Raw genomic sequence first — 57,671 nt, forward strand, 5'->3', positions numbered from 1 at the left:
TATCATTCTTTTTCAGTTTTATAAGTTCTTTAATATCGAAAATATTATCACTAACTGATGTTTGTCCGTAACATTCTCTTTGAATTTGACCTATAAAAATAAATATTATGGTTATTGTTCTAATCATTATGATTTACACTCTAATACATTGGTGCTTCATCAAAAGTATATAAAATGTTTTATGGGTATTACACTGTTTTCAGTGAAAGTATGAAGTATACCTGTTTTCAAACTTTAATGACATATTAAAGTTTTTGGTAAAAAGAAGATGTTTTAGATTAAAACACACCTAGATTTATGAGTTATCACCTAGCTTATCCATATTTCTTTACCAGAAATGTATGTAGTTTAAAAGCCCCTACTCCTAATAAAATACTTATTGCCATACCAGTAACTATATCTCCTGGGTAGTGTACTCCCAAATAGATTCTACTATAACTTACAATAATTGACCATACTACCATAAATGGGAAGATATATTTTAGATGTTTTCGTAGAGTCAATCCTGTAAAAAAGGCTAATGCCATGGAGCTAGCTGCATGACCCGAAAAATACCCATGTCTCCCACAGCGTTCTGCAATAAAACGTGTAAACTCTGCCACTCCATCTGCCCTACATGGTCGTGGTCTCATAAAAAGTACGTTTTTGAATAGATTTGATAGTTGGTCGGTAGCAGTAATTAGTAATGCAACAACTATCAAGGTGATGACAGTACCTCTAATTCCAAAATATTTATAGAAAAAAACCAGTAATACCATATAGAGAGGAATTTGGTATAATTTCTCTGTCATGAATAACCAAAATCCATCCCATGCAGGTGAGCCCAGATTATTGAGATATAAAAAAAGATCTTTATCTAATTGTATAAGTTCTTCCATTCTTAAGATTTACTATTTTATTGGTCGTAACGTTCTATCTCACGATCATAAAAGTCATTAGCTGCTTGAAAAAGATTTTCTGCTTCTTCAAGTAATTCTTTTTCTTCACTTTTATCAAATTCTTCAAGCCATTCTACTTCATCATTTTCGAGATTGATAATAAACCTCGGAAACTCGGTATGAATTACAAAAATGGCATCTGGATAATCAGTATTATCACCTAATAAGAATTTTGGAAAGTCCATAATGAATACTTAAAATTACAAAGCTTCAAAGGTACTATCTTTTTTAGGGAAATCAGAAAATTATTATGCAACTACTATTCAATCTTAATTTCTACTCTGTTGTTTGATTCTGGATCCAAATTAGAATCTGCGGTAACAACAGGCATAGTATCTCCAGCCGCTATTATTTCGATTAAGGATTCGTCTATACCTTTTTCTACAAAATACTTTTTCACATTACTTGCCCTCATTGCAGACATGATTTCGTTTTCAAAAGATGAACCGGCATCATCTGCATGACCAATAATTTTAACGGTGCTTACTTTAAAAATAGTTACATATTGGATATAAGAATCTAATGCTTTTTTAATTTCTTTATATGCTTCACTTTCACCTACCAAAAATTCTACTGGCGAAAAATCAAGAGCCATATCACACACCTGATTAGATGTTAGATTTTTGGTATTCCTCATTTCCATTAATAAAACATCATCTACAAAATAGTAAGCTGTATCAAATCCTCCTCCTTTCACAGATTTTCCTTTTGGACTATCTGAGAAATACCCTAAAGAAATATATTTTTCTGTCCCTTTTGCTCTATATACTCCACAAACTTTAGTCCATCCTTTGGTATTACATACCAATTTTGAAGATTCTATATTTAGAGGAAATCTAGAGGTGGTGGTTATTTTTGGTCTTCTGGCTGTAAAATATGATCCAATGGATGAAGTACAGGAATTTGAGATTCCTTCTCCTAAAGAAACATACATATGAAAATAGTAATATTTACCTTTGGATAAGGGCTTTTTTAATTTGGCTGTTACTCCTTCTTTATAAGGTCCTCCAGCAATATACATTCCTACTTTACCCTCTCCTGTCCTAGGCTCTTGTGCCCCAAATTGCTTTAAGAAATTAGGTGCTTTATGAATAAATCTAATATCATCTAACCTTGGGTGGTAAGCATCTGGAGAGTTAATTGCAGGTTTCCAATCTTTAATAATTCCAAAATTTTGCATCTCCATATCTAATCGTGCAATGGCAGCATTTGTAGCTTCAAAACTAGGATTAGGAATAAGGTTTTGATTTTTACTATGAACAAAGTTTTGACTTATACTACTCTGGGTAACCAATATGGTAAGAACTACGAGCAGTAGACAAAATCTAGAATTTGGGACTCTCATATTTTGTATTCTGTTTTTTTGGAAAGATAGTTAATTATTCGTTAATACCAAATAAACGTAATAAGTATAAAAATGGTATTTGGTATTTGTTTTTATTTAAAAACTCACTTATAAACACCTGATTTTCAACACAAAAAAGAGGATGAAATTTTAGTTTTTTTGAATTAAATCTTTGGTCAAAGCATTAAATCTAAGATATAGTAGTAATGCAGAAACAGAAAGACCTACCAGCAATCCTATCCAAATCCCTGAGCTTTTATATTCGGTATATAATCCCAAATAATAACTAATAGGAAACCCTACTACCCAGTATGCGAAAAATGTAATTAAAGTAGGAATTTTAACGTCCTGTAGACCTCTCAAAGCTCCTAGTACGGTAACTTGTATCCCATCAGAAATCTGAAATAATGCAGCGATAATCAATAGTTTTGCTGCAATAGTAATCACCTCTGTATTATCTGCAAGGTTTTCAATATCTTTTACATCCAGATATATTCGAGGAAGTAAATCACTAAACAGAATAAAAAGTAAAGCAAACACAACTGCTAATAAAAAGGTTAGCAAAAATATTGAAATCGCTATTCTTCTTAGATCCTTAAAATGCTGAAGTCCTTTTTGATTACCCACTCGCACCATAGCAGCCACACTTAATCCCATAGCTACCATAAAAGTCATAGAAGATAAGTTTAATGCAATTTGATTAGCTGCCTGTGGGTTTTTTCCTAAAATACCTGATAACCATATCGCTGCGGTAAAAATAGCTACTTCAAAAAACATTTGTAATGCAGAAGGAAACCCTAGTGCTATTATTTTATTTATCATCTTGCTTTCTAAAGTAAAAAATTTGATACGGGTAACATAAGGTTTAGATTTTTCTTTATTCTTAAGAAAAATCCATAAAAAGAAAACCATCACAAACCTTGAGGCTAATGTCCCTACAGCTGCCCCAACTATTCCCATTTGCGGAAAGCCAAATTTCCCAAAAATCAATACGTAATTCAGAGCTACATTGACTAGGTTTGCCACCAACGTAGCATACATAGGATATTTGGTCATAGACAGCCCATCAGAGAATTGTTTTAATGCTTGAAAACTTACTAATGGAATTAAAGAAAAAGCAACCAGATCCAGATATGGTATTGCAAGTTCTACCACTTCGGGAGGTTGTTTCATTAAATACATTAGTGGTTTTGCTACCAATATCATTAAAAACAGAACTATTCCTAATGTAGTACATAAAAACAATCCATGCTTAAATGCTGATTTACCAGTCACAAAGTTATTTTCTCCATCTGCTTCTGCTACCAATGGTGTAATTGCAGTAGAAAATCCTATCCCTAAGGACATAGCTATAAACATAAAGCTATTTCCTAGAGATACTGCTGCTAATTCTGCTGTACCCAACTGCCCCACCATGATATTATCGACCAATCCTACAAAGGTATGTCCCAGCATACCAAGCATTACTGGTGTGGCCAGCTTTAGATTATATCGAAATTCTTTGGTGTATTGTTGTAGCATTTTACAATTTTGAAGACGCAAAGGTATTAGAAACTAAATGACTCTTATCGTATATTTAACGTTATTTAATTTTTTCTAAACGAGAAGTATGTAGAAAATTATAAGAAATCAAATAAAGAAATGACATTACGTAATCTTTCTATTATTATATACCCTTCAATACTAACATTCTCACTATTGTTTCAGCTATTCGCTTGCGATATGTTTTAGGTAAATATTTATTTTACTCTAAAAAGAGAATCTCTTAATCATCAATATTTTAATTAATTAACGATAATTCATTATCATTTGGGATATTATACTCATCGCAAGAGACCCTTTTACTTGCATATGATTCTGGTGTAATTTCTATCCAATAATCATCACCAAAAAAGTTAAAGAAATAACGATTATCGATATACACTTCAAACACTTCTACTACTTTATAATCCCTATCATTTTCAATTTGAGAATTAGTAGTGTCTCTATCCTGAATTGAAACATATTTTTCTTTAAGATAATGAAGATAAATCGAGTCTTTGCAAAAAAGAATATGCTTTGGTTCTCCGCTTCCTCCTTTCCAATTTACATCCCCTCTATCTATAGTAAATTCATACTCATAATGATGAGTTGTCCCATAGTTATGTTTTGATAAAATCCCTACATGATTAGTGGTTTTATTCATTTTTTGAACCACCAGATGTTTCTCATTACCTAATAAAATATTAGTATTATCAATATTTGTTTCAGTTTTTGAAGTACAATTACTGAATATACCTACAATTAACGTAAAACATAATGCTTTATATATTAAATTTCTCATTCTATTATTTCTCACCTTTATGACAGTGATGTAAAAACATTTATATACGTCACTTAAGCATTTCTTTTTTGGTATTTTTTCTATCTTGTTTATTAATATCTTGAAACCGATATTAATAAATACCATTAGGAAGCCATATTCATCTATACGATCAAGTAATCTTTAAAACTTCTATAAAAACCTATTTCATTCCATACTTATCAAAAAGATATATCAAACTGGTCATTGTAGCAGCACCTAGTTCGAGTTCTCGTTTATTAACGGCATCAAAAGTATCATTTTTAGCATGGTGATAATCAAAGTAACGTTGTGAATCTGGTCGTAATCCAGCAAGTACGATTCCTTCTTTTTTAAGTGGGCCTATATCCGCACCACTTCCACCTTGAGTGAAAGAATGTATCAGATAGGGCTCAAAAAGAGGTTTCCAACTTAGCACTTGAGCAAAATTAGCATCGTCACAATCAAACGAAAAACCTCTGGGAGTAAACCCTCCTGAGTCGCTTTCCAGAGCGAAAACATGATTTTCTCCTTTATTTTTGGCTACTTTTGCATATTTTTTACCTCCACGTAGTCCATTCTCTTCATTCATAAACATTACCACGCGAATGGATCGTTTTGGTTTGTATCCAATTTCTTTAAATAATCGAAGTACCTCCATAGATTGTACTATTCCTGCTCCATCATCATGAGAACCATCTCCCAAATCCCAAGAATCTAAATGCCCACCAACTACCATATATTCTTTAGGAAATTCACTTCCTGTAATTTCACCAATCACATTGTATGATTGTACATCTTTCCAGGTACGGCAGTTCATATTAATATGAAATTTAATTTTAGGATTTAATGTTAACATAGAGCTTAACAAATCTGCTCCATTGGTACTTATTGCAGCAGCAGGGATTTTATCATTATCTTCAAGTTTGCCATAGCTCATTGCTCCAGTATGTGGGAAATCATCTAGCCTAAGATTCATAGAGCGTACAATTACTCCTACAGCACCAAACTTAGCTGCTTCTGCCGCTCCAGAATATCGCTGATCTACACACCCTCCATATGCCCTAAATGTTTCAATAAGATCTGCTTGCATGGGCCTGTTAAAAAATACTATTTTCCCTTCAATCTTAGCTGTCCCTAATTTTTTGAGTTCTTCTAATCCTTTAACTTCGATAATAGGGGCTTTAATCCCCCCTATTGGCGTCGGCACAGAACCTCCTAATGCACAAATTGGTACATTAGTCGTTACGCCTGGTTCTGTTTCGATATAGGCAAATTCTGTTACCCCACGAGTCCATTTGGGTACCATTACAGGTTGTAACCATACTTTATCCAAACCTAGCTTTTTTAATTCTTTTTCTCCCCATTCTACAGCTAGTTGTGCATTTACAGATCCCGAAAGTCTTCCTCCGATCTGATTGGAAAGATAATCCAGCCATGCATAACTTTTACCATTAAGTAGTGAGGTGTCGTATATTTTTTTTAATGTAGCGGCATCTTCTTTTGCTTCATTTTGTGCAAAACCATTAAATGATAAAATTGCAAAAATGACAGGGATTATAATTCTTACCATAGTATTTTTAAACTTTTTTATTCGTTCTCTAATTCTTGTTTATATAGATCCAGGTTAGCTTTTGTCTTATTATCTAATTCTGGCTCTTGTATATCTTCATATTCTTTTAGCGTAGTATACAAAGTTTTTGCTACAATATATCTTGCTACGGGTTTATTATCTGCAGGAATCACATACCAAGGAGCATGTGGTAAAGAAGTTTTATTTATAGCATCCTGATAACAATCTTGATATTGATCCCAAAGTTTGCGTTCTTTTAGATCTCCAGCAGAAAACTTCCAATTCTTTTCTTTCTTCTCTAGCCTGCGAAGCAATCTATTCTTTTGCTCTTCTTTTGATAAATGTAAATAGAATTTATAAATCAAAGTGCCATTTTCTGCAATGTGTTTTTCAAAATTTCGAATTTGTTCAAAACGTTTATCCCAGAATGTATCATTAATATCTTCAACTGTATTGATATGAGGAATATTTTCTCCCATTATATATTCTGGATGCACTCGTGTTACCAAAACATTTTCATAATGTGTTCTATTGAAGACTCCAAACTTTCCTCGTTGTGGCAGAGCAATATAATGTCTCCATAAATAATCATGACCTAATTCTAATGCTGTGGGTACTTTAAAACTATGAACGATAATGCCGCGAGTATTAAAATCTTTAAATACTTCTCTTATCAAACTATCTTTACCCGCAGTATCCATACCTTGAAGACAAACTAGCACAGCATATTTGCCATGTGCGTATAAGGTATCCTGAAGTTTTCCTAATTTCTCTCGTGTTTCTTCGAGTGCTGCCTCGATTTTTTTTTCGCTTTCATCAAGATCAAAAGTGGTTGGGATTTTGGATAATTCTATGGCATTAGACACCATAAAATCTTCGTGATGTATCTTCTTCATACTATGATTTGTGTTATCACCCGAAAGATACTAAAGTTTTGGGTTTGTAGGAAGATAGTTTACTATTCCCTTCTTTTTGCTTTATTTTTTAACAATTTATATGGGGTAGGTAATCCGAAAAGGTAAGAAAATCTATCTAGCATAGAAATCGTAGCTAAAACCTATCATAAAAGTATCATATCTTCGTCCTAAGCTCTTAATATTAAGCTCTGCAAAAATGTGAACAGGTATAGAAATCTGATGTAAAGCTCTTATTTTAATTTGTGCTCCGTGATTAAAACTTCCTGTTCTAAATCCCAAGAAAGCATCATCTTCAATTGCTTCAAATTCATCCGAATCATTACCTAAATATCCTATACCTGCAGTTATAGTAGTAGGATACCAATTAAATAGAATTAAATTTACTCCAATCGCCAGTTCATTATATCCTTCATACTCCTCATCAGCACCTATAGCAAATGAACGATTATATTCGCCTATAAAAGTAGTGTAGCAATTAAAAGCATATTCTATCCTGGCTCCTAATGCTAATTCATTTTCAAGTCCAAAGTTTTTTGCAGCGGCAAATCCATAATTAGTTGCTCCCGGATCATATTGAGCAAAAGACACATAAGGTATACACGACAATAAAATCAAAAATAAAGCTTTTCTCATTATTTAGAACATATACTAGAATTGGTCGTAATATAAGACGTATTAATTACAATAATTCTTCGAATAAAAAACACAATCAACACTATCTATAAATAAGATCAAATACTTATGATTATTTAGCTGCGAAAAGTTTTACATCTTCTTCGCTTACTTCATTACCTCCAAGAATAATCAGACGCTCAACCACATTGCGTAGCTCTCTGATATTACCTGTCCAATCATATTGCTGTAATTGCTTTATAGCTTTAGCTGAAAATGTTTTAACTGGTGATCCTTGTTCTTTTGATATTTTTTTGGCAAAATATCCTATCAATAAAGGAATATCCTCTCTTCTATCATTTAACGCAGGTACTTTTACCAAAATCACTGCCAATCTATGATACAGATCTTCTCTAAATCTATTTTCTGATATTTCTTTCTTCAAATCTTTGTTAGTTGCAGCAACTACACGTACATCTACTTTGATATCCTTATCACTACCTACTCTTTGTATTTTATTTTCTTGTAATGCTCTAAGCACTTTTGCTTGTGCAGAAAGGCTCATATCTCCAATTTCGTCAAGAAATATGGTTCCTCCATTAGCTGCTTCAAACTTACCTGCTCGGTCTTTATTAGCTGATGTAAATGCTCCTTTTACATGCCCAAAAAGTTCACTTTCTATCAATTCTCCAGGTATTGCCGCACAATTCACTTCTATCATTGGTCCTTTTGAGCGCTCACTTTTTTGGTGAATCCAGTGGGCTACTAGCTCTTTACCCGTACCATTGGAACCTGTAATTAAAACTCTTGCATCTGTCGCAGCAACTTTTTCGATTATGTTTTTGATATCAGAAATAGCTTTTGATTCTCCTATCATCTCATAATTTTTGGAGACTTTTTTCTTAAGCATCTTATTCTCTACGACCAATTCCTTGCGATCTAAGGCGTTACGTACTGTATTAAGTAAACGGTTAAGATCTGGCGGTTTAGAAATATAGTCAAAAGCACCTAACCTCATTGTATTTACAGCGGTATCGAGATCTCCATGGCCAGAAATCATGACAATAGGAATCTCGGGTTTTATCTTTTTTATAGCCTCTAGCACTTCTACTCCATCCATTTTTGGCATTTTGATATCGCAGAGTACAAGATCATAATCATCTGTTTTAATTTTTTCTATTCCAGAAAGGCCATCTTCGGCTTCAAAGACTTCATATTTATCATTCTCTTCAGATAGAATTTTCACTAGGACTCTACGGATTGCTGCTTCGTCTTCGATTACTAATATTTTTGCCATTATATTTTAAATTTTATTCCACTACGAAAGTAGAGTGTATTTTTATCATTGATTATTAATACATTTTCTTGATCACGATCTCGTAAACGAATTTCGTTACTTAATGTATACCCTGCATAGGTGTAGAACAATAAATGTTCCGTAAAATAATATTCGTATCCCAATGCGCTCATAACAGTTAACATCGAGACATTTTCTATTATTTTTGTGTTTCCATTCTCATTTACAAATGCTCTGTTATTTTGCAAATTACCATAAAAACGATCTAATCCAACAAAAGCCTGGAGCCTACTTTTTTCATTAAAAAAATATTTAAGATTTGTTTTAGGAGTCCCAATAGCATAGGACCAACTTTGGTGAAATCTTTTAAAATAATTAATGATAGGAAGCGGAAGATTAAGACTTGCTGGATTAGTATACTGCACTCCTACAACCAAACGAGCTGTTTTTGGTTTTTGTATATTTTTATATGTCTTTACAAAATACACAGATCCTCTGTATCTAAAATCACCTCTTTCTATTCCTGATCCTTCAAAATTAGATGAAATCCCAACTCCGAATTTAGTACCAAATCGCCAATCATTTTTCATCTTAAATGTATACCCCAATTCTATCGCAGCAGTATGAAAACCATTTAAATCTTCTTGACCATCAAATCCCAACTCATCATCTATCTGTAAATTATTAAATCTATATTGTGCACCAATTACCAGATAGGTTCCTTTATCATCCATCTTAATAGGATAATTAGCAGAAATTCTAAAACGACTATAGGTATTATCACTATCAGCTTGGGGGACATATGTATATTCGATTCTTGCTAAATCAGTACTCTGACAACGTACGCCATTAAAGCTGTATAATAGTATGCATATAAAAATCAGGTGCTTCTTTCTCATTTTTGAGGCGTATGTTGTACTTTTCTATCTATTCTACTTCATTCTTTTATAATGGTAACTTCGCGTTGTGGGAAAGGAATATTAACCTTATGCTCTCTAAACAAACGATCGATTTCAAATCGTATTTCACTTTGCGGTATTACTGCTTGAAAACTATCATTGATACTAAATATTAATTTGAAATTTAATGAACTATCTGCAAAATCTGTAAAAAGAACTAATGGAGCTGGTTCTTTTAAAACATAGGTATTAGATAGTGCCGCTTTGGTTAGCAATTCTTTAACCAACTCTGTGTCACTACCATAAGCGACGCCAACTGCTACAGACTCTCTTGTAACTTTTCCATTTTGAGTCCAATTATATAGTATCGATGTTAAATATTTATGATTAGGAATAATTAATACCTTATTATCTATGGTTACAGCTCTGGTAGTCCTTAATTTAATTTCTTCTACTCGTCCTACTTTATCATCTAACTCTATAATATCACCAACATGTACTGTTTGATCAATAAAAATAAAAATGCCTGATAAGATATCTTGTATAAAAGTTTGTAACGCTAGTCCTACACCAACTAATAATGCAGCAGAAGCGGCAAATATTGCTGTGATATTAAAACCGATACTATCTAATGTAAAGAAAATGACTATGAGGTAAACAAAATATTTTGAAAATGAGAATACTGATTCAAATTTTTGCCTGTCTCCTTTATTTAATTTTCTGGTAACAATTCTTTTAAAAAACCTAAGAAAAGCAAAAGTAATAACAAGAATAAGAAGTACAAAAAGTAACAATCCGACGGTTAATTTAATCTGATGTTCTTCTCCAAAAGAAAAAATTTCATAATTAAAAAAATCTTGCAGGGTATCCCAAATATTTTTAGAAATAACTTCTTTTACTTGCTCTGCAATTTCTTCCTGCATCATAATACTAATATTTCATCCATTTAAATAACTCTTTATAACTTGGTTTTTTACCATACATGAGTATTCCTACCCTATATATTTTTCCTGCCAGCCATGTGATAAAGATAATACTTCCTACCAATAGAAGCATCGAAATCAATACTTCCCACCAGGGCACTCCAAAAGGTATACGCATTAGCATAACTATAGGAGAAGTTAAAGGAATCATAGAAAACACTGTAGATACTGTACCATGAGGATTCTCTATTACCGAAAAGAATCCTACATAAATTCCAAGCATTAATGGTAAAATAATAGGTAACATGAATTGTTGCGAATCGGTTTCGCTATCAACTGCAGCCCCTATAGCTGCATAGATTGAGCTATATAAGAAGTATCCTCCTATGAAATAAATGAAAAAAGATACTACCAGGGTTCCCAACGGTAGCTTTATAATATCCTGAAGTATTAGCTGTATTTCTTGTTGACCATCTTCTTGTAAGATCAATGACTGATCTATACCTGCCGGTTGAGGGTCTATACCAAAAACTGATGTTGCCACAGTAAGCAATACCGATCCTAAAATTACCCAGATAAGAAACTGAAGAATCCCAGCAAAAGAAGTTCCCAAGATTTTACCCATCATAAGTTGTAATGGTTTTACAGAAGAAATAATAATCTCTATAATTCGATTAGATTTTTCTTCTATCACAGATCTCATCACCATATTACCATAAATGATAATAAACATCATTAAAAAATACCCTGCTACACCACCAAAAATCATTTTGATATAACTAGACATCTTTGATGTTTTCTCTCCAGAAAAGTTTTCTATAAGAATATTTACTTTGGCTTTAGAATTCTCTATAACATCCAGATCCAACCCTTTTTCTTTAAAATTTTGGTTCGTTAATTTACTAGCTATAATCCCTTCAATTTTATTAATTATTGAAATACTAGGTGCTTCATCTGCGTAAAATTGTATCGATTTGGCGAGTTCATTATTGTTACTTTTCTTTGGCACATATAATAACCCATCGAGTTTTTTGATGACCACAGAGTCTTTTGCATCGTTTAAGGTTAGATGACTATAATCTATATAATCAATATCACTAGAATCTTTAAAATCTGTACTAAATGAACCAGTTTCATCATAGAATGCTACTTTTCGAATCTCATCATTGTTTAAAGTAGCTAACCAGGCAATTAAAGAAATCATACCCACCATGATCAAAGGACTTAAAAAGGTCATCACTACAAAGGTTCTATTACGAACACGGGCGATAAATTCTCTTTTGATAATTAATTTCAGGTTACTCATTCTCTGTGATGGTTTTAATAAATATCTCGTTAACTCCAGGGATAACCTCATTAAATCTCATTACTTGACCTTTATCTGATAAGTACTGCAATAACTCATTTGAAGATGTAGCACTATCTATAGTTATTTTCATTTTCAACTGATCATCAATGGTTTTAAAATCTGCAGGGCTAACATCAAACTTACTTTGCAATGTGGCATACAAATCTGTATCATTTTCAGTTAAAAGACCGACTTCAAAAGTATTAGATTTATAGGCCCTTTTTATATCTGTCACTTTGCCTTCTAATATTTTTTTAGACTTATTAATTAGCGCGATATGATCACATAATTCTTCTACACTTTCCATACGGTGTGTAGAAAATATAACAGTTGCTCCTTCATCCCGTAATTGCAGAATTTCATCTTTAATAACAGTTGCATTTATAGGATCAAAACCACTAAAAGGTTCATCAAAAATAAGTAGTTTGGGTTTATGAAGTACGGTTACAATAAACTGTACTTTTTGCGCCATCCCTTTAGAAAGCTCTTGTATTTTTTTGTTCCACCAATGTGAGATGTCAAACTTATCAAACCAATATTTTAATCGCTCTTTAGCTTCTGTTTTACTAAGTCCCTTAAGTTGTGCCAGATACAATGCTTGTTCGCCTACTTTCATAGATTTATACAACCCTCTTTCTTCTGGTAAATAACCAATATCTCTAATATGTTGTGGTTTTAGCAGTTCATTATCCAGATACACACTTCCTTTATCAGGTAATGTAATTTGATTAATGATTCTAATTAGTGTGGTTTTACCAGCTCCGTTAGGGCCAAGTAATCCAAATATACTTCCTTTAGGTACCTGAATTGACACATCTTGCAATGCAGTAAAATTTCCAAATTGTTTTGTGGCTTGTTGTACCTCTAAAAGATTAGCCATAGATAGTAAAATATAATTGTAGTTTAATATGAAACCCGAATGATACGAAAACTTAAAAACTTATGCTAATTATGTTAATGATTAATGAGATAAAATGGTTTCTATTCTTTTAAACCAGATTATGTATTAGGATCAAATCATAAAACAAAACCCACCCTAAATACAAGTATTAAGGATGGGAAAAAAATTGCTATGAAAAAGAAAAATTATCACTAAATGCGCTAGTGATGTCTCAAATATACGAATTTTTCTTAATCAAACGTTAATAGAATTATAATGATTCGATCTACTTCGAATCATCAAATTTAACTATGTAAACATATCTTTTACTTTCTCGAAAAATGATTTATCACCACTATCAGGGCTAGGTTTAAAGTGATCATCTTTAGCCATTTTTTCAAAAAATTCTCGTTGTTCTTTGTTCAAGGCTTTTGGTGTCCATACATTAACATGTACTAAAAGATCTCCTTTCCCGTAGCCATTAAGACTCGGAATTCCTTTTCCTCTTAGCCTCAAAATCTTACCACTTTGCACTCCATCTTCTATCTTAATTCGCACTTTACCAGATACAGTATCAATTTCTCTGGATGCTCCTAAAACAGCCTCAGAAAAACTAATATATAAATCATAGTGCAAATTATTGCCTTCTCTCTGCAATTCAGAATGTTCTTGCTCTTCTATGGCAACCAAAAGATCTCCTGCAATCCCATTACCGGGGGCTTCATTACCCTTTCCTGTAACTTTGAGTTGCATCCCATCTTCTACTCCTGCAGGTATTTTTATGCTAACTGTTTCTTCAATAGCTTTTAAACCCTGAGCATCTGCATCAGCAGGTTTGTGATCTATTATTTGACCAGCTCCTCCACATGCAGGGCAAGGAGAAGACGTTTGCATTCTTCCTAATATAGTATTAGTAACCCTTGTTACTTGTCCAGCTCCATTACAGGTGCTACATGTTTTATAGGTGGTACCTGGTGCTTGTATTTTTCGCTTTACCTTAATCTTCTTTTCTACTCCGTTTGCTATCTCTTCTAATGTAAGTCTAACACGAATACGAAGATTACTTCCTTTGGCTCTGCGTTGTCTTCCGCCTCCGCCGCCAAAGCCGCCGAAACCTCCAAAACCGCCACCAAAAATATCACCAAACTGACTGAATATGTCGTCCATATTCATTCCGCCACCGCCACCAAAGCCGCCACCTTCAAAAGCTTGATGTCCATATTGATCATAACGTGCCTTTTTATCAGGATCACTTAAAATCTCATATGCTTCAGCTGCTTTCTTAAATTTTTCTTCGGCAGTTTTATCTCCGGGGTTTTTATCGGGGTGATATTCTATAGCTTTCTTACGGTACGCTTTTTTTATATCGGCTCCTGTAGCATTTTTACTAATGCCTAATATGTCATAAAAATCTTCCTTCATAATTTCTTATTGACCAGTCACAACTTTTGGAAAACGAATCACTTTATCTCCCAATTTATATCCTTTTTCTATTACGTCTACAATCTTTCCTTTTAGATCATCACTTGGAGCAGGTATTTGGGTAATTGCCTCATGATCATCAGCATTAAAAACATCTCCTGCAGACACTTCTACTTCAGATAAACCTTTACTTTTCAAAGTTTCTTTCAACTTGTTATGAATCAATTCTACTCCTTCAACAAGTGCTGTATCTTCAACTTTTTCAATTTCTTTTAATGCGCGATCAAAATCATCCAACACTGGCAACATAGACTGTATAACATCCTGACTTGCCGTCTTAAACAATTCTAAACGTTCCTTAGACGTTCTTTTTTTATAATTTTCAAACTCTGCAAAGAGCCTCAAAAATTTGTCCTTTTCTTTTCCAAGTTCTTCTTTAAGTAGCTCTTCTGCATCTGCTACTTCTTCTATCTCTGTTTCTTCAACAGGAGTATCAAGTACTTCTTCTACTTGATCTTTTACATCTTCAGTGTTTTTATTTTTCTTACTCATGTAATTCGTACCTTTTATACGTTTTCTTTTTGAATTAGCAAAAGTACTGCCATTTTTGAATTAATGTCATAATGTCACAGGAATTTTTTAGTATATATTTAAGAGTATTCTCTCTATAAAAAAATAATTTTGAAATTACTTTTAATTAAAAACTAATACTTATGAAGATCAAACTTATTGGCACACTAGCTATTACTGTGCTTTTAATAGCCACTTATTCCTGCAAAGGAGAAAAACAAAATGAAACTGAAGCAAGTTCTGCAGAAGAAGTAAAAGAAGCTCCCACAGAGGCTATTAAGTACAATGTTGATGTAGCATCAAGTTCAATACATTGGACCGGATCAAAACCAACAGGAAAACATTCTGGAACATTAAGTCTAGCGAATGGTACTTTTGAGGCTAAAGAAGGAAAAGTAATGAGTGGTTCTTTTGTTATTGATATGACTTCTATAAATGTTACTGATCTTGAAGGAGATGAAAAAACCGAATTAGAAGGACATCTCAAAGGTGAAACAGAAGAAACAGAAGACCACTTTTTTAATATTGCCAAATTCCCAAAGGCAGCTTTCGAAATTACCGGAATTAGCGAAAAAGAAGGAAAAACTTATATTGAAGGTAACCTAACTCTAAAAGATATCAAGAAAAACATTTCGTTTCCTGCCACAACCTCTGTTGAAGGTAATATAATGACATTAGATACTGAGGTTTTTACTATTAACCGTACCGACTGGAGTGTAAACTATGCTTCTAAATCAGTTTTTGGAGATCTTGGAGATAGATTTATTAATGATGATATTGAAATTAAGATCAACATTAAAGCAAACAAGTCTTAGAATAGCTTTTTATCTTTTGAAATAATTATAAACCGGTACTCATTAGAGTATCGGTTTTTTTATATGGGTTCTTCATCAATAAGTACATCTACTGCCGAAGCTATATTATCAAAATCAAAATTAAATCCTGTAGTAGAAATTCTATTACTACAAACACGCTGACTAGAAAACAGAAGGCTATGCATTTCTCCTAGAAATAACTTCATAGTTAGCCTTGGCACATTTGGTAAAATTATTTTTTTATTTAATTTCTCTGCTATTGTATTCATTAGCTTCTTGTTAGAAACAGGATTAGGTGCAACGGCATTAAAGACTCCTGTTAATTCTTCTTCTACTACAAACATAAAAATACGAGCAAGATCTTTAACATGAATCCAGCTTTGCCATTGTTTTCCGTTTCCAAAAAAAGCTCCCATTCCAAACCGAATAGGTTTTACCATTTTAGGAAAAGCTCCCCCTTTCTCAGACAAAACCAATCCAATACGAAGTAAACTGACCTCGATATCTAAGGTTTTGAACTGTAAAACTGCATTCTCCCATTGGGTAACTACTTCTCCTAAAAAACCAGTATCACGCTCAGGAGCATCTTCCATATAATAATTCTGAAAAGAATCAGGATATATACCTATAGCACTTGCAGAAACTATATGACGAACCGAATGTTTGATATTTTTTAATGACTCTAAAATGAGGGAAGCTGTATGTGTTCTACTCTCCAATATTTCTTTTTTATAGGAAGATGTCCATCGTTTTGCAACAGTAGCACCAACAAGATTAATAATTACTTCGACCTCATTAAAGCAATCGGTATCAATTTCGCCCTTTTTTGGATCCCAAAAGTAACCTGTATAGTTCACCCTAGAACTAAGTTTATCTTTACTAGTAGTGAGGTAATTTACTTCGATCTCAGATTGATGGCACAGATTAACTATTTCCTGACCTACCAAACCTGTTGCACCAGTAATTAAAACTTTCACATGTTTAAATTTTAGTGATTATTGGATAATTAATTTACTGCAAAATACTACCGCATTATAATAAAACCTATCTCTTTATTATAGCTTTAACATACGTTTAATATTCTTCTAACTTCCTAACAAATAGTATATTTATGATTCTACTTTTGTGGCTCTAAGCATTTCTCGTTTTCCTGGTGGGCCAGGAAGTCTTTCTACCACAAACCCTACCTCTTGCATTGCACGTCTTACACTCCCTTTGGCCGAATAAGTAACTAAAACTCCTCTGGATCGAAGTGCTTCATACATCTTTCTAAAAATTTTTACTGTCCAAAGTTCTGGCTGTACTCTTGCTCCAAAAGCATCAAAATAGATTAAATCAAAACTGTTTTCATCTTGTATATCGGTAAAAAACTGCTTACGCTTAATGAGTTCAAAACCCGAAGTGATATCTACTGGCAATTCCCATAAAGATTGGTGCATTCTATCAAAAACCTCTTGCTTTTCTTTTACAGCAAGTACCTCGGGGTAATTCATTAGTTTGACCTCGTGTAAAGCTACAGGGTATGCTTCTACTCCAACATAATGAATTGGTAGATTGATTTTTTCGGCTTCAAGAAATGTTACAAAAGCATTTAAACCAGTCCCAAAGCCTATCTCCATAATATCCAACGCATCAAGTTTATTTTTGCTTAGAATATAATCAAATCCACTTTTAATAAATACATGTTTTGCCTCATTGATTGCGCCATGTTTAGAATGGTAATGTTCATTCAATTCTGGCAAGTGAATGGTTTTTGAACCATCTGCAGTGGTAATAATTTTACGTTCTATTTCTTCTTGCATTATTCTTTTATCAAAACACCTTCTGCTACAAAAGAATACGTTGTCTTAGGAGTTGTAATACTAGCAATCTCTTCTTCAGTTTTTCCTGCATCACTGGCAAAATGACGTTGTTCGTCTACAGACATCTCACTTACAAATGCTTTACCCTGAACAATGATAGTATCATTTTCTATATCCTTTGGCACAAAAAAACCATAATCTTTAAACTTCACCATAGTTTCTTTATCTCCTTCCAAAGCAACTTTCATCCAACAACCTTTAGCCTTACAAACAGCATTTACCGTACTCGAAAAAGCAACTACTACGGTATCTCCTTCTTTTAAATTTTCATATTTTTCTGCTATTGCATCTCTATTATAAATATGATCCGAAGATACTTCATCACCAAAACTTTTATAATTTTCACTTGAAATATCTTTAACAGAAAAATAGTTTTCCGTTTTAGTTGATGAATTACAACCTATCAGTACTAACAATCCTACAAAAAACAGTGCATTTTTTTTCATAATCCTTTATTATCTATATGTTTTGCAAAATTAAACATTTTTAAAATTCTTATTTTACAAGAAAAGGGTATTTTTGTAGTGAATTAAAAGAATGTTAGTATTCCTTTGGTTTTAAGACAAAGAATATGACAACAGGCTTTAGAAAAGCCTACTGCTATCATTAATTCTTAAAAGATAAATCAAGTGAAACGAGCATTAAGAAATTTAGATATTCTTTTCTTCAAAACAACTATCTAAATCTCTTACTATAGTTTGTAGTGATCTTACTCACTATTACTCTTTTAATTAACATAATGTGAAATAATTAAAACGACTGAAACAAATGAAAAACACAATTTCTCAAGCCTTGAAAATTAGTGAAGCAAGTGAGTCTAAAATCGGACAAGTAGATTTTGAAAATCTTAATTTCGGGAAAATTTTTACAGATCATATGTTTGTCTGTGATTATAAAAATGGAGAATGGCAAACACCAGAAATTGTTCCTTACGGACCGCTCACCATGGAGCCTTCTGCTCGCGTTTTTCATTATGGTCAAGCAGTTTTTGAAGGAATGAAAGCGTATAAAGATGATAATGGAGATGTTTTTTTATTCAGACCCGATGAAAACTTTAAACGTATTAATATATCTGCTGAGCGTTTGGCTATCCCAGAATTTCCTGAAGATTACTTTTTTGACGGTTTAAACACCTTGTTAAAATTAGATAATGAATGGATCAAGCCTGGTTACGGAAACTCGTTATATATACGCCCTTTTGTTATCGCAACTCAAGCAAGTGTTTCTGCTTCTGAGGCAGATGAATATAAATTTATGATCATATGCTCGCCAGCACAATCGTATTATAGTGGAGATGTAAGTGTATTGGTTGCAGAGAAATTTAGCCGTTCTGCTAGCGGAGGTTTTGGATATGCAAAAGCTGCCGGAAATTATGCAGGGCAATTTTACCCAACAAAACTAGCACAAGAACAAGGATACCAACAAATAATCTGGACTGACTCTAATGCTCATGAATATATGGAGGAGGCAGGAACAATGAATGTATTCTTTAGAGTTAATGACACCTTACTTACAGCTCCTGTGAGTGATAGAATTCTTGATGGGATCACTCGTAAAAGTTTAATTACTATTGCCGAAAAAGAAGGTATTAAAGTAGATGTGAGACCTGTTAAGGTTAGCGAAATTGTAGAAGCCGCAAAAAATGGGAGTCTAAAAGAAGTTTTTGGTGCAGGAACTGCTGCAGTAGTAAGCCCAGTAAAAGCTTTTGGGTATAAAGGAGAGCATTATGAAATCGAAAAGCAAGAAAATTCTTATGCTTCTCATTTCAAAAAAGCACTTATGGATATTCAATACAACAAAGCTGAAGATACTTTTGGATGGAGATATAAAGTATAGTATGAAGGTCTGAGGTCTGAGGTCTGAGGTCTGAGGTCTGAAAATTATACTCATTATTCATAAAAACAAAACTCCCGAAAAATATTTTTCGGGAGTTTTGTTTTTATCGGTCTAAGATTTCCTGGATGTTTGGTTTAAAATAATTAGGTCCTTTGAGCACTTTACCATCTTCACGATAAATCGGTTGCCCATTCTCTCCCAGTTTACTCATATTACTACGCTGAATCTCGTTAAACACTTCTTCTATCTTATGCTGCATACCATGTTCAATGATGGTACCACACAAAATATATAGCATATCGCCCAAAGCATCAGCAACTTCTACCAAGTCATTATTTTGAGCAGCTTCCAAATATTCTTCATTTTCCTCTTTCATCAAGTTAAACCGAAGTGTATTTTTGGCTTCTCCCAGATCCGCAATAGGTTCGTTTTTAAATCCCAATTTAAATGAGGTATGAAATTCTTGTACCGCAGCAATTTTATCTTTCATCAGTATATTTTTATAGATTATCTTTGCCGTAAAAATAACAATTTATGTTTAGTCAGGGCCAGTTAATATTTGCAGGATTTTTTGTCGTAGCATTTATCATCTTAATGATCTTTAGCTATAGAAAAGATATCAAACTACATCGCAAATATTATAAGGGTAGTCTTTTTATTCTCATTGGTTTTATTATCTTTATTTTGTTGCTTTTTGCGTTAAAAACGTATTTACAACCCGAGTAAACCACATTCACCCCTAGAATTCAGTCAAAATAGTTGCATTTTGGTTACTACCGCATTGGCACGTAACCCACTTATCTTTTGGTTTTTTTAAACCATTAGGATAAAATACCTTGTAGTGGGTATGGATTAATGATCTCTTTTTTAAGAGTTTTGGAGTAACTAAATAATCTTTCAAAAATATAAATCATGGAAAATAAAAAAGTAAGCTATTTACCTGTAGAGTCTGAAAATACAGATTACCAAAACATTTATATGGACTTAAAAGAACAATGTGTAATAACAGCAAAGTTTGACTGGAAAAAGAAGGGCCATTTCAAAATCACACATGCTTTGATATACAAAAAAGAAAATAATTACCACCCACAGGCTATCGAAATAAAAGAAATATCCAACAAACATGAGACCGAATATCACACCAAAATCGTTTTTGACTTTAAAAATATACCTGCACCAACAAATCCCAATGGTTCTCTTAAAAACCCTAAAGAAAGTCGTTTTACAAAAAAGACAGGTGGAAGTTCTAAACTGGAACCCAAGCATGTAATTGATCTAGCAAGAAACCCTAAATATAAAATAGAAGAGAAAGCACTAAAAGAAATGGTGCAATTTAGACAAGAAGTTGCAATTGCAAAAGAAAATTCAAAAGTTAAACTAGCCTCTATTTTTAACGATCATATTTGTAGGCTTTATATTATATAAAATAAATGAGTAAAATCTTAATACTAATCTTATTCACATTTCTTTCTTTAGAAGACAGCTTTTCACAAAAAGATAATACTTTAAGAAAAGCTATCTTCCATTTGGACAATTATCAATTGAAAGAACTTGAAAATAGTATCAATGAAATTCAAAGCACCAAGATTAAATCTTTAATTAATTGGCAATTTTCCTTTTTAGAAAATGGAAATCCAAAAATTTTAGATTTGAAAACTTTAACAAACAAGATTCCTGAAATTGAAGTCTTACTAAATATTACAAAAGGAGATCAAGAATTTCTTAAAAGTCAAAATAATGATACCATTTCCTATAAATACTATTTAAATGCTCTAAATACTTCGCTAAAAAATAAAGATTCCTTATTAATCTGTTTTTCTACAAAGAAAATACTATGGTCTATTTACTATAATAGAAAAATACAAAACCTATATCCTAGATATCTAAAAATCTTAAATCAATACGCTTATAACAAAAATGAAAAAGCATTATTTCATTTTTTTAATATTACTGAGAAAACTGGTAGACTTAAAAAAGAGCATATTTTTGAATACAAAAACATACTCTCGATCGCTCAAAAAAGCAAAAATCCCTTTATAGAAGCCAAAATATATCAAATGATTGGTATTCAATACTCTTATTTTAAAGAAGAGAAAGATAGTGCCAAAATATACTACAAAAAGGCTTATGAGGTTATCAAAAAAAATCCCTATGCATATGCAAAAAACGAAACTTTTGGCATATATACTAATACAGGTATATTATATAATAGCAAAGGGAGGTCTAATATTGCTAATCAATATTTTCATCAAGCCTTAAAAGTACCTCTGACCGGAAAAAGTTTTTTAAAAAAAGCAAAACTATCATCTTTACTATCTGAAAATTATAGATTACTTAAAGAGTACGATAGTGCTTTTTTTTATAATCATTTGTCTAGGAAATATTATGATTCTTTAAAAGAGTATCAAAATGCAATAGCCTTAAACGATATAGAGATAAAGTATGAAACAGCAGAAAAAGAAAAAGAAATAGTTCAACTTTTAAATACTAATCTTAAAACCGAAGCCAGCCGAGTACAAAACAGAAACCTACTAATCGGCTCACTCTCTCTTATCTTAGTTGGCTCAATATTCGTATTCCTTATCTACAAAAACACCAAACGCAAACAACGTATCGCAGAGCAAGAGCGAGAAATACAGATTCAAAAAACAGAAAAACTACTTAAAGAGCAAGAGCTTACCGCTATCGATGCAATGATTTCTGGACAAGAAAAAGAACGGCAACGTCTCGCTAACGAACTGCATGATAATCTAGGAAGTACACTAGCTACGGTTAAACTTCATTTTCAGCATTTACAACGTAATAAGGACAATCCAAAAGTTGAACAAGTAGAAGAATTATATACCAAAACGAATGCACTATTAGATGAAGCCTACCAAAAAGTACGTACTATCGCTCATGAAAAAAATAGTGGGGTTATGGCCAATCAAGGGTTGCTTCCTGCTATAAAAAACTTAGCTAAGCAAGTATCTAATGGAGATGGCTTGCATATCGAAGTACAAGATTATGGGCTAGAGGAGCGATTGGACAATGCTTTAGAAATATCAATCTTTAGGATGATACAGGAGCTAATCACCAATACTATTAAACATGCCGAAGCTTCAGAAACCCATATTTCTTTAACCAATCATGACTCTCTTTTAAATATCATCATAGAGGATAATGGTAAAGGTTTTGACGCCAAAATATTACCCAAAAAAGAGGGAATGGGATTAAGAAACATCGAAAAACGAGTAGAACATCTCGAAGGTACTTTCGAAATTGATTCTACTATAGGAATAGGAACTAACATCATTATAAATATACCCATATGATAACTATTGCCATTGCAGAAGACCACCAATCTCTTATCGATGGTGTAGAGCTTCTTCTTCGGTATGAAGAAGAAATTAGTATTGTTGGTATGGCTAATGATGGAGAAGAGCTACTCAGTATTGTGAGAAGAAAACAACCTAAAGTTGTACTCACCGATATCAGAATGCCTAAAATTGATGGTATCGCAGCTACCAAAATTATTAAAAAAGAATTTCCTCATACCAAGGTCATTGTCTTCTCTATGTTTGATCAAGAAGAAGCTGTTCGCCAAATGATTGAAGCAGGTGCATCCGGATATCTACTAAAAAACTCACCCCTGGAAGAAGTACTAACTGCCATACAACAAGTAGCAAAGGGAGAAACTTATTTTGATGCCGCTATTGACCCATCACTCTTTTCTAAAGATGCCAAACAACCATCTAAAAAACAGCTCTTATCAAAAAGTGAACGGGAAATCTTAAAACTTATCGGACAGGGAAAAACCTCATCAGAAATCGCCGCCATTCGTTTTAATTCGGTGTCTACCGTAGAAACCCATCGTAAAAATATCATACGCAAACTGGGCCTTCATGGCAAAGGAGAGTTATTGCGCTATGCTATTGAAAAAAAATATGATTTTTAGGTAACTCTCCTCTTCTTAAAAAGATAAATATACCCTGCTATGGGTATTTTTTTATGCTTGATTGAAAGGTAGTTTTGATGTGTATTAAACAACCATAATCATGAAAAAAACAACTCTACTCCTATTTTGTATTCTATCTGTAACTTCTACTACAATAGCACAAGATCAAGGTCAAAAAATACTCCTTACTGATCAAACGATTTCTAAAATCACTCACCAAGTTAGTGAAAATATAAAATCTGAACTCAAAAAAGAAAATGATCAAGATATTATAGGAAAGTATTATGAATTTACTGAAAAAATAAAAATATTTAAATTCGAAATAGAAATTGAATTGGATAAAAAGAAGCCCTTACTGATACAAGACATTGTGCAAGGCGAAAACTATATCTTCAATGACGAAGTACTTCTAATAAAGCCTGGATGGGTTTTTAATGTTATAAAAATCCAAGAAAACCTAATTATCATACAAATAGTAAATCAAAAAGACTATAAAGAAAATTTTTATGCAATTTCTAGAAATCAATTTTTAGGAAGTACTAAGATTTATGAAGGTGATAGACCGAAAAGAAGTTTTGTATCTAGTGCAATTACAATACCTATAAAAATAAGGTTTGGAGATCATAAAAACCTTGACGAGAAAACAAAATATTTTGATTTCGAAGGAAACATTAATGTAGGTGTTACAGCTGGTTTCAGAGATAGAATCAACAAAACCGGAAAGAACTACATCAGCTATTTAGGAGGTTTAAGTATAGCATCAACCAAAATAACTCCAGAAACAGCAGAGATAGATTCGGAAACCAATGCCAGTATCTTAACTCCTTTCCTTGGAATATTATATGAATATAATGATTTCCAAATTGGAGCATTTATTGGCTGGGATCATATCGGAGGAAAGCTAGGCAAATCATGGGTCTATCAGGGTAACGCCTGGATAGGGTTTGGCATCGGATACAATATATTTACATCAACAGACAGTAATGGGTCTTAATTTTAAGTTCTTCTAAAATCATCAGATAAAAAAGAGGATATTTGAAAATCAAATATCCTCTTCTATAATTATGAATAAAATTTTACTAATTCACCTCAGGTAAGAAGTTATAACTCTTACTATATTCTAACATCTGAGTAACAAAACCTTCTGGCTGAGTAACATTAATTTTGGTAATCTCACCATTTTCATCCATTTCTGGTACTAAAACAGGATTTACAAAACCACTATAAGGAGCAGAAGTAAATTGTTCATTACGCTTTAAAACCTCAGCATGAATCGCTTGATCCACTTTTACACCATATCCTTCTACTAAAGCTTCAGCTGCTTTATAGTCTCCTTCAGATTTGATACGTTGTGTCTCTTTTAGCAACTGTCCAAAAATATCATGTAGTTTTTTGTAATCATTAATATTATAATACGTTTTTCCTTCTCTGGTTACTTTTTCGATTACATTATCTTTCTTTCCTTGCTCAAAAGCCCATCCACTCACCCACTGGCGATTACGCATATGTGCTTCTTCTACATCATCACCAAGATTTAAGCGAATCAATTGTGTCATTAATCCATTTCTAATATATCCATCATAAGCAGCTTTACCAGTTTTTTCCCAATCTTCTACTAATCCTAGTTCTTGTAATTTTGGATCCATTAAATAGTATAGTCCTACTAAATCAGCGCGACCTTCTTCCATAGTAGAAGCATAGTTCTTTAATGTTTCTTTAGTTTCTCCTACTCCCGGATTTAATTGTCCAGATGCATGCCCTACTACTTCGTGTAATGCTGTATGCAACTTATCTGCTAATTGTCCGTATTTTTCTTCTAATTCAAATTCTTCATCATCATGTACAAATTCTTTTAAACGACCCGAACCACCAGCATTATTATAAGCACCTATGATATTCCCCAAGGACACAGACTTAGAACCTACAGCAGCTCTAATCCAATTTGCATTAGGAAGGTTTACACCAATTGGAGTACTAGGCGAAGCATCTCCTGCTTCTCCTGCAACTGCAACAACCTTGTATGAAACTCCTACTACATTCTTTTTCTTATGTTCTTCCATCAATGGAGAACTATCTTCAAACCACTGTGCGTTTTCAGATAAAACAGACATCTTTTTAGACATGTCAAAATCCTTAATCTGAATTATAGTTTCATAAGAACCTCTATATCCTAATGGATCGTTATATACTTCGATAAAACTATTAATATAATCGATATTACCTTCAGTAGCTGCAGTCCATGCCACATTATAATCATCCCAGGTTTGTAAACTTCCTGTTTTATAATATTCGATCAATAGTCCTAATGCATCTCCTTGTGCTTTATTTTCTGCTACATCTTTTGCTTTTTCTAACCACTTGATAATTTCATCGATTGCAGCTCCATATAATCCTCCTGATTTATATACTCGCTCCTTTAATTCTCCATTTTCTTTTACCAATTGAGAGTTTAAACCAAAGGACAAAGGCTTCTTTGTATTTGGAGATTTCATTTTACTATAAAATGATGTAACATCAGTGTTAGTAACTCCAGGACCATAAAAGTTAACCGCAGATAGTGCTACATTGTCAACTCCTTTTGCTTGATTTACTTTTTTAGCATCTTGATCATTAAAAATCACATTATATACTTCTTTAGACACTTCGGTACCTGTAGCGGCAAGAAGAGAGCTAAAATAATCTTGGTTAAACTCTGGTTTGATCTTATCATTGCTATAGTGATGATGAATCCCATTAGAGAACCAAACTCGTTTTAGATAAGTTTCAAAAGCTTTCCAGTTTGCGTCGTCTTTATTTCCTTCATAAGAAGTGTAAACTTTTTCTAATGCTTTTCGGATAGTAAGATTATGACGGTAATTTTGATCCCACATGATATCTCTTCCACTTAATCCTGCCTGTGTAAGATAAAATACTAATTTTTGTTCTTTCAAAGAAAGATTATCCCAACCTGGTATTTGATATCTTAAAATTTTAAGATCTGCAAATTGCTCTACAACATAATCAAACTTTTCCTCTGCTACCTCCTGTTTTTCTTCTTGTTGGTCAATCTGATCCTTAACACTTGGATCCTTTTTACATGCGATCATTAAACTGATGATCGCTATAAAAAATAAATATTTCACTATTCTCATTTGTTTTATTTTATTGTTTTGACAAATGTAACAAAATAAAAGGAGGTTAAAATTGTTTATATTAGCTGACCAAACAATCTAAACTAACTAACATGAAAATAGTGAAATATTTATTTTTTCTATTATTATTAGTAATAATTGGCGGAGCTGTTTATGTTGCTACCATAGACGGTGAGTTTCAAGTAGAAGAAAGTAGAGTAATAGATGCTCCCGATGAGTTATTATTTGCTACAATCAATGAGTATAAAACTTGGGATAAATGGGGCCCGTGGATGGATGAATCTGATGATCTTATCATGGAATACCCCGAAAAAACAAGTGGTGAAGGGGCTTCTTATAGCTGGAAAAGCGAAACACAAGGAGATGGTAAAATGGAAACCAAAAAAACCTCCCCATTTAGTAGTATAGATCAAAATATAACGTTTGTTACTCCTATGGGTGAAAGTAAAAGTGAGGTATACTGGAAATTTGAAAAAATAGAAAGTAAAAAAACCAAAGTAACTTGGAGTATGAAGGGAGAACAATCGTTTATGGAAAAAGCATACTGGGCTACTCAAGATAGTACAGTATCGCAAATGTTAAGACCTATGTATCAACGTGGACTTGAAAAAATCGATGCATTTGTAAATGAAAAGATGAAACAATATGCTGTTCATGTAGATGGTGTAACAGAACATGGAGGTGGATTTTATATGTATAATGCAACGGCTTCTTCAATAGCTGTAATTCCTGAAAAAATGGAACAAATGCTCCCTGCTGTGGCAATGTATATGAAACAAAACAATCTTCCACAAACAGGAATGCCGTTTACATTATATAATGAGTATAATGAAGAACAAGGAACTGCTATTTTCTCTACAGCAATACCAACGAGAGACAAAGTAGTTACACCCAAAGAAAGTGCTATTCTTTGTGATTTTTTACCACGTCAGAAAGTGGTTAAAACTACGCTTAAAGGGGATTATAAAAATCTAAAAGAAGCATGGGAAGCCGGTTACAAATATATTGCAGAGAATAACTTAGAGCCAAATACAGAATCCGCAGCTTTTGAAGTATATAGAGTAGAACCAACATTACAGCCTAATCCTGCAGAGTGGGTTACAGAAATTTATATTCCAATAAAATAATACCGCATAAGCTGTATTCTATCAAATGATAGGGTACAGCTTATTATAATTTATATGGAAATACAATAGATAAAATAGATGAAACAAATACTTTTGGTGTTTATTGGAGGTGGCACTGGCAGCATCGCACGTTATCTTATAAGTAAATACCTCAATAGCTCTTCTACGGGAATTCCATACGGTACCTTTACAGCTAATATTTTAGGTAGTCTCTTCATTGGGATTATTCTGGGACTAGCACTTAAAAACAATGTAATATCACAAAATACAGTTACCCTTTTGGCTACGGGTTTTTGTGGAGGATTTACTACTTTTTCTACATTTGCTTACGAAAATCATGTATTACTAAAATCTGGAGATTTCATTAACTTTATGATCTATGCAGTTGGGTCGTTTATAGTTGGAGTTCTTTTCATATTTTTAGGAATGTTTATTGTAAAATAATCCTATAAAAATTGTACCGGAAATTAATTCAAGTAAAGGCTTATGAAAAAAATTGAAGCAATTATACGCAAATCAAAATTCGAAGCTGTAAAAGAAGCTCTACATAAAATTGAAGTAAATTTCTTTACCTATTGGGATGTAACTGGTGTCGGTAATGAAAAGAAAGGTCATGTATATAGAGGAATCACTTATAAAACATCTGATATACCACGTAGATATATATCTATAGTGGTCTCTGATGAATTTGAAGAAAAAACAATTCGAACACTAATTGATTCTGCCAAAACCGGAGAAATTGGTGATGGAAAAATATTTGTATCAAATATCCAGGACACCTATAGAATCAGAACCGAAGAAAAAGGTAATCAGGCATTACGTTAAATTTCTACTGCACTAATCATTTTCAACACTCTCTATTTAGATAAACTCATATTGAGGATTTATCTAATCCTACTTTCTAATGTGTTTATTAAGGTCTTTTTAAATAAAATAAGTACTCTATCATAAGAAAAGCTCAAAAAGACGTTTCTAAATTCTTAAAAAATATCAAAATAAAAATTATACCCTAATTTTTTACAGGTACAAAGTTTAATATTTATAAAAATCAACACTCATACCCCTATTTTATATAGGTTAAAATTGTTTTTATATAGATTTACCATACCAATTAAAAACTAATTATAACGGTAATCAATGTTTATTATGAAGACAAAAACCACCACATTTTTTTTAAGAAAAGTAACTTTTTTTACTTTAATCTTTTTGAGTTTTAAAGCAATTTGTCAGGGAGAAATACCAAAACCTACGCTCGATAAATTATTATCTCAAATAAACTTATCAGGATCAATTGACGGATACTACAGGTACAATATTGTAGTTCCTAATGACAATTCGGTAGCTCCAAAAACATCTTTTGTAAACCAAAGTGGTTTTGCATTAGGTATGGCTAATGTAATTTTGGGGTATGAAGATGAAAAAGTTGGATTTGTAGCTGATCTTGTCTTTGGGTCCAGAGGCGAAGATGCTGTATTTAATTCTAATGACTCTGCTCAAATCATTAATCAACTATATCTCTATTGGAATGTAATCAAAAGTATTAAACTTACCTTTGGTAAGTTTAATACTTTTATTGGGTATGAAGTAATTTCACCAACAGGAAATTTCAATTATTCTACTTCGTATATGTTCTCATATGGCCCTTTCTCACACACTGGTTTAAAAGCGGATTTTGCAATAAGCGAAAAATGGTCTGCCATGCTTGCCGTAATGAACCCTAGTGATTATACAGATAGTAATCCGTTTGATACTTACATTGCTGGAGCACAGATAGGGTATGCCCTGGATAATGGTAGTGTTTTTCTTAACTTTAGATATGGTAATGAAGGAGAACCTGGAGAAGTAGATCCTACTTTTCAGGTGGATCTTACTACCGGATGGGATCTGACTCAAGATTTTTATTTTGGAGTAAATACAGCTTATGTATCTATAGAATCACAAAAAAACGGGGATACTTCTGGATTTTATGGAGTAGCATTATATCCTCAATACAAAACATCTCAAAAATTGACTATAGGAATAAGAGGAGAATATTTCTCGGTGTACAACAGTGGGTTAACAGATGTAATTGGGTTAGACGCACAAGGTGATGGAGATGCTATTGCCATCACTCTCACTGGAAATTACAATATTGGAAAGCTAACTCTTAAACCAGAATTAAGAATAGATACCACTTCTGAAGATTTCTTTATAGATAATGACAGAGAGCCAACAAAAAATCTTTCTTCTTTTGTCTTTGGAGCTATTTATAAATTCTAGCACATTTTTTCACAAAGTAAAAGCGTTCTGAACGATCAGAACGCTTTTTTATTCATTCTCTGTATATTTTTTATATTTCTTAACGCCTGCAGGAATTTTTACATCCAGATGATTTACTTCTGGAGGTATTGGACAAGAATATCGATCATTATAGGCACAATATGGGTTATAAGAAGTATTAAAATCAATAAAAATAAAATCTCCTTCTGGGATTTGGAGGTCTATAAAACGTCCGCCCGCATAACTCAATTCTCCATTAGTTAAATCTGTAAAAGGAAGAAATAAATAATCTTTAAATTCTGGTTGAGTTTTTAGCCCTTGATTTTGATATATCTGCAACACATATGACTTTTCCCAAAGTATAAAATGAGCCTCTCCATATTTAACATACAAAGGTTCTCTACCCGTTGTGGTTTTCATAACAAAAGGTGTCTCATATGGTGTTCGAATAAATTTTGCACGGATACAAAAAGAAGTATCTATTTCAAAAAAATCGATAGTTTTAAAGCGTTCTAAATCTTTTGGTGTTAAAGGTGAAGTTTCTTCAGAAGAGAAATCTTTATTCAGTTCTTCCTGAAAAGACAATATTTTTTTTATTGCCATAGAATCCTGAGCAATTATATTCCCAATAAAAAACACAAATAAAATTGATATCCTGAACACTTTTCCCTTTTTTTTTGCAAAAGTACAATTTACAATTAGTTAACTAATTAATTTAAAAAAAATTATGCTTAAATAATAGATAAAAAACTACTTTTATCTATTAATTGGATGTCTAATACAAATTACGAATACATTGTTAAAACTTTTACTTCATTATTTCAACTCCTTTTCTGGATTATCAAAAGAGGTGTGGTGGTTAGCTTTAATCACACTAATCAATAGAGCCGGGGCAATGGTAATCCCCTTTTTGTCTCTATACTTAACCGATGACCTGAATTTTTCGCTACAACAAGTAGGGTGGATTATGACCAGTTATGGATTAGGTTCTTTTTTAGGTGCTTGGTTAGGAGGTAAATTATGTGATCAAATTGGTTACTATAAAGTCATACTCATTTCTTTATTATTAACAGGAGTTTCATTTATAACTATTCAATATTTTACTAGTTTCTGGAGTATTTGTGTTGGTTTCTTTATTCTAATTGCAATTGCAGATATGGCAAGGCCCGCTTTTTTTGTAGCATTAAGTGCCTATAGTAAACCAGAGAATAAAACCAGATCATTAACTTTTATTCGACTTGCTATCAATCTAGGTTTCTCTGCCGGTCCTGCAATTGGTGGATTAATTATAGCATCTATAGGCTATTATGGTTTGTTTTGGGTAGACGGAATTACCTGCATTATAGCTGGGTTTGTTATGATACAGACGCTTCATCCCAAAAAAGCAAAAGTATTAGATAAGGAAGTTGTTGTCGACAATCCGGTAAGCGCACATAATGATGGTATTTATGTCTTGTTTCTAATTGCATTGGCTTTATTTGGTTTTATATTTGTTCAGTACTTTTCTACAATTCCATTGTATTATAAAGAAATACACCAATTATCAGAGCAGAAAATTGGGTTATTACTTGCTTTAAATGGTGCTTTGATATTTTTCTTTGAAATGCCATTGATAGCATATCTAGAAAAAACAAGGTTGTCTAAAATAGGGAATGTTATTGGAGGTTTTGTTCTAACAGGTATAAGTTTTCTACTGTTACTAGTTACACCTTGGGCAGGAGTTTTGGTTATCGGAATGATTATCGCAACACTTGGAGAAATGGTTGCATTTCCCTTTGGAAATGCTTTCGCCTTAGACAGAGCAAAAAAAGGAAGACAGGGAGCTTATATGGGATTATACAGCATGTCTTTTTCTCTTGCTCATATCTTTGGTCATAATTCTGGAATGCAATTCATAAATAATTTTGGGTATGAAAGTACCTGGATTTTCATGGCTATTATCGCTGCTTTAGGAACGTTTTTATTATATATCGTAAAACAAAAACTTAACCAGGAAAAAGTATCTGGTTAACTATCATTTATAAAACTCATAGCAATGAAAAATTTCTTTTTTGCCTTTTGTATTATATTAATTTATGGTTGTACGCAAGTACAACAAGAGAAGCAATCTAGTACTGTAGAAACAAAAATAGAAACGGTAGAAAAGAAAAAGAGCTTTCCCAAATTAGAGCCTAACCGATATAATGTTGCTTTTCTGATTATGGATGGAACTTATAATACTGAATTTACGGCACCTTTTGATATTTTTCAACATACTCAATATCGTAAGAACATAAAACAGATGAATGTTTTTACCGTTGCAAATACTGATCATCCTATAACAACATTTGAAGGTGTAAAAATTATCCCTGATTATAACTATGTGAAAGATTCTTTACCTCAAATAGATATTTTGGTGGTTCCTAGTGCTGAGCATCATTTAGATACGGATTTGGATGATAAAGTGATGATTGATTTTGTAAAGCAAGTTGATAAAACTGTATCATTTATGACCTCGCATTGTGATGGAGCATTTGTACTTGCCAAAGCCGGAGTTCTTGATAATGTAGTGTCTACTACTTTTCCTAGCGATATAGATCAAATGCGCAAAACATTTCCCAATCTGGATATTAGAAAAGAAGTACTATTTGTACATGACAAAAAATATATAACTTCTGCAGGAGGGGCTAAAAGTTTTGAAGCTGCATTATATTTATGTGAATACTTATATGGTGCAGAAATTGCAAGATCACTTGCAGGAGGATTAGTAATTGATTGGAATCTGGAAAATGTACCTCATCTTGTAATTAATAAATAAAAATAATAAAAGCGATCTTATTCAGATCGCTTTCAATATTTAGGGAAAATTACGTACTCTCTTTAGCTTCAAGATTCGGGGTCTTTAGACTAATGTCCTCACACTTAATTTATCCCTGATGTATTCCAAATTAATATTTTAAATCCATATCGTCATACAGTTTAAAATGTTAATTCTGGATGACACATCAAGTATTTTTTACTATTGTAAATATAATGTAAAAAAATCATATACACCAAAAAAATGACGACAAAAAACATATAAATTCGATGAAATACACAAAATTTTATGATTTCAATTTAATTTGAAAAGAAGTATTTAGAATTTCCGAGGTATTTTTTGACTAATTTATTATACTTTTTAGATATCCTCAAGGCTAATGTTCCTTCTATGGTATACAATGCATCCAGATCTTTATATCCATTTTTTAGTAGTTGTTCTAAATAAAATAAAGCGGTTTCATTATCCTGATCCCGGGCACTTAATGAAATCACATTTCGATAAGATTCAAAATCCTTCTCATCAACTATTGTACTCAATATATTAAGGAATAAATTTTCTTCCAGATTTTCTTCTTCTTTAGGAAGTTCACTTTTATAACTATCAACTAGATACTTTACATAGCCTTTCATTCTATATGCCATCTGGCGAGCATATTTTTCTTTTCCTGTAACCAAGGTGTCTAATTCAGACATTTGATATTTCCACCACCCCAGATTTTCGAATTCTGTTATCTCGACATCTTCGTCCATAGAAAACGAATATGTTTCTCTAAGAAAATTTTCCTTGTTCAGGTATTTTGTTTTTAATCGTTTCTGTTGTTTATACTCTTTAGTTTTTTTAATTTCTTTCTGTCTCTCTTTCAGATAATTAGTACTGAAGAAACTATCATATTTTAATCGTATACGTTTTATTTCATCAAACGCATTCAAGAATTTACCTTCATCCAGATAAGATGCTACTAGTTTCATTTCTTTCTGAAATAAATCACGAACCCAAATAGAATCTTTTAGCATTCTTCCTTTATTCATTGCCTGTAATGTAAAATCAGAAAGTGTTTTTTTAACATGTTCATTGAATAGTAATTCAGAATCTTTTTCATAAAAATGAACATCAGCAGAAACAGCTCTGTTTTTTAAATATTTTTTAGTGTAGATAAAATTTTGATACTTATAATTATTGACACTTACAATACCTCGATAAGTGAAGTCTTTTTTAACCCTTATTCTCGAATCATAGAAATAAGTATCTCCTATTGCAATTACTCCAAATATCTCATTAGAGTATAAAGCAGCTAATACACTTGCTAGTTTTGCATCTTCTTGTATTCCTGCAATGTAGATTCTTCCTTTTTGAATCGGAAAAAGAGAAAAAATATGATTCATAAAATCAGATGCATACTCTACCCTTTTTTGTGATTCCTGATCTTCTGGAAAATTACTAATGGCAACAATGTACCCTTGCTCTTCGGCTGCTTCCTTATATAGTTGTGTAGTTTTTCCTGTATTTCCTGAACTATCAAACCCCAAGAGTAAAGGCCAGCTTTTATCTAAATCAAAAGATTTAGGTAAATAGATACTAAAATGATGACCTGTAGAAGGAATAGTCAGAGAATCTATAACAATTCCTTTTTTAAGTGTTAGTGTATTTTGCCCATAACCTATAAGGCTTATGTAAAGTATAACAAAAAAGAGAGACTTTTTGAGGTACAATATTGACACAACGCAATGATTTTATAACTAAATAACACAAAAAAAAGATCACTTAATAGCTTTTAGCAGTATTTTAATATCTTTTTTATCTACATATTTTGCAATTTTCTTTCTCTTTAGTTTCTCCTATTAATTTTCCTTCATCATTAAGTTTATAATCACAACAATCCATATATCCTTTTATGATCATTTTTCGGGCACGTTGTATTTGTGATTTAATAGTAGGTAAAGGTATTCCTAATTGTTCTGCAATTTGTTTTTGCTTAAGGCCTTTTACATCAGAAAGGAGTAATGGGTTTCGATATTTTTCTGGCAATCTATTTATTAATTCTGGGAGGCAATCTTTTTCAGAATGATTAGCATCACGCTCTTCATACATTTGCTCACTTATAAAATCTGTAGTTTGTTTATTTTCTTTAAAATAATCATATACTATATTTCTTGCAATTGTAAATAACCAGGATTTAATTTTAGAATGATCTCTAAGTCTATTTTTGTTATTATGTACTTTTATAAAAGTCTCTTGTATCAAATCATCTACAATTTGATCATTTTTCACTTTACTTTTTATAAATAACCTAATGTCTTCATAATAGTTTTTCCAAAGATCCGAAGTTTCCATAAATCAAAACAGAAATATCCCTATTTCTACTAAAAGTAAAAACAGGGAAGTTATTGTTAACAGCTACATTCACATCCTATATAGGTACAATTAGAACATTGCCCTTCTGCACAACCTGAACATGTGCAGGTACATTCTTTATTTTTCATAACATTATGTTTTAATATGATTATATCTATAAGACTAAAACAAGTATAAAAAGATGCATAATTATTCTATAAATTTAATGAAATTTGGTTTAGTATAATAAAAAAACGTCTGAATGCATTCAGACGTTTTTTATCTTTCCCTTGTACTCTCTTTAGTTCCCCATACTAATGTCCTTACACAAGATAAAGATTGTTCTCTACATACATATAATCAAATCTCATGCCACAAATTAGACGCCTAATTCTCCAAATTCGGTATGCCCAGTAACTGGATTATTCTCTATAAGATTAGACAGTATAATATGTGTTTTGACTTCTCCATATGTAATAAGTCTATCTATAAATTCTTGTAAATGCATTTGATCCCTCAATACTACTTCCATAATTATATTTTCATTACCTGTAATTCGATAGCAATTCATAACTTCTTTAAATTCAGATACTTTTATCAAAAATGGTTTTAATCTTCCCATAAATGCTCGAAGTGTAATCATTGCTTTTAATTGATATCCTATTTTGGCATATGAGACATCTGCTATATACCCTTTTAAAACGCCATAATCCTCCATCTTCTTTATTCTTTCAGCAACTGCAGGAGAGCTTAAACCTACTTTTCTTCCTATTTCGGTATTAGATAATCTTGCATTTTGTTGCAAACATTTTAGAATGTCCCAGTTTATTGCATCTATTTTCATTGCAGTATTTTTCATTTTTTAGTGATTATGTAAAATTTGTAAAAGAATCATTTGCTATCCGTCTTTAAATTTTCGTAGTATATTATTACATATATCTACATCTTACAATTATTATTTCATTTTTAAGTAAAAAACAACAAAAGTCTTTAATTATTAACACAAAATAATCATTTAACTTTAAAAACTAAAGAAAAAATATTAGAAATAGCATTATTTTTGGTGTAACAAATTAATATGAGATCACAACCTCGAAATAAAAGATTATACAAGAAAGCTCTTGAAATATTTACGCTCTCGCGAAGTATTTCAAATTATCTTGTTCATGATTTAGCTCCATTGCAAAATAATGGAAGTGAGAGTCCTCATATTTATTTTACAGGTGACATTATAAGACAATCAGATGCATTGGCTCCCAAAATAATTAAAGCTGAAAATCAGACCTTTCAGGATGAGCGAATAAGGCATGCAACTTCTCTGATACATATTACCAATAGACTTTATAAAAACTGTGAGCGTCTTGAACAATCTGAAAGCAATGGAAAAGAATTCTTAATTCTATTGCGTAAAGAGCTAAGAAAATTTAAACACTTGCAACGCTCATGGATGATGAGTTTATAAGGTGTATTTTTTTTAAATTTTATACATTCTTCATTCCAATACTAATTATTTAACCCTTCCTTCCGGCAATACTCTTTTTATAGCGTTTTAATTCGTCTTTCACTTTAGAGCTTAACAAGAATAAACCGATCATATTTGGTACCATCATAGCAAAAATCATTGCGTCACTAAAATCTGTAACTGCATTTAGTGTAGCTGCAGCTCCTATTACCGTAAAACAGCAAAAAATAAACTTATACACGTATTCTGTGCGTTTGCTTCTTCCAAAAAGATAGCTCCATGCCTGGTATCCATAATATGACCATGAAATCATAGAAGAGAAAGCAAAGAGTAATACTGCAATCGTAAGAAGATACGGAAACCATGAAACACCACTTTCTAATGCAGAGGCCGTAAGGAGAACCCCTTGTTCAAAATCAATTTTGGCACTTGTATCTACCTGTCCGGTTATAATTAACACCAAAGCAGTCATCGTACACACAACTACGGTATCGATAAAAGGTTCGAGCAATGCCACTAGTCCTTCACTCGCTGGAAAACGTGTTTTTACAGCACTATGGGCTATTGAGGCACTACCAACTCCAGCTTCATTACTAAAAGCTCCTCGCCTAAACCCTTGAACTAACACTCCCACAAAACCTCCCATCACTCCTTCCGGATGAAAAGCACCTTCCCAAATCGCACTAAACGCTGCTGGAATAGCTGAACTATACAATACCAAAACAATCAAAACTGCTGCGATATAAATCAATACCATAAAGGGTACAATTTTATCAGTTACACTTGCTATTTTTTTGATTCCGCCAATGATAACAACACCTACCAATATCGCCATAATAACTCCAAATACCCAACCTTGTCCATGTAACATTGAGTTATTTGAAATTATCACATGATCAAACAATTTAAATGCTTGATTTACCTGAAACATATTACCACCGCCAAACGATCCACCTATACACATAATAGCAAAAAGAACAGATAGCACTTTACCTAATTTAGCGTAACCTTTTTCTCCTAACCCTTTGGTTAAATAATACATAGGGCCGCCATAAACTTTCCCTTCACTATCCACCTCCCGGTATTTTACTCCCAAAGTACATTCTACAAATTTTGAAGACATCCCCAACACTCCTATAATAATCATCCAAAGTGTTGCTCCGGCACCACCAATGGATAAGGCTATTGCTACACCAGCAATATTACCCAAACCTACAGTAGCCGAAACAGCTGTAGTTAATGCCTGAAAATGACTAACTTCTCCGTTTACATTATCATTAGTATTTTTTTCTTCTACTGAAGTACTTTCAGCAGATAACTTATTCGAATCTTCCTGATCAAAGTTTTCTACTCCATCATATTTTCCTCGAACTACTTGTATTGCCGTATAAAAACTTCTTACATTAATAAACTTAAAATACATAGTAAAATATCCAGCTCCTAATAACAATACCACAACCACCCAAGGGATCCCTACAGATTCTGTTATAGGGATTTCCGCTAGAATTGCATCTACAAACCAACTGGTAGCATCGCCAAAAACACGATTGATATTTTCATCTAAATTTTGTTCTGAAATAATATAAGGAAATAACATAGTGAAATTTTTAAAGCAAATTGCTCTAAAAACTGACACCACAAAAGGTTAAGTAGTATTCAAAATTTATAACCAGAATGGTTAAGTATACGGTTACGTATCATCTTTTAGTGAAGTATACTGAAGAAAACTATTAGCATTTGCAAAAGCAATCAACTGTTCTTTACCTCCGGCCCCGCTTATGTTAAGCATCTTTTTTATTTGATGAATATGGGTCTGAAACCCATCTGTACTAATGTGCATTTCCTGAGCAATTTCGGTATATGATTTATAACTCCCATAATACGCCAGATACCCTAAAACTTCTTTTTGTCTTTCTGAAAGTTCTATTTTTGAGGTTGCTTTTATCGTTTTTAGGTTATTTTTTAATGTCTTGATCGTATCTAAATGGCTTTCGTTTGCCAATACTAATTGCTCATTTTCCTTCTTAAGCTTAGCTTTTTGAATTTCCAGTTTTTGAGCCAGGCTTTGTTGTTGTTCTTTTTCTGAAAGAAATTTCCAGCTGTATAAAAGAATAGAAAACAAAAGAATAAAAAGAAATTTGAACGAAATAGCAGTAATACTACCTAATACTCCCCAAAATCGCTGATCAATAAATTGTAAAACTCTATCCTGCGGTATCATACGATGGGAAACAGCGATCACAATCAACACAAATAATGCAAACGTAGGCAAATACATAAACTTCATTTGCCTTCCTACAAAAGCTTTATTAAGCTCATATAGCAATGAAATAGCCACCAAAATAGAAATAGGAATATCAATCAACCAAATAAAATTATTACTAATCACGGGATTGCCATAGGAAGATGCAATAAAAACAAAAGTGATCATTCCTAAAACACCACAAAAGAGACCGATAAATTCGCGAACACTAAAACGTTGTACCAGTCGTACAACAATACCTGGTTTTTGAGGGTGTTCTATTGAAGGAAGGGATAATAAAATAAACAACGAATTTGCTAAAGAAACCAGTACTCCAAAATAAATCAGAATTTTATTGGTCGAAGACCATTGCAATCCTACAACCATAATCAAGTTAACTAGAGCTCCAAGACCCCAAACAAATATTGCCAGTCCAAACCACTTAATCCCATGAATAGCCTTTTTATCAGCTCCACGAAGTTTTTCTTTGCTAAAAATACGCTGAATCACTATTGCCGAAATAAGGCACACAATTGCAGTTACTGTATATTCTATGGTACTAAACACGAATTAGATTTTATACCAATTTCAAAGTTAAAATGGTAATACTCATGTCTAAAGATATTGAAATTTTGATCATTATTAATCTTTCTTAGATAAACCCTAAATAAATCTAGTCTTTAATTGAGCTAATTAAATGCTATAAAAAAGTAAACCTCACAGGCATGTACTGAACTTGTTTCAGTATCCCTGTGAGGCTTTATTAAAAGGATTCTATACTATGCTTACATATTTCGTCTATACTGCCCTCCTACTTCGAACAATGCTGATGTGATCTGACCTAAAGAACATTTTTTACACACATCCATTAAAGCTTCAAAAATATTCTGATTACTGATCGCTTTTTCTTGCAGCTCTTTTAGTAGTTCTGCTGTAGTATCAGCATTTCCTTTGTGCAATTCGTTTAGCATTCTGATCTGATATTCCTTTTCTTCTTCTGTTGCACGAATTACTTCTCCTGGTGTTACCGTTGGTGATCCTTTAGAGCTTAAAAATGTATTCACTCCGATAATCGGAAATTCTCCATTATGTTTCAACGTTTCATAATACAAACTTTCTTCTTGTATTTTACTACGTTGATACATGGTTTCCATAGCTCCTAGCACTCCACCTCGTTCTGTGATTCTGTCAAACTCTGCCAATACTGCATCTTCAACAAGATCTGTTAGTTCTTCTATAATAAAAGATCCCTGAATTGGGTTTTCATTTTTAGCCAGCCCTAATTCTTTATTAATGATCAATTGTATTGCCATTGCTCTACGCACAGATTCTTCTGTTGGCGTAGTAATCGCTTCATCATAAGCATTGGTATGCAATGAATTACAATTATCATAAATTGCATATAACGCTTGAAGTGTTGTACGAATATCATTAAAATCAATTTCCTGAGCATGTAATGATCTACCCGAAGTTTGGATATGATATTTCAACATCTGAGCTCTAGAATTTGCTCCGTATTTATTTTTTAAAGCTTTTGCCCATATTTTACGAGCTACACGGCCAATAACTGCATATTCTGGATCAATACCATTAGAGAAAAAGAAGGATAAGTTGGGGCCAAATTTATTAATATCCATTCCGCGGCTTAGGTAATATTCTACATACGTAAAACCATTTGCCAGTGTTAATGCTAACTGTGTGATTGGATTTGCTCCTGCTTCTGCAATATGATATCCAGAAATGGATACCGAATAGAAGTTACGCACTTGTTTCTCAATAAAATATTCTTGTACATCTCCCATCAAACGCAATGCGAATTCTGTAGAGAAAATACAGGTATTTTGTGCCTGATCTTCTTTAAGTATATCTGCTTGTACAGTACCACGAACAGTATTTAGGGTTGTTGTTTTAATTTCATTATACACATCTATAGGTAATACCTGATCTCCTGTAACACCAAGAAGCATTAGTCCTAACCCATCATTACCTTCAGGAAGTTCGCCTTGATATTCTGGACGTTCTACTCCTTTTTCGGCATATATTTTTTTGATTTTAGCTGTTACTTCAGCTTCAAGGTTATTTTCTTTAATATACTTCTCACAATTTTGATCGATTGCTGCATTCATAAAGAAACCCAGTAACATTGGCGCAGGACCATTAATGGTCATACTTACCGAAGTCATGGCGTGTGTTAGATCAAATCCAGAGTATAATTTCTTTGCATCATCAAGACAGCAAATAGATACTCCTGCATTACCTATTTTACCATAAATATCAGGTCTCTGATCGGGATCATTTCCATAAAGTGTTACCGAATCAAAGGCTGTAGAAAGTCGCTTAGCAGGCATTCCTAAACTCACATAGTGAAAACGACGATTGGTACGTTCTGGACCACCTTCTCCGGCAAACATACGTGTTGGATCTTCTCCGGTACGCTTAAAAGGGTATAATCCAGAAGCATAAGGAAACTCACCTGGTACATTTTCTTGTAAACACCATTTCAGGATATCACCCCAAGCTTCATATTTTGGTAATGCTACCTTAGGAATCTGACTATGTGATAACGACTCTGTATGTGTTTCTATTTTAATTTCTTTATCTCTTACCTTAAAAGAATAAATAGGATCTTTATATTTTTTGACTTTAACAGCCCATCCTGTAATAATTTCCCAATTATAAGGATCTAGATTAAGTTTTATTCTATCAAACTCTGCCAAAAGTAATTTCAAAAATGATGCATTATCCTCGGTTTTTACATTCTGAAGACTCTCTTCTTCAATACCATTCTTAGATAAAGCAATAGAATCGATATTAGCAACGCTACAGATCGTTTTATAGATACCATATAATTTTTGTGCAACTTCTACCTGAGTGTTTGCAGTTTTATCATATGCTCTGTTATTCTCTGAGATTTCTGATAGATATCTAGTTCTACTTGGCGGGATAACAAATATCTTTTCAGACATTTCTTTAGAAATATGAAAATCAGATTTCAACTCTGCCCCTGTTTTCTCTACAATTTTATCCATAATTTCCTTGTAGAGTGTGTTCATTCCCGGGTCATTAAACTGCGAAGCAATCGTTCCAAATACTGGTAACTCATCCTGTGGGATATCCCATAATTGATGATTACGCATATATTGTTTTTTCACATCCCGTAATGCATCCAAAGAACCTCGTTTATCAAATTTATTGATGGCTACCAAGTCTGCAAAGTCCAACATATCTATTTTCTCTAATTGTGTTGCAGCACCAAATTCTGGTGTCATCACATATAAAGAGGTATCACTATGTTCTAAGATTTCGGTATCAGACTGTCCGATCCCTGAAGTCTCGAGAATGATAAGATCAAATTCAGCAGCCTTAAGTACTTCTATTGCTTCTGCTACATACTTAGACAATGCCAGATTAGATTGGCGTGTGGCCAGAGAGCGCATATATACTCTAGGAGAATTAATAGCATTCATTCTAATTCTATCTCCTAATAGTGCTCCTCCTGTTTTACGTTTAGAAGGATCTACAGAGATTAATCCAATTGTTTTTTCAGGAAAATCAATCAAAAACCGGCGAACCAACTCATCAACCAGTGATGATTTACCAGCTCCACCAGTACCGGTAATACCAAGTACAGGTGTTTTAGATGTTTTATTCTTTAGATGAATCTGATCTAAAGTATCTTTAGCTACTTCAGGAAAATTTTCTGCTGCAGAAATAACTCGAGCAATAGAACCGATTTCTTTTTCTGCCAGATGCTCCACTTCTCCATTAAGATGATCGCCTACAGGGAAATCTGATCTTTTAACAAGATCATTAATCATCCCTTGTAACCCTAATTCTCTTCCATCATCAGGAGAATATATACGAGTAATCCCATAATCCATAAGTTCTTTGATCTCTTCTGGAAGGATTACTCCACCACCACCTCCAAATATTTTAATATGAGTTGCTCCTTTCTCTTTTAGCAAATCATACATATATTTAAAATATTCATTGTGCCCTCCTTGATAAGAAGTCATTGCTATAGCATTAGCATCTTCTTGTATGGCACAATTCACAACTTCTTCTACACTACGATCGTGACCTAAGTGAATGACTTCTACTCCTGTAGATTGGATAATACGACGCATAATATTAATAGCGGCATCGTGTCCATCAAATAATGAAGCTGCTGTAACTATTCTGACTTTATTCTTGGGTGTATAAGGTGCTATTTGTTCCATTGATAATAAAAAGTGGTTTTAACGCTGCTAATTTACGAAATATGCATCAAAAAGGATGATTTTTATAGAATTATATAATTTCTTTAACTCATCTAATGCATTCATTATTTATAGCTCAAATTTAGTATTAATCATATTAGTTTTCTAAAAATCATACATTAATCCAAACAATACAATCAGATCAATAAAAAAGTAATCGTTTAGAACAACACTACAGTATTTTTTTTATAAAGGAAAAACATCCTTAGTATTTGCAAAATGATACCCTTCTGCTTCAAGAGTCACTCTTCCTTTGTAGCCTTTTTGAAGTACCGGATTCGAATGATTAAAATGAATAAATATTATTTTTGATTTAACTTCTTTGGATTCATTTTTAAATATAGCAATAGTTTCTTCTATAAAAGGATGTGGAACTTCGGACATTGGTCGTGGAATTTCTCCATTTTTAAAAAAAGTAGCATCAATAAAAGCATAATCTACTTGTTTAACCTGATCAACAATATTTTCCTCCCAAAGAGACCACTTATTGATATCAGGAATAAACAGTGCTTTTTTATTACGCCCTACAATTTTATACCCTACCGTTTCAGAATATTCATCTCTATGAGGTACTAAAAAAGGAATTACCTGTATTGCATTTGTTAACGCAATAGTAGAATCTGCCTGTATAGGCTTAATGGTTATATTCTGCAAAGAGACCAATTGTGACCATGGGCCGTTAGTTTCTAAAAAAGATTGCATTCTTGGCATTGCATATACGGGTATCCTATTTGCTCCCATTGCTTCTCGTCCAAAATGCATCAACCCTGTATAATGTCCTATATGTGCATGTGTTAAAAATACGCCATCAATAATAGCATCACTTTTTAAATGCTCATTATCCAAGACAGCTAATTGTTCTGGCATATCTGGCGTTGCTTCGAATATAAATTTTTTATGATTTTTCTTATCAATTACACCCAATGCAGTAACCAATTCTTTATCAATCTGCCCTTTTTGAACTGTTACAAATTCATTTGTGTTATTAATATGTGGGAACCCTCCATCCTGAGCAATTCCTAATACAGTAATATATTGATCAAATTCATTTTGTGGAACAGATTGGTTTTTTATCGATACTTTTTCATTTTTACATGAAATAATTAGAATAGATAGTATTAAAAAAATTAAATTTGATTTCATCTGGCTACATTTATTAATTTTTAAAGGTCAGGTAAAATTTGCAATACGTAATTATGATTAACTATCAATTTTATCTTAATGACGTATTTATTATAACTATACTTACAATCTCAAATCTAATAAGAAATCATGAAACAAATTTTTATTATACTCGCTATCTTTTTATTGTCAAGTTGTGCAGAGTTACAACAAGTTGTAAATAATCTTCCACAAACAACTACCGGAGGTTTTGGATTAAGCAATGTTGACATCTCTAATGGACTAAGACAAGCTTTAGACAATGGTATTGATAAACAAGTCACAAAACTTACCCAAAAAGATGGCTTTTATAGAAATCAACTTGTTAAAATTCTTCTTCCACAAGAACTGCGAAAAGTAGATAAAACATTAAGAGATGTTGGATTAAGTAAGCTTGCTGATGAAGGATTAAAAGCAATTAATCGTGCTGCAGAAGATGCTGTAAAAGAGGCTACACCTATATTTGTAGGCGCAGTAAAACAAATAACGTTTAATGATGCCAAGCAGATTCTATTAGGTAATGATCGTGCAGCTACGCAGTATCTTGAGAATAAGACTCGCAGCCAACTATACCAAAAGTTTAATCCTGTAATCAATAAATCATTTTCTAAAGTAGGTGCAGATAAAATTTGGTCTAATATTATTAGAAAATACAATGCCATACCACTCACAAACAATGTTAACCCAGATCTAACCGACTATGTAACGGGTGAAGCTCTTAAAGGGGTATATGCTATGATTGCTGTAGAGGAAAAAGAAATTCGGACTAAACTTAGTTCTAGAACAACTGATTTATTACGACGTGTATTTGCTCTACAAGATCGATAAAAAATAATAAGTTTCTCGATCAGTAGGTAAGCTACAGAAGTTATATTTATCACAATTTTAGACTACCTTAACTGATTCTTAAGAAACCTTCTTTTCATTATCTAGTATCTTTGTATTATTAATGTAAGAGAAGAAAAATGTTTGCTTGGTTAAAGAACAAAACTGAATTACAAAAATTACAGTATACCTACTGTAAACTAATGAAGAGTGCCTATAAATTAGCACTTACAGATAAGAACAAAAGTGATCAGCTTCATATGAAAGCTGATGAAATCTTAATCCAAATAAAAGAAATCGAAGGACAATCTATCTAGTTGACATCTGTCTAATTCTTATTGTAGTTTATTATTTCTTTTCAAAAGAAAATATAGGTTGATTTTTACACTTCATGCAGCGTTTTGAAGTATAAAAAAGCTTCTTCTAATCGTGATCCATACCAAGAAAAATACTCTCCATCAACCAAAATAACTTTTGCATTGGATATATTTGTTAATTCGTTTATATGTTTTTCTGAAAAAGGATATGGTTCTGAAGATAACATGATCAAATCCAAATTTTGTACTGAGCGAAGTTCCTCTTTTGTTATTTCTGGATAACGATCTTTATCACCAAAAACATTTACAAAACCATTTACTTTTAGGAGGTGATCCACAAATGTATCTTTACCGGTGACCATCCAGGGATCCTTCCAGATGAAGTATGCTACTCGTTTTTGGGGTATTTTAGACACAAAACCATCAAAAGATTCTTTTTCTAATTTTATCTTAGATATCAGTGTAGTGGCTTCAGTTTTTTTGTTAAAAATCTCTCCATATTGCTCAATCATTTCTAAAGCTTCTGGTATAGAAAAAATATCTGAAACATGCACAGGGTACTCTTCTTGCAGATATGTTACGATTTCTTTTGTGTTTTCTTCTTTATTACAAAGAATAATATCTGGTTTTAGCTTTTTAATTTTTTCAAAATTGACTTTCTTAGTACCACCAACAATAACCTTTTGATTTCTTATCGCTCTTGGATGAACGCAAAATTTAGTGACGCCAACAATATCATCTGATAATCCTAACGAAACTAACAATTCAGTTTGCGAAGGTACCAAAGAAACAATACGTTTTGGGGGTTTTAAAAATTCTATTCTCCTACCCAATTGATCTGTACATATCATAACACTAGTTGTATTATTTTTTATGAATTCAAAAAAATCATAAAAAAATCATAAACACCTAATAATTAAGTGTTTAAAAATAGGATTTCAAAAAATATTTTCTTATCTTAGAAGATATTAATATTAAAATTTTGGGGCTATGAGTTCAATATTACTAAATGTTATCATCTATGGTATAATGGCATTTTTTGTTATTTTTATTGCATACGGGCTTTACGGTTATGCAAAACATGTTTTTAACGCCAATAGACGTTAATCTATCCTTTTGGAAAGGAACAAGAATATTCACTATTCTTGTTCCTTTTTTTATTTCAGGATATTTTCCATTTGCTTTTGAAGTTCTAACGCTTTGTTTGCTGCTGCGTCAGCATAATCAGTTCCGTCTGAAGCATATATAATACCTCTTGAAGAATTGATTAATAATCCTACCTGATCATTCAATCCGTATTTACATACTTCTTGTAAATTTCCGCCTTGTGCTCCTACACCAGGAACCAAAAGAAAACTATCAGGTATAATTTTTCTAATTTCTGCAATATACTCAGCTTTGGTAGCTCCAACTACATACATCAAATTTTCAGAGTTCTTATATGCTTTAGAAACTTCTAATACCTGTTTGTATAGTTCTTTTCCTTCTACATCTTTTGTCTGAAAATCAAAAGCTCCCAGATTAGAGGTTAACGCAAGAAGTATGGTGTGTTTATTTTCGAATGCCAGAAATGGTTCTACAGAATCCTTACCCATATAAGGAGCAACCGTAACAGAATCAAACGCTAAATCTTCAAAAAAAGCTTTGGCATACATTGTACTTGTATTACCAATATCTCCTCGTTTGGCATCCGCAATTGTAAAAACCTCTGGATAATTTGCATTCAAATAGTTGATTGTTTTTTCCAGAGATTTCCATCCTTTGATACCATAGGCTTCATAAAAAGCAGTATTAGGTTTATAGGCAACGGCAAGATGGTGTGTTGCATCTATAATTGCTTTATTAAACTCAAAAATAGGATCTTCTTCATCTAATAAATGTTTAGGAATTTTATCTATATCCACATCTAGTCCTATACACAAAAATGATTGTTTTGCACGTATTTGGGCAACCAGCTCTTGAGTTGTCATATTATATTGATCTATTTATTAACATTATTCTTTACCCTCTACATAATCCTGAAGATAACTATATCTTTCTGTCAGCTTTCCGTCGTTGGTCATTCTTGCTCTTTCGAGAATACCATCCTTATCATCATTAAAAAATGCAGGAATTACATGTTCTAAAAACATTTCACCAAATCCTTTACTAGCATCTTTGGGTAATTCGCATGGCAAATTATCTACTGCCATTACTCCTATTGCATTTGGGTCTTTAACATCGGTTTCTGTTTCGGTCTGCGGATCATATCCATATACAGGGTCTGCAATTGTAGATGATCGAGTTGTACTAGCAACAGGCCCATCAATATCACATGAAACATCTGCCACTAATTTGATATTAAAATCTTTGGACTTGGCATCGTCTCTAGTAAAAATATAAGGTGCCCCGTCTCCAAAAAAGTGACCGGCAATATACATATCACTCACTTTTGCAAATCGCATAAAATCTCCTTCATATTCTTGTGGATTAGTATAAAAATCACCCTTGTCTATTGTACGCCCATCTTTGCGTTTATTATAATCCAACACATCGATTTGAACATAAACGGGTTCATCAAACGTAGCATTCAAATATTCGTCTACAGAAACTTCCTTGATATTCATCGCATCAAGAATCTCCTTGGCTCCACCTCCTACTTTTCCATTCCCGGTAAGTACAATCTTTATATTTGGTAATTTGATTTTAGATAATTCGGTCTCTAATGCTTCTTGATCGTTAAGTGTTTCAGCTTTAGGTAAAGCAAAAGTATCAAACTTAAGTCCCCAGGCTCTAAACCCATTATATGCACCTACGATACCAGCATATTTCCCAAATCCTATTAACCTGAAACCATGCTGTCCTATAATGACTTCGTGATCATACAGTTCTATATTTTTTTTGAGGACTGCCTTTAGCAAATCCCTGTTATACGATTGCTTTTTGATCGTATGCGAAAAGAAAAAATACTTTTTATTAGGTAATAAAGCGGCAATAGGCACTTCTTTTACACCAAGTAGTACATCGCAGTCAGAGAGATCTTCTGAAACGGTAAAGCCGGCTTTTTCATATTCAGAGTCGTCAAAAACTCTAACATTAGAAGATTCTACAATAAAAGAAGCTTGAGGAAATTTGGTCACTACTGATTTTAGGCCATCTGGCGAAAAAACTACACGACGATCTGGCGGGTTTTTTCGCTCTTTAATGACACCGAACTTAGTCATATGAATTGGTATAAATTTTGTACTAAAAAATGAAGGTAAAGATATGATAATTATGATTATCTTTGCTGCCCGAAAGTATTTTTGGTCAAATTGAGAACATATTTTGTTTTCGAAATAAATATAATGATCAAATTTCGGAAAATACTACTGGGGTCGACTGGTTTTGACAGCGAGATTAATAAGGTAGTAAGCACGTCGAGCGCTGAGATATAGCTCGTAAATATCATATTTCACTTTTTTAAACGGCGAGAATAACTACGCCCTAGCTGCATAATCTGAATTTTAGTAGGATAATGCCTCGGTCTACAAGGTAGACAAGCAGGATACTCTTCAAAAGCCTTGGTTTATGGCGTTTGGTTTTGAGTATCGTAAAAATAGACCTAGAAATTATAGGATCTTGATATAATTTCGAAACTTAATTGAGAATAAGCGATAAGTTGGCGGTTTTTGGTCTTTCCTATCGACGAAAATTAAACAAAAACTAAACGTGTAGAAAGCTATTATATTACTTGTTTGGACGAGGGTTCGAATCCCTCCGACTCCACTTAAAAAATCCGTAATTACTTTATTTATAAAGTTTTATGGATTTTTTTATTTATTAACTAGTCAACATTTAGTCAGCAGTTTTAAAAAGCTTGATATAAAACATCTAATGAATTGGTTTTTTAAATATAGCGTAGACTTTGACAGTTATTGTTTATATAATAATATTAAGTTCTTTTAGTATACCGTTCTTCATACCCAACTTGCCAGAAGTACATATCTATTAATTTCATTATTGGGAAGTAGATGTTTTTCTTTCTTTCAAAATCTGATTGAATATTCTCCAAAACATCTTTGTGATTTATTACAAATTCAAATAGTGATTTTAAAGAGTTAGTAGCTAAATTAGATGCAACTACTTTATTTTGTTTTGCACTGTTGCTGATCTTTATAGAAACATCTTTTATCGCTCTCCTTTTTTAAAGCCGTAGAGGTTTTGGTGTATAAAATCAGTAGGGAATTTGTCATCGCCTTTAAACCCAATTTCTATAGTTCCGCTATCTTCGGGTATATAATTTGTTTTAAAAATATAATCCCAAAGACTTAAACTAATCCCATAATTCACACCATATTTTCCTTTTGGTAATACATAAGCATGGTGATATAAGTGCATCACAGGATTGTTAAAAACATACTTTAATGGTCCCCAAGTTATCTTAATGTTTGCGTGATTAAAGTGACCAATAGCAATCGTTATGAAGTGAATAATATAGGCTTGCTCAGGTTCAAAACCGCCTATAATCATGACGCCAAAGGTTTTAAGTGGTTTGTAAAATACATTTTCCATCCAATGGTATCGCAAATGTGCAGCAAAGCCCATTTCTTTTACACTATGATGTACTTTATGAAACTTCCATAAAAAAGAATATTTATGCAATAATACATGTGTAAACCATTGTACAAAATCTAGTACAATAAAGAATACCAACAACTGCAGCCATGGTGCCCATTGTGAGATATCAAAAAGCGCTAAACTTTTCGCCGTAATACTAATTTCGCCAAATAGTAGTCCCAAAATCTCATAAATACCGCTTATAACAATCGAGAATATGAAAAAATTAAAGAACATATAAAATCCATCTAACCAAAAATCTTTTCTAATGACAGATTGTTCTTTTCGCCAAGGGAATACTATTTCTAATCCCCAAACAAAAAGTGAAATAGCTATGAGTCCCCAAAAGTAATTCGTGTACCAAGGCACTTCAAAAATTATTGATTTCCATGTCCAATCTACTGTTCCTGTAAATGCATTAATAAATGCGTCTAGATACTTTTCCATTTTAATTTTTAATTAATATTATACTATCTTTTTCAAAGGGTAAATTGTTTAAATAACTCCATTCTGTCCATGAACCATCGTAATTCTTTATTATACCCTAAATTGTGTGAGCACAAAAGTTGTATGTGCTGAGCGTACGCCACTATGGCAGTACAGAATTATTGGGTCATTCTTTTTTATCTTTAATTTATTATAAATAATTTCTAATTCTTGTAGCGACTTCATACGTTTATCTCCATTATAATTTATAGCTTCTGCCCAATCTATATAGATGCTTGCAGGTATCCTGTCTCCTTTTGAAACGCCCTTTTTTTGTCTTTTGCCTGAAAACTCATCAGTTGTTCTTGTATCTAAAATAACTACATTATTATTTAAAGCATTTTGAACCTGTTCTTTTGAAACATAATATCTCATTTTAGAATTTTCATTAAGCTTAAAGACTGCTTCATTTACAATGGGCATTTCATTAGAAACTTCCCCATTTATGGCTTTCTAAGACTTTAATCCACCATGAAGTAATTTCACGTTTGTAAAGTCATAGTTTTGTAATAACCACCATAATCTTGCCGAATCACATAAACCATTATCATCATAAATTATTAGTGTATCATCAGTTTTTATTCCAAGTTTACCAAATAACAGTTCGATTTGTGTTTTACTAGCCATTATTCCTTTATAATTAAAAGAATCATCTTCAATATCTGTTCTCCAAATATTTACAGCTCCAGCTATATGTTCGTTTTTATAGATGTCTTTTTTTCTGAAATCTATTATTTTAATTTTTGGTTGATTTACTATTGCTTTTAATTCATCTGATTCTATTAAATATGATTCTTTGATTTCTGCTAAATCAACCGCTTTTTCATTCTTGCAGGATGCTGTAATAACTACAATTAATATAATGCTAATTCTCCAATTCATACCAATCTATATCTTTTAAAACCATTCGCCTACCTTTTACTATTGGCGGATAATTAGCGACTAAATAATTAACTATAATCTCTTGATTCCCTCCTAAACCCCATAGGTTTTGCGTTTCCTACATCCATTTAATTGTCGTATTCCAACGTTCAGCATTCATTCTATTTTGAGTCACTATTTTTGCCGAATGGTAGTTGGTGCAATTATAAACAACAGTCATTAATCCTTCTGCATCTACTAAACCTGTTCTTATATGAATGCCATTTTCTATGTGGTCTTCATCTAACTCTTCGGGTATAACAACAAGAGTTTCAGAATTAGAATTAAAATCTAAGAAACTTGGATTAAACATATAATAAACCAATCCGCCTCCTGCAATAACAAACAACGAAAAAAACAGGACTAATAAGCGATATACTTTTTTTTACTTGTGCTTTAAAATCTTCTTCTTTAGACATTATTTTACTTTTACAGCAATTCTATAACAAGCATTATTTAAATACCCTTTCGGGTTCCAACCTGGCAATAACATTGGTTGTGCAATACCATTTGCATCAGTAGCTCTTGCCCAAACTTCATAATAGCCAGCCTTTGGAAATTTTACTGATGCCGAAAAGTGTTGCCATGCTAAACGATTTACTGGTTTTTCGACAGCACATGTAGTCCAAGTAGATCCAAAATCTATAGAATATTCCATTTTAGCAACTTCTAATTCTCCTGCCCAAGCGTGCCCTCTAATATTTAGAGACTTGCCTTTATTGATTATGGCTCCAGTTTTAGGATACGTAATCAAAGATTTTACAGGCATCGACTCAATAATACACATATCCTCATCTTTCACTTTTTCGCCTGGTACCACCGGATTACAAGGAACTCTATAAGCATTTCCTGTCATTTTTGTACCATCATGTACTTTATTACGAATGCTAATTCTATTTACCCATTTACCAGAAACTGAAGCTGGCCAACCACCTGTAACCAATCGTAAAGGATAGCCGTGAATTAACGGAATATCTTCGTCATTCATTTTAAAGGCTAAAAGCGTTTCATCTTGTAATGCTTTAGATATCGGACAACCTCTGGAAATTGGTTCCTTTTTAGGATCCATACTCAAATGTTTGTCCACGGCATGAAACCCAATATAAACAGCATTACTTTTAATACCAGCATCTTCTAAAACATCACGTAAACGCACACCTGTCCAAGAGGCGCAATGTACAGCACCAATTGTCCATTGATTTCCTTTTGCTGGTGGATCAAATTCAGTACGTCCATTACCACCACATTCTAAAGTTAATTGATACGTATGCTGCTCAAACTTTGATTTTAGTTCAGCCAGTTTATATATTTTTTGGTTTTTAACCGATTCGCCATCAATGGTCAACGTCCATGTTTTTGGATCAATCCCTTCAGGTACTAACCCATTATTTCTAATAAACATGCACGAGTTTGGTGTGATTTTATCATCCAACAAATGGGCTTGTGCTTCAATATTCCAAGGTTTATTATTCAGCACAACCATTTCCTTATTCTTATTAAATAGTTTAAAAGGATCTGGATCTTGTAATGCTATAGGCATATAACCATCTAACATTTTAGAACCAAAAACAAGTTCTGTTCCTATTAGTGTTACAAACGAACTTAATGTTGCTTTTTTTACAAAATCTCTTCTTTTCAAGATGACTAAATTAAAGGTTCATAGAACGAATTCTACAAGTTAAAGTTTTTAAATGTTTTCTTATGCGACTAATGTTACATAAAAAAAATAGAGATAGCCCTATATTGCGTAAATACTAAATAACAGATACTTATAAACGTTATGAAAAAAGATTTCGAAACCAATTTTACAGGCTGGTCATTTATTGTTGCTGCACTATTACTATGGTTTGGCTGGGCTTTATCATCACACCATATTGGTGAGTATATAGTCGCTTCAGATTTTACTGCCATTGGTGAGAACATTTGGTATTGGATCTGGATGTATCGCATCCATATTTTTGGTTGGGTAACTATGGGAATTGCCATGTTTGCATTGGTGTCAGTAACCGCACGCAAACCTTATCGCGTACTCATATTACCAGGAGCAGGTATGGTTATTATTGGGACGTTTACATTAGCTATTGCGAATGCATACTTTTATAATTTTGGTGCTTGGGGAGTTGGCGAAACAGCAGGAAAGTCTGCAGCTGAAATCCAAGAATTTATAGATAATATTTTATTTACCAACCAATATGTAACCTGCTTTATTCGTTTTGGTCGTGTCTTCTCTGGTGTTGGCTTAATCTTGTTAGGTGCTGGTTTTATTAAATGGCACATTGTAAGCAAGTGGTTAGGCTGGTTTACAGTACTTTTAGGTCTTGCAGCTATGGGTATTGTTATGGGTATACCTGATAATTATGAAATCTATAAACCACTATTCCATGTAAAAGTGATTTGGTTGGTGGTAATGGGTGTAGTATTACTTAAAAAAGGCGTTAATTTATCTGAATAAAAGCCATAAGACAGCTTGATATTTATTTTATAATCATATTTCTTATTTTGATTTCAGAAGGTAATTCAATACTATAACTCACTTATTATCAAAGTATTAATATTGCTAATAAATAGCGTTGCATAAAAATATTGTTGAATACTTTGGTTAAAATAACCTGAGAAATGTTTTACTTTTAGTTTGTTTTTTAACATTCAACTTCTCAGATTTCTTTGTGTACTTTACTGGAAATATATCTACTATTGAAGTTTCTTCTTTCGTTTTAATTAAGCAGTTCTATATAGTGCATAAAAACCGACGTTAATAGCTTTGATTTTTTATTTAATTGTGTTCAAATAAATAAAAAATAGTTAGTCGTCTGACCTAGGCCATTTGACACGTTTCATCTTCGCTCTAATTTAGCCTTGTGAAAATTGTTTAACTTAAAATCATAAAATTATGTCACTAGTAAAATTTAAAAGAAGACCATTAAGAAATCTTATTGCATCAGATTTTTTTGATAATGATGATTTCTTTAACAATCGTCTGTGGAACAAAAAAATGGAAGAACCAGCATTGAATGTTAAAGAAACGATGATGCCTTTGAGGTTGAATTGGCCGCTTCTGGGTTCTCTAAGAAAGGTTTTGAAGTAACCATTGACGATGGATGCTTAAATATTTCTGCAGAAAGCTCAAGTTCTAATGAAGAAAAAGATGATAACTATACTCGTAAGGAGTTTAGCTATAACTCTTTCGAGAAAAGATTACAACTACCAAAGAGAAGGTAATTAATGAAAAAAAGGTGAAACACATTTTAAGTTTTTGCAGCTAATCCGATTTTTACCATTATTCTAGATCTTGTAATGAAGAAAAAACATAAAATACTGTTTATCAATAATTTAATGTTAAATTTAAAAAAGAGGTGCGTAATTCCAAAAATAAACGCGCAAAATACTAATAAACAACACATTAAAATATTTCAGATAGTCCCTCCCGGCTCCACAGAAACAATCGAGAACCCTTTATTTTAAAGGGTTTTCTTTTTTAACGGGAAAGAAAACAGGAAAGTAATTATTTTTATCTATACTATTTCTGATTTAACAAGACCTCTTAAATCTATATTTCATAGGTTAATAAATAACCCCTTTTCTTTTGAACATCAACAATACACTTTCTACTTATCCATTAGTATAATGTCATTATTTAAACTAGACCAGTACTCTAATGAATGAATCGTTGAAGTTGAATTCAGGTTTTTAATTTTAAACACCTTTTTTAATCGATACTCTATTCCGTTTAGTATCATTTCTTTTTCATTACTTTTTTCATTTTCAAAATGAGTCATCTGCATTATAATGTATTTTTCTTTCTCTATATGTAAGAACGATAAGTCACCTTCTCTGTAAAATTTGGATACATTTACCTGTGTCTTTTGCCCTTGGCTATAACCACATAAGGATATTAAAAGAATAAATACTATAATTAGGTTTCTCATTTGTTTATTGAACTTTAGTTTTTTAATTTTTTTCTATAATTTTCTACTCAATCATTAAAATATAAAAAAATCTATAATTCCGATTCATTTATTATAGTTTTATTTAATCCCTTCTCTTTTTTTTGTAATACCTGCGTTTTTCTTTCGTAAAGCGCCATCTCAAAACCCTCTCCTATTAAATTATTAATCACCTGTGGTTTTCTTCTTGAAGATACAGCATAGAACCATCAATTCTAACCTGTGCATCCTTGTCTGTTTTCTGAATGACTTCAATTGTTTTTTCAAAGTTTTTTGCTTCCATTTTTTAGTTTTAGTTAGTAACTTACTTATCTATTTTCTAATCGTGGTTTGTATCAAATTAGGAATCAAATTGAGCTTTCAAAAAACATTAGGCTTGTTAGACTCAATTACTAAAAGTCCAATCATTCAGACTTCACTGTAAACTCTCAAATCTATAATGGTTGTAAAAGCTTATATTTTAGGTAATAAAAACGGTAGCAAATCAATCTTATAAAAGAAGGAAACAAAATACTCTTTCACCTCTTATGTTGTTAAAAACGATGATAAAGAAAAAATCACGACCATTCCAAATAACAAACCAACTCTGAGATAGTTAAAAAAGGTTAAGTTTATACTAAAGAGGTATTTTTTTCAAAAAAATCAGTAATAATTTTCATATTAGTAACATCAATATATAATATTAACCATTTAATTTATTTTATTATGTTACAAAACATTTTGATTTTGAACGGTGTTACTGCTCTCAAAAAAGAACAGCAAAGAACTATTAGTGGAGGTCTTAAAGAGTGTACGGACAATGGCGATTGTGTTACTGATGGAAATCCTTATGAAACTTGGAGTTGTTTATCCGGATTTTGTCACATCGGATAATTTTAAAATTATAATCAAAAGGAAGGGGTGCCCCCTCCTTTTGATTATTTCTATTTAACTGTTCATACTTCAGTTTGTGGCTTTTTATCTAGTAAGAATATATCATGCATTAGTTCCATAAACCGCAACTCCTCTTCCATTTTCTTAGAACACTCTTTATTTCTTTGTCATAATTTGTCTGGAAATATTCGACAGAGTTTTTACCTTCCCTATTTGACTTTCAATAAAACAAATAATCCATATAATACCTGTTGTGTTTTGAATTTTGATAATTCTGGCTCAATTCTTAACATAACCCTCTATATTACTAACCCGAGTTTCTATATTAAAACCCAAAAGGATCATCGATAGAATGGGCAGGTTGCGTAAACCATTTTGGCCCTTTTTCGGTCATATAAATATGATCTTCTAACCTAATACCAAACTCATCTGGCACACATATCATGGGTTCATTACTAAAACACATTCCCGATGTAAGAATCGCATCTTCATGTCTTGCAATATAAGGCCACTCATGAATATCTAACCCTATTCCATGACCGGTACGGTGCGGTAACCCCGGTAATTTATAATCAGGACCAAGGCCATTGGTTTCTAATGTTTTTCTAGAAGCATGATCGATCACAGAACATGGTTTCCCTAATTGAGCAGCCGCAAATGCCGAAAGTTGAGTTTCTTTCTCAAGATTCCAAATCTTGCGTTGTAACTCATTGATTTCACCATACACATATGTTCTGGTAATATCTGAAATATAATTATGTAGAATACACCCGGTATCAATCAATACGATTTCGTTTTCCTCTAAATCTTTTGGTGCTTTTACGCCATGCGGAAAAGAGGAATCTACTCCAAATAATACAATACAGAAATATGAGCCAGAGGGAATACCATATCGTTTATGTGCTTCATTAATAAAATCAGTAACCTCTTTGGCACTAATCCCAGGCATTAATATTCGTGCTGCAGCTTTTTGTACTTCCATAGTAATATCCATTGCTGCTTGTATGATAGCAATTTCTGCTTTCGACTTTATCATCCTACAACCTGCAGTAATTGGTTTTGCATTGATCAAATTGTAAATAGATTGCTCTTTTAAAACTCCATCAATAACAAAAAAGGGAGTTGCCTCGTCCATGGCAATATCACTACCATTGATCTTTTTTTTGTCAAGAATATCTATAAATAACTCATAAGGACTTTCATGTTCTTCCCAACAATGAACGGGGCCTTTTACCAACATGAAATCTAAAATAGTACCTTCTTCAAACTTAGGGCCTATATAATGTACTTCGCCATCAGGAAACAATAATGCCCCAACCATTCTTTCACTTGAATTCCATCGCATCCCAGTAAAGTAAAATAAATTTGTTCCCGAATGAAGATACACTGCGGGAATCTCCTGTTTTTTCATAAGATCACAAGCCCTGTCTATTCTGGCTTGAAATTCTTCTTTTTGAATGG

Annotated in this window: 58 protein-coding genes and 1 other RNA gene (2 of these 59 cut by a window edge); 20 read left to right on the forward strand and 39 right to left on the reverse strand. The window is 32.5% G+C overall.

The genetic code is table 11. From position 1 onward, the window contains the following. The 16 genes from ATE84_RS21515 to ATE84_RS21590 all read right to left on the reverse strand — a co-directional run. Window positions 1–127 carry the start of a hypothetical protein gene (locus ATE84_RS21515; protein WP_101449919.1) on the reverse strand. It extends 215 nt beyond the left edge of the window, so only the first 127 of its 342 coding nucleotides appear in the window; its start codon is at window positions 125–127; its stop codon lies beyond the left edge, outside the window. Between the two features lie 187 nt (window positions 128–314). Further along, window positions 315–878 carry a phosphatase PAP2 family protein gene (locus ATE84_RS21520; protein WP_101449920.1) on the reverse strand — a complete coding sequence of 188 codons (564 nt, stop codon included), beginning with the start codon at window positions 876–878 and terminating at the stop codon, window positions 315–317. Between the two features lie 17 nt (window positions 879–895). Beyond that, complete coding sequence (locus ATE84_RS21525; RefSeq protein ID WP_101449921.1) at window positions 896–1,123, reverse strand: hypothetical protein; 228 nt, start codon at window positions 1,121–1,123, stop codon at window positions 896–898. 74 nt (window positions 1,124–1,197) lie between these two features. Further along, window positions 1,198–2,283 (reverse strand): OmpA family protein, encoded by a 1,086-nt coding sequence (locus ATE84_RS21530; protein ID WP_101449922.1) that lies wholly within the window; start codon window positions 2,281–2,283, stop codon window positions 1,198–1,200. A gap of 150 nt (window positions 2,284–2,433) precedes the next feature. After that, complete coding sequence (locus ATE84_RS21535) at window positions 2,434–3,804, reverse strand: MATE family efflux transporter (RefSeq protein ID WP_101449923.1); 1,371 nt, start codon at window positions 3,802–3,804, stop codon at window positions 2,434–2,436. 259 nt (window positions 3,805–4,063) lie between these two features. After that, window positions 4,064–4,606, reverse strand: a complete 543-nt coding sequence (locus tag ATE84_RS21540; RefSeq protein WP_101449924.1) for a hypothetical protein — start codon at window positions 4,604–4,606, stop codon at window positions 4,064–4,066. A gap of 181 nt (window positions 4,607–4,787) precedes the next feature. Next, window positions 4,788–6,176, reverse strand: coding sequence for a M20/M25/M40 family metallo-hydrolase (locus ATE84_RS21545; protein WP_101449925.1), 1,389 nt, complete (start codon window positions 6,174–6,176; stop codon window positions 4,788–4,790). A gap of 17 nt (window positions 6,177–6,193) precedes the next feature. Beyond that, complete coding sequence (locus ATE84_RS21550; RefSeq protein ID WP_101449926.1) at window positions 6,194–7,072, reverse strand: PPK2 family polyphosphate kinase; 879 nt, start codon at window positions 7,070–7,072, stop codon at window positions 6,194–6,196. Between the two features lie 132 nt (window positions 7,073–7,204). Next, window positions 7,205–7,726 carry a hypothetical protein gene (locus tag ATE84_RS21555; protein WP_101449927.1) on the reverse strand — a complete coding sequence of 174 codons (522 nt, stop codon included), beginning with the start codon at window positions 7,724–7,726 and terminating at the stop codon, window positions 7,205–7,207. 112 nt (window positions 7,727–7,838) lie between these two features. Continuing rightward, entirely contained in the window at window positions 7,839–9,002 is a 1,164-nt protein-coding gene (locus tag ATE84_RS21560; RefSeq protein WP_101449928.1) for a sigma-54 dependent transcriptional regulator, read from the reverse strand. Continuing rightward, entirely contained in the window at window positions 9,002–9,901 is a 900-nt protein-coding gene (locus ATE84_RS21565) for a DUF6268 family outer membrane beta-barrel protein (RefSeq protein WP_233195868.1), read from the reverse strand. Before ATE84_RS21565 ends, ATE84_RS21560 begins: the two co-directional genes overlap by 1 nt. A 38-nt stretch (window positions 9,902–9,939) precedes the next feature. Beyond that, window positions 9,940–10,827 (reverse strand): mechanosensitive ion channel family protein, encoded by an 888-nt coding sequence (locus tag ATE84_RS21570; protein ID WP_369828543.1) that lies wholly within the window; start codon window positions 10,825–10,827, stop codon window positions 9,940–9,942. Window positions 10,828–10,831: 4 nt separating this feature from the next. Continuing rightward, on the reverse strand, window positions 10,832–12,130 hold the full coding sequence (locus ATE84_RS21575) for an ABC transporter permease (protein ID WP_101449929.1): 1,299 nt from the start codon (window positions 12,128–12,130) through the stop codon (window positions 10,832–10,834). After that, on the reverse strand, window positions 12,123–13,052 hold the full coding sequence (locus tag ATE84_RS21580; RefSeq protein WP_101449930.1) for an ABC transporter ATP-binding protein: 930 nt from the start codon (window positions 13,050–13,052) through the stop codon (window positions 12,123–12,125). The genes ATE84_RS21575 and ATE84_RS21580 overlap by 8 nt, the downstream gene beginning before the upstream one ends. Window positions 13,053–13,361: 309 nt before the next feature. Then, window positions 13,362–14,474 (reverse strand): molecular chaperone DnaJ, encoded by a 1,113-nt coding sequence (gene dnaJ / locus ATE84_RS21585; RefSeq protein ID WP_101449931.1) that lies wholly within the window; start codon window positions 14,472–14,474, stop codon window positions 13,362–13,364. 6 nt (window positions 14,475–14,480) lie between these two features. Next, window positions 14,481–15,026 (reverse strand): nucleotide exchange factor GrpE, encoded by a 546-nt coding sequence (locus tag ATE84_RS21590; RefSeq protein WP_101449932.1) that lies wholly within the window; start codon window positions 15,024–15,026, stop codon window positions 14,481–14,483. 161 nt (window positions 15,027–15,187) lie between these two features. Between ATE84_RS21590 and ATE84_RS21595 the strand changes: the two genes are divergently transcribed. After that, the gene (locus ATE84_RS21595; RefSeq protein WP_101449933.1) at window positions 15,188–15,859 is read left to right on the forward strand and encodes a YceI family protein; all 672 of its coding nucleotides are present in this window, start codon (window positions 15,188–15,190) and stop codon (window positions 15,857–15,859) included. Between the two features lie 59 nt (window positions 15,860–15,918). Here the strand turns inward: ATE84_RS21595 and ATE84_RS21600 are convergent, their stop codons facing one another. The 3 genes from ATE84_RS21600 to ATE84_RS21610 form a co-directional block, all read right to left on the reverse strand. Beyond that, complete coding sequence (locus ATE84_RS21600) at window positions 15,919–16,836, reverse strand: TIGR01777 family oxidoreductase (protein WP_101449934.1); 918 nt, start codon at window positions 16,834–16,836, stop codon at window positions 15,919–15,921. A 132-nt stretch (window positions 16,837–16,968) separates the two neighbouring features. After that, entirely contained in the window at window positions 16,969–17,649 is a 681-nt protein-coding gene (gene mnmD, locus ATE84_RS21605) for a tRNA (5-methylaminomethyl-2-thiouridine)(34)-methyltransferase MnmD (protein ID WP_101451171.1), read from the reverse strand. An 11-nt stretch (window positions 17,650–17,660) separates the two neighbouring features. Next, on the reverse strand, window positions 17,661–18,167 hold the full coding sequence (locus ATE84_RS21610; RefSeq protein WP_101449935.1) for a DUF4920 domain-containing protein: 507 nt from the start codon (window positions 18,165–18,167) through the stop codon (window positions 17,661–17,663). A gap of 322 nt (window positions 18,168–18,489) precedes the next feature. Here ATE84_RS21610 and ATE84_RS21615 point away from each other — a divergent pair, with 322 nt between their 5' ends. Further along, complete coding sequence (locus ATE84_RS21615; protein ID WP_101449936.1) at window positions 18,490–19,557, forward strand: branched-chain amino acid aminotransferase; 1,068 nt, start codon at window positions 18,490–18,492, stop codon at window positions 19,555–19,557. A gap of 103 nt (window positions 19,558–19,660) precedes the next feature. Here ATE84_RS21615 and ATE84_RS21620 read toward each other — a convergent pair whose 3' ends face one another. Next, window positions 19,661–20,047 carry a nucleoside triphosphate pyrophosphohydrolase family protein gene (locus ATE84_RS21620; RefSeq protein ID WP_101449937.1) on the reverse strand — a complete coding sequence of 129 codons (387 nt, stop codon included), beginning with the start codon at window positions 20,045–20,047 and terminating at the stop codon, window positions 19,661–19,663. A gap of 44 nt (window positions 20,048–20,091) precedes the next feature. Between ATE84_RS21620 and ATE84_RS26655 the strand changes: the two genes are divergently transcribed. The 5 genes from ATE84_RS26655 to ATE84_RS21645 all read left to right on the forward strand — a co-directional run bounded on the left by ATE84_RS26655 (window position 20,092) and on the right by ATE84_RS21645 (window position 24,488). Then, window positions 20,092–20,283 carry a hypothetical protein gene (locus ATE84_RS26655; RefSeq protein ID WP_035096817.1) on the forward strand — a complete coding sequence of 64 codons (192 nt, stop codon included), beginning with the start codon at window positions 20,092–20,094 and terminating at the stop codon, window positions 20,281–20,283. 186 nt (window positions 20,284–20,469) lie between these two features. Continuing rightward, complete coding sequence (locus ATE84_RS21630; RefSeq protein WP_101449938.1) at window positions 20,470–20,982, forward strand: hypothetical protein; 513 nt, start codon at window positions 20,470–20,472, stop codon at window positions 20,980–20,982. A 5-nt stretch (window positions 20,983–20,987) separates the two neighbouring features. After that, the gene (locus ATE84_RS21635) at window positions 20,988–22,871 is read left to right on the forward strand and encodes a sensor histidine kinase (RefSeq protein ID WP_101449939.1); all 1,884 of its coding nucleotides are present in this window, start codon (window positions 20,988–20,990) and stop codon (window positions 22,869–22,871) included. After that, window positions 22,868–23,494 (forward strand): response regulator transcription factor, encoded by a 627-nt coding sequence (locus ATE84_RS21640; RefSeq protein WP_101449940.1) that lies wholly within the window; start codon window positions 22,868–22,870, stop codon window positions 23,492–23,494. Before ATE84_RS21635 ends, ATE84_RS21640 begins: the two co-directional genes overlap by 4 nt. A 100-nt stretch (window positions 23,495–23,594) precedes the next feature. Further along, window positions 23,595–24,488 carry a hypothetical protein gene (locus ATE84_RS21645; RefSeq protein WP_101449941.1) on the forward strand — a complete coding sequence of 298 codons (894 nt, stop codon included), beginning with the start codon at window positions 23,595–23,597 and terminating at the stop codon, window positions 24,486–24,488. A gap of 85 nt (window positions 24,489–24,573) precedes the next feature. Here the strand turns inward: ATE84_RS21645 and ATE84_RS21650 are convergent, their stop codons facing one another. Then, window positions 24,574–26,625: a dihydrofolate reductase gene (locus ATE84_RS21650; protein ID WP_199176903.1), complete on the reverse strand. Its 2,052-nt coding sequence runs from the start codon at window positions 26,623–26,625 to the stop codon at window positions 24,574–24,576. Between the two features lie 92 nt (window positions 26,626–26,717). Between ATE84_RS21650 and ATE84_RS21655 the strand changes: the two genes are divergently transcribed. The 4 genes from ATE84_RS21655 to ATE84_RS21670 all read left to right on the forward strand — a co-directional run bounded on the left by ATE84_RS21655 (window position 26,718) and on the right by ATE84_RS21670 (window position 30,011). Further along, the gene (locus tag ATE84_RS21655; RefSeq protein ID WP_101449942.1) at window positions 26,718–27,752 is read left to right on the forward strand and encodes a GyrI-like domain-containing protein; all 1,035 of its coding nucleotides are present in this window, start codon (window positions 26,718–26,720) and stop codon (window positions 27,750–27,752) included. Between the two features lie 78 nt (window positions 27,753–27,830). Beyond that, window positions 27,831–28,196, forward strand: coding sequence for a fluoride efflux transporter CrcB (crcB, locus tag ATE84_RS21660; protein WP_101449943.1), 366 nt, complete (start codon window positions 27,831–27,833; stop codon window positions 28,194–28,196). Between the two features lie 42 nt (window positions 28,197–28,238). Continuing rightward, entirely contained in the window at window positions 28,239–28,577 is a 339-nt protein-coding gene (locus tag ATE84_RS21665; protein WP_101449944.1) for a P-II family nitrogen regulator, read from the forward strand. A 321-nt stretch (window positions 28,578–28,898) separates the two neighbouring features. Then, entirely contained in the window at window positions 28,899–30,011 is a 1,113-nt protein-coding gene (locus tag ATE84_RS21670; RefSeq protein ID WP_101449945.1) for a porin, read from the forward strand. A gap of 48 nt (window positions 30,012–30,059) precedes the next feature. Here the strand turns inward: ATE84_RS21670 and ATE84_RS21675 are convergent, their stop codons facing one another. Further along, window positions 30,060–30,674, reverse strand: coding sequence for a DUF1684 domain-containing protein (locus tag ATE84_RS21675; protein WP_233195869.1), 615 nt, complete (start codon window positions 30,672–30,674; stop codon window positions 30,060–30,062). Window positions 30,675–30,807: 133 nt separating this feature from the next. Here ATE84_RS21675 and ATE84_RS21680 point away from each other — a divergent pair, with 133 nt between their 5' ends. Together ATE84_RS21680 and ATE84_RS21685 are read left to right on the forward strand one after the other, a co-directional pair. Then, window positions 30,808–32,022 carry an MFS transporter gene (locus tag ATE84_RS21680; protein ID WP_101449946.1) on the forward strand — a complete coding sequence of 405 codons (1,215 nt, stop codon included), beginning with the start codon at window positions 30,808–30,810 and terminating at the stop codon, window positions 32,020–32,022. Window positions 32,023–32,046: 24 nt separating this feature from the next. Then, entirely contained in the window at window positions 32,047–32,808 is a 762-nt protein-coding gene (locus tag ATE84_RS21685) for a DJ-1/PfpI family protein (protein ID WP_101449947.1), read from the forward strand. Between the two features lie 299 nt (window positions 32,809–33,107). Here ATE84_RS21685 and ATE84_RS21690 read toward each other — a convergent pair whose 3' ends face one another. From ATE84_RS21690 to ATE84_RS21700, 3 genes are all read right to left on the reverse strand, one after another. Then, window positions 33,108–34,529, reverse strand: a complete 1,422-nt coding sequence (locus tag ATE84_RS21690; protein WP_143273683.1) for a hypothetical protein — start codon at window positions 34,527–34,529, stop codon at window positions 33,108–33,110. A 76-nt stretch (window positions 34,530–34,605) separates the two neighbouring features. Further along, window positions 34,606–35,142, reverse strand: coding sequence for a sigma-70 family RNA polymerase sigma factor (locus ATE84_RS21695; protein ID WP_101449949.1), 537 nt, complete (start codon window positions 35,140–35,142; stop codon window positions 34,606–34,608). A 379-nt stretch (window positions 35,143–35,521) separates the two neighbouring features. Further along, window positions 35,522–35,986: an Lrp/AsnC family transcriptional regulator gene (locus tag ATE84_RS21700; RefSeq protein ID WP_101451177.1), complete on the reverse strand. Its 465-nt coding sequence runs from the start codon at window positions 35,984–35,986 to the stop codon at window positions 35,522–35,524. A gap of 234 nt (window positions 35,987–36,220) precedes the next feature. Between ATE84_RS21700 and ATE84_RS21705 the strand changes: the two genes are divergently transcribed. Beyond that, a complete protein-coding gene (locus ATE84_RS21705; protein WP_101449950.1) occupies window positions 36,221–36,604 on the forward strand; it encodes a hypothetical protein in 384 nt (127 codons plus the stop codon). 49 nt (window positions 36,605–36,653) lie between these two features. On the opposite strand, the gene ATE84_RS21710 is transcribed toward ATE84_RS21705, so the two are convergent. From ATE84_RS21710 to ATE84_RS21725, 4 genes are all read right to left on the reverse strand, one after another. Beyond that, window positions 36,654–38,201, reverse strand: coding sequence for a sodium:alanine symporter family protein (locus tag ATE84_RS21710; RefSeq protein ID WP_101449951.1), 1,548 nt, complete (start codon window positions 38,199–38,201; stop codon window positions 36,654–36,656). 93 nt (window positions 38,202–38,294) lie between these two features. Continuing rightward, window positions 38,295–39,413: a hypothetical protein gene (locus tag ATE84_RS21715; RefSeq protein ID WP_101449952.1), complete on the reverse strand. Its 1,119-nt coding sequence runs from the start codon at window positions 39,411–39,413 to the stop codon at window positions 38,295–38,297. 218 nt (window positions 39,414–39,631) lie between these two features. After that, window positions 39,632–43,066, reverse strand: coding sequence for a methylmalonyl-CoA mutase family protein (locus tag ATE84_RS21720; protein WP_101449953.1), 3,435 nt, complete (start codon window positions 43,064–43,066; stop codon window positions 39,632–39,634). Between the two features lie 225 nt (window positions 43,067–43,291). Then, window positions 43,292–44,248 carry an MBL fold metallo-hydrolase gene (locus tag ATE84_RS21725; protein ID WP_101449954.1) on the reverse strand — a complete coding sequence of 319 codons (957 nt, stop codon included), beginning with the start codon at window positions 44,246–44,248 and terminating at the stop codon, window positions 43,292–43,294. A gap of 129 nt (window positions 44,249–44,377) precedes the next feature. On the opposite strand from ATE84_RS21725, the gene ATE84_RS21730 reads away from it, so the two are divergent. Next, window positions 44,378–45,094: a DUF4197 domain-containing protein gene (locus tag ATE84_RS21730; RefSeq protein ID WP_101449955.1), complete on the forward strand. Its 717-nt coding sequence runs from the start codon at window positions 44,378–44,380 to the stop codon at window positions 45,092–45,094. 137 nt (window positions 45,095–45,231) lie between these two features. Next, window positions 45,232–45,408, forward strand: coding sequence for a Lacal_2735 family protein (locus ATE84_RS25915; RefSeq protein WP_143273684.1), 177 nt, complete (start codon window positions 45,232–45,234; stop codon window positions 45,406–45,408). 65 nt (window positions 45,409–45,473) lie between these two features. Here the strand turns inward: ATE84_RS25915 and ATE84_RS21735 are convergent, their stop codons facing one another. The 3 genes from ATE84_RS21735 to ATE84_RS21745 form a co-directional block, all read right to left on the reverse strand. Further along, entirely contained in the window at window positions 45,474–46,259 is a 786-nt protein-coding gene (locus ATE84_RS21735) for an ABC transporter substrate-binding protein (protein WP_101449956.1), read from the reverse strand. Between the two features lie 306 nt (window positions 46,260–46,565). Next, window positions 46,566–47,378 carry an orotidine-5'-phosphate decarboxylase gene (gene pyrF, locus ATE84_RS21740; RefSeq protein WP_101449957.1) on the reverse strand — a complete coding sequence of 271 codons (813 nt, stop codon included), beginning with the start codon at window positions 47,376–47,378 and terminating at the stop codon, window positions 46,566–46,568. 24 nt (window positions 47,379–47,402) lie between these two features. Beyond that, entirely contained in the window at window positions 47,403–48,611 is a 1,209-nt protein-coding gene (locus ATE84_RS21745; RefSeq protein ID WP_101449958.1) for an NAD(P)-dependent oxidoreductase, read from the reverse strand. 149 nt (window positions 48,612–48,760) lie between these two features. Here ATE84_RS21745 and ssrA point away from each other — a divergent pair. Then, window positions 48,761–49,158: a transfer-messenger RNA gene (ssrA, locus tag ATE84_RS21750) on the forward strand. A gap of 399 nt (window positions 49,159–49,557) precedes the next feature. Here ssrA and ATE84_RS21755 read toward each other — a convergent pair. The 5 genes from ATE84_RS21755 to ATE84_RS21775 form a co-directional block, all read right to left on the reverse strand. Further along, complete coding sequence (locus ATE84_RS21755; RefSeq protein WP_101449959.1) at window positions 49,558–50,433, reverse strand: sterol desaturase family protein; 876 nt, start codon at window positions 50,431–50,433, stop codon at window positions 49,558–49,560. Window positions 50,434–50,523: 90 nt separating this feature from the next. After that, entirely contained in the window at window positions 50,524–50,895 is a 372-nt protein-coding gene (locus ATE84_RS21760; RefSeq protein WP_101449960.1) for a sulfurtransferase, read from the reverse strand. A gap of 30 nt (window positions 50,896–50,925) precedes the next feature. After that, entirely contained in the window at window positions 50,926–51,354 is a 429-nt protein-coding gene (locus tag ATE84_RS21765; RefSeq protein ID WP_101449961.1) for a rhodanese-like domain-containing protein, read from the reverse strand. A 118-nt stretch (window positions 51,355–51,472) separates the two neighbouring features. Beyond that, window positions 51,473–51,742 carry a hypothetical protein gene (locus ATE84_RS26660; RefSeq protein ID WP_233195870.1) on the reverse strand — a complete coding sequence of 90 codons (270 nt, stop codon included), beginning with the start codon at window positions 51,740–51,742 and terminating at the stop codon, window positions 51,473–51,475. Window positions 51,743–51,811: 69 nt separating this feature from the next. Next, window positions 51,812–53,032 (reverse strand): sulfite oxidase, encoded by a 1,221-nt coding sequence (locus tag ATE84_RS21775; RefSeq protein WP_101449962.1) that lies wholly within the window; start codon window positions 53,030–53,032, stop codon window positions 51,812–51,814. Between the two features lie 141 nt (window positions 53,033–53,173). Here ATE84_RS21775 and ATE84_RS21780 point away from each other — a divergent pair, with 141 nt between their 5' ends. The 3 genes from ATE84_RS21780 to ATE84_RS26670 all read left to right on the forward strand — a co-directional run bounded on the left by ATE84_RS21780 (window position 53,174) and on the right by ATE84_RS26670 (window position 54,612). Continuing rightward, window positions 53,174–53,845, forward strand: coding sequence for a hypothetical protein (locus ATE84_RS21780; protein ID WP_101449963.1), 672 nt, complete (start codon window positions 53,174–53,176; stop codon window positions 53,843–53,845). A gap of 438 nt (window positions 53,846–54,283) precedes the next feature. After that, entirely contained in the window at window positions 54,284–54,478 is a 195-nt protein-coding gene (locus tag ATE84_RS26665; protein ID WP_233195924.1) for a hypothetical protein, read from the forward strand. Beyond that, window positions 54,439–54,612, forward strand: a complete 174-nt coding sequence (locus tag ATE84_RS26670) for an Hsp20/alpha crystallin family protein (protein ID WP_233195871.1) — start codon at window positions 54,439–54,441, stop codon at window positions 54,610–54,612. Before ATE84_RS26665 ends, ATE84_RS26670 begins: the two co-directional genes overlap by 40 nt. Before the next feature lie 386 nt (window positions 54,613–54,998). On the opposite strand, the gene ATE84_RS21790 is transcribed toward ATE84_RS26670, so the two are convergent. After that, a complete protein-coding gene (locus ATE84_RS21790; RefSeq protein ID WP_101449964.1) occupies window positions 54,999–55,319 on the reverse strand; it encodes a hypothetical protein in 321 nt (106 codons plus the stop codon). 1,216 nt (window positions 55,320–56,535) lie between these two features. Further along, window positions 56,536–57,671, reverse strand: the 3' portion of a protein-coding gene (locus ATE84_RS21795; RefSeq protein ID WP_101449965.1) for a Xaa-Pro peptidase family protein. The gene runs 79 nt beyond the window's last position; only the last 1,136 of its 1,215 coding nucleotides appear in the window; the start codon falls outside the window, past its right edge; its stop codon occupies window positions 56,536–56,538.

The organism is Aquimarina sp. MAR_2010_214, assembly GCF_002846555.1.
Lineage (GTDB): Bacteria > Bacteroidota > Bacteroidia > Flavobacteriales > Flavobacteriaceae > Aquimarina.

What these genes read in the sequence shown, in the direction of transcription:
- ATE84_RS21520 (WP_101449920.1), bottom strand. Translation starts at nt 878, where the DNA reads ATGGAAGAACTTATACAATTAGATAAAGATCTTTTTTTATATCTCAAT.
- ATE84_RS21525 (WP_101449921.1), bottom strand. Translation starts at nt 1,123, where the DNA reads ATGGACTTTCCAAAATTCTTATTAGGTGATAATACTGATTATCCAGAT.
- ATE84_RS21530 (WP_101449922.1), bottom strand. Translation starts at nt 2,283, where the DNA reads ATGAGAGTCCCAAATTCTAGATTTTGTCTACTGCTCGTAGTTCTTACC.
- ATE84_RS21535 (WP_101449923.1), bottom strand. Translation starts at nt 3,804, where the DNA reads ATGCTACAACAATACACCAAAGAATTTCGATATAATCTAAAGCTGGCC.
- ATE84_RS21540 (WP_101449924.1), bottom strand. Translation starts at nt 4,606, where the DNA reads ATGAGAAATTTAATATATAAAGCATTATGTTTTACGTTAATTGTAGGT.
- ATE84_RS21545 (WP_101449925.1), bottom strand. Translation starts at nt 6,176, where the DNA reads ATGGTAAGAATTATAATCCCTGTCATTTTTGCAATTTTATCATTTAAT.
- ATE84_RS21550 (WP_101449926.1), bottom strand. Translation starts at nt 7,072, where the DNA reads ATGAAGAAGATACATCACGAAGATTTTATGGTGTCTAATGCCATAGAA.
- ATE84_RS21555 (WP_101449927.1), bottom strand. Translation starts at nt 7,726, where the DNA reads ATGAGAAAAGCTTTATTTTTGATTTTATTGTCGTGTATACCTTATGTG.
- ATE84_RS21560 (WP_101449928.1), bottom strand. Translation starts at nt 9,002, where the DNA reads ATGGCAAAAATATTAGTAATCGAAGACGAAGCAGCAATCCGTAGAGTC.
- ATE84_RS21565 (WP_233195868.1), bottom strand. Translation starts at nt 9,901, where the DNA reads ATGAGAAAGAAGCACCTGATTTTTATATGCATACTATTATACAGCTTT.
- ATE84_RS21570 (WP_369828543.1), bottom strand. Translation starts at nt 10,827, where the DNA reads ATGATGCAGGAAGAAATTGCAGAGCAAGTAAAAGAAGTTATTTCTAAA.
- ATE84_RS21575 (WP_101449929.1), bottom strand. Translation starts at nt 12,130, where the DNA reads ATGAGTAACCTGAAATTAATTATCAAAAGAGAATTTATCGCCCGTGTT.
- ATE84_RS21580 (WP_101449930.1), bottom strand. Translation starts at nt 13,052, where the DNA reads ATGGCTAATCTTTTAGAGGTACAACAAGCCACAAAACAATTTGGAAAT.
- dnaJ (WP_101449931.1), bottom strand. Translation starts at nt 14,474, where the DNA reads ATGAAGGAAGATTTTTATGACATATTAGGCATTAGTAAAAATGCTACA.
- ATE84_RS21590 (WP_101449932.1), bottom strand. Translation starts at nt 15,026, where the DNA reads ATGAGTAAGAAAAATAAAAACACTGAAGATGTAAAAGATCAAGTAGAA.
- ATE84_RS21595 (WP_101449933.1), top strand. Translation starts at nt 15,188, where the DNA reads ATGAAGATCAAACTTATTGGCACACTAGCTATTACTGTGCTTTTAATA.
- ATE84_RS21610 (WP_101449935.1), bottom strand. Translation starts at nt 18,167, where the DNA reads ATGAAAAAAAATGCACTGTTTTTTGTAGGATTGTTAGTACTGATAGGT.
- ATE84_RS21615 (WP_101449936.1), top strand. Translation starts at nt 18,490, where the DNA reads ATGAAAAACACAATTTCTCAAGCCTTGAAAATTAGTGAAGCAAGTGAG.
- ATE84_RS21620 (WP_101449937.1), bottom strand. Translation starts at nt 20,047, where the DNA reads ATGAAAGATAAAATTGCTGCGGTACAAGAATTTCATACCTCATTTAAA.
- ATE84_RS26655 (WP_035096817.1), top strand. Translation starts at nt 20,092, where the DNA reads ATGTTTAGTCAGGGCCAGTTAATATTTGCAGGATTTTTTGTCGTAGCA.
- ATE84_RS21630 (WP_101449938.1), top strand. Translation starts at nt 20,470, where the DNA reads ATGGAAAATAAAAAAGTAAGCTATTTACCTGTAGAGTCTGAAAATACA.
- ATE84_RS21635 (WP_101449939.1), top strand. Translation starts at nt 20,988, where the DNA reads ATGAGTAAAATCTTAATACTAATCTTATTCACATTTCTTTCTTTAGAA.
- ATE84_RS21640 (WP_101449940.1), top strand. Translation starts at nt 22,868, where the DNA reads ATGATAACTATTGCCATTGCAGAAGACCACCAATCTCTTATCGATGGT.
- ATE84_RS21645 (WP_101449941.1), top strand. Translation starts at nt 23,595, where the DNA reads ATGAAAAAAACAACTCTACTCCTATTTTGTATTCTATCTGTAACTTCT.
- ATE84_RS21650 (WP_199176903.1), bottom strand. Translation starts at nt 26,625, where the DNA reads ATGAGAATAGTGAAATATTTATTTTTTATAGCGATCATCAGTTTAATG.
- ATE84_RS21655 (WP_101449942.1), top strand. Translation starts at nt 26,718, where the DNA reads ATGAAAATAGTGAAATATTTATTTTTTCTATTATTATTAGTAATAATT.
- crcB (WP_101449943.1), top strand. Translation starts at nt 27,831, where the DNA reads ATGAAACAAATACTTTTGGTGTTTATTGGAGGTGGCACTGGCAGCATC.
- ATE84_RS21665 (WP_101449944.1), top strand. Translation starts at nt 28,239, where the DNA reads ATGAAAAAAATTGAAGCAATTATACGCAAATCAAAATTCGAAGCTGTA.
- ATE84_RS21670 (WP_101449945.1), top strand. Translation starts at nt 28,899, where the DNA reads ATGAAGACAAAAACCACCACATTTTTTTTAAGAAAAGTAACTTTTTTT.
- ATE84_RS21685 (WP_101449947.1), top strand. Translation starts at nt 32,047, where the DNA reads ATGAAAAATTTCTTTTTTGCCTTTTGTATTATATTAATTTATGGTTGT.
- ATE84_RS21695 (WP_101449949.1), bottom strand. Translation starts at nt 35,142, where the DNA reads ATGGAAACTTCGGATCTTTGGAAAAACTATTATGAAGACATTAGGTTA.
- ATE84_RS21700 (WP_101451177.1), bottom strand. Translation starts at nt 35,986, where the DNA reads ATGAAAATAGATGCAATAAACTGGGACATTCTAAAATGTTTGCAACAA.
- ATE84_RS21705 (WP_101449950.1), top strand. Translation starts at nt 36,221, where the DNA reads ATGAGATCACAACCTCGAAATAAAAGATTATACAAGAAAGCTCTTGAA.
- ATE84_RS21710 (WP_101449951.1), bottom strand. Translation starts at nt 38,201, where the DNA reads ATGTTATTTCCTTATATTATTTCAGAACAAAATTTAGATGAAAATATC.
- ATE84_RS21720 (WP_101449953.1), bottom strand. Translation starts at nt 43,066, where the DNA reads ATGGAACAAATAGCACCTTATACACCCAAGAATAAAGTCAGAATAGTT.
- ATE84_RS21725 (WP_101449954.1), bottom strand. Translation starts at nt 44,248, where the DNA reads ATGAAATCAAATTTAATTTTTTTAATACTATCTATTCTAATTATTTCA.
- ATE84_RS21730 (WP_101449955.1), top strand. Translation starts at nt 44,378, where the DNA reads ATGAAACAAATTTTTATTATACTCGCTATCTTTTTATTGTCAAGTTGT.
- ATE84_RS25915 (WP_143273684.1), top strand. Translation starts at nt 45,232, where the DNA reads ATGTTTGCTTGGTTAAAGAACAAAACTGAATTACAAAAATTACAGTAT.
- ATE84_RS21735 (WP_101449956.1), bottom strand. Translation starts at nt 46,259, where the DNA reads ATGATATGTACAGATCAATTGGGTAGGAGAATAGAATTTTTAAAACCC.
- pyrF (WP_101449957.1), bottom strand. Translation starts at nt 47,378, where the DNA reads ATGACAACTCAAGAGCTGGTTGCCCAAATACGTGCAAAACAATCATTT.
- ATE84_RS21745 (WP_101449958.1), bottom strand. Translation starts at nt 48,611, where the DNA reads ATGACTAAGTTCGGTGTCATTAAAGAGCGAAAAAACCCGCCAGATCGT.
- ATE84_RS21755 (WP_101449959.1), bottom strand. Translation starts at nt 50,433, where the DNA reads ATGGAAAAGTATCTAGACGCATTTATTAATGCATTTACAGGAACAGTA.
- ATE84_RS21760 (WP_101449960.1), bottom strand. Translation starts at nt 50,895, where the DNA reads ATGCCCATTGTAAATGAAGCAGTCTTTAAGCTTAATGAAAATTCTAAA.
- ATE84_RS21765 (WP_101449961.1), bottom strand. Translation starts at nt 51,354, where the DNA reads ATGAATTGGAGAATTAGCATTATATTAATTGTAGTTATTACAGCATCC.
- ATE84_RS21780 (WP_101449963.1), top strand. Translation starts at nt 53,174, where the DNA reads ATGAAAAAAGATTTCGAAACCAATTTTACAGGCTGGTCATTTATTGTT.
- ATE84_RS26665 (WP_233195924.1), top strand. Translation starts at nt 54,284, where the DNA reads ATGTCACTAGTAAAATTTAAAAGAAGACCATTAAGAAATCTTATTGCA.
- ATE84_RS21790 (WP_101449964.1), bottom strand. Translation starts at nt 55,319, where the DNA reads ATGAGAAACCTAATTATAGTATTTATTCTTTTAATATCCTTATGTGGT.